This is a genomic window from Herbiconiux liangxiaofengii, from assembly GCF_041927335.1.
Lineage (GTDB): Bacteria > Actinomycetota > Actinomycetes > Actinomycetales > Microbacteriaceae > Herbiconiux > Herbiconiux liangxiaofengii.
The window spans coordinates 55,588-111,910 of the sequence record NZ_JBHFHD010000014.1 but is presented as its reverse complement, the minus strand read 5'-3'; the positions used below and the strand labels follow the sequence as shown (position 1 = coordinate 111,910).

Below are 56,323 nucleotides of genomic sequence, written 5' to 3'. Positions count from 1 at the left end.
GGTGCGCTGGGGCTCCTGAGGGGCCGTGACGGTGCCGGCTGCGAGATCGGCGTCGGCTGCGAGATCGCTGTCGGCATGAGGGCTCGAGACCAGCTCGGCGTCGTGATGGTTGGCATTCATAGTCGGCTCCGCTCGATCATACTTCTGCGTTCCACTACATGCGTCGTCACCGGGCTCCGCGGGTGTAGGGCGTGCCGAGAGCCGGCGGCACCACCGAGCTGCGGGCGAACACGATCAGCATCAGGATGACGATGATGAACGGCAGCATCTTGATGATGTCGGCCGGCACCGTGAACCCCACCACCTGCAGCGCCGGGCCGATGGCCACGGCCAGCCCGTACACGAGCGAGGTGATCATCACCACGAGGATGCGCCCGCGCGAGAGCATGGCGATGACGATGGCGATGAACCCCAGCCCGTTGGTGAGCATCGGGCTGAACGTCGCCGTGGTCAGCAGCGCCAGGTACGCGCCGCCGAGCCCCACCAGCGCCCCGCTCAGGATGACGGCGATCGAGCGGGTCTTCACCACGCTGCCGCCCGCGGCATCCAACGACGACGGCTTCTGGCCCGCCGACCGGGTCGACAGCCCCCAGTTGGTGCGCGCCAGCGAGAAAGCCAGTACCAGGATGAGCAGGATGCAGACCCAGAAGATGCCCGACTGCTGGAACAGGGCCGGCCCCACCACCGGGATGTCGGAGAGCCCGGGGATCGGCAGCTTCGGCTGCGAGCCGAGGCTGGCGGGCGACTTGGTGTAGTTCTGCAGGTACAGCACGCTCGTGATGCCCTCGCCGATGAGCGTCACGGCCAGGCCGATCACGATCTGGTTCAGCCCCAGCCACACGTTCAGCACCAGCATCGCGAGGTTCGCGACGATGCCGCCGATCGCGCCGCCGAGCATCCCGATCCAGAAGTCGCCGGTGGTGAGGGTGACCACGAAGCCGGTGTAGGCGCCCACGAGCATCACGCCCTCGTTGCCGAGGTTGAGCACCCCCGACTGCTCGCCGATGGTCTCACCCACCGACGCGAGCATGATCGGCATCGCCTGCGCGATGACGGTCGCGATGAACACCGTGATGAAGGTGGCGGACAGCATGTCGCTCATGCCGAAGTCCTCTCGGAGGCGGTCTCGCTGGACGCGGCGCGGTCGGTGGCCGGACGCCCGGCGGTGCGGAAGGGCTGCAGCACGGTGCGTCTGAGGCCGGCGGGGAGATAGCTCTGACCGAGCCGCCGGCGGTCGCCGATGTACTCGGTGATGGTCATGAACAGCAGGATGAGGCCCACGATCACGAGCAGGAAGTCGACGTTCAGCCCCGCCTGCTGGGCGGCGAGGGTGCCGCCCGTGGCGAGCACCGCGTAGAACGCCACGAACGGGATGGCGGCCACCGGCCGGAACCGCGCGAGGAACACCAGCGGCATCACGGCGTCGCCGTACCGCGGATCCCAGTCGGCGCGCTGGTAGGAGAACTGACCGAGGATGTCGATCGAGCCGGCGAACGCGATCAGCCCGCTGGAGATGGCGAACAGCAGGATGACCATCCAGGTGGAGTTGAGCCCCACGTGACGCGCCGCCTTGGGGCTCGCCCCGAAGATGTCGACCCGCAGGCCGAACGAGGTGCGGCTGAGCACGTACTGCGCCACCACCGCGAGCACGATGGCGATCACGAAGCCGATGTGGATCTCGGTGCCCGGGATGTAGGGCAGCAGGTCGCTGTCGGGGATGACGGCCGTCTGCGGCGTGGTGCTGGCCGGGTCTTTGAAGACGCCCTTGATGAGCAGGTTCACCACGCCCACGGCGATGAACGACATCACCAGCGAGGTGATGATCTCGTTCGTGCCGTAGCGCGCCTTCAGGATGGCGGGCACGAGCGACCACACGGCTCCCGCGAGCACCGCCACCACGAAGATGATGATCGTGGCGAGGAACGACGGCATCACGTCGAACAGGATGGGCCCGAGGCCCGAGGCCACGACCGCGCCGAGCAGGTACTGCCCGTTGTAGCCGAGGTTCCACAGCTGGCCGCGGAACGCCACGATCAGGCCGACGGCCACGATCACGAGCGGTGCCATCAACGACAGGCTGCGCTGCCAGTTGCTGCCGGTGATGCCGTACTTCCAGACCCCCGCGAAGAAGTCGAGCGGGTTGCTGCCCATGGCGAGCATGATGAGCCCGGACACCACCAGGGCCAGCAGCACAGGCGCCACCGAGCGCACGAAGCCCTGCGCGAACCGCTGGGCCGTGCCGGTGTCGTTCAGATCGCGTGTGGTGCTCATGCGTCGGTGCCCTTGTTCGTCTCGGTGCCCTCGATCGCGCCGGTCATGTACTGGCCCACCTTCTCCGCCGTCCCGGCTCCGTCGTTCACCACGCCGCCCACCAGGCGGCCGCGGGAGATCACCTCGATGCGGTGCGAGAGCTCGATCAGCTCGTCGAGGTCGGTCGAGAGCAGCAGCACGGAGCCGCCGTTCGCGGCGAACTCGATCAGCAGCTCACGCACCAGGTGCACCGTCTTCAGGTCGAGCCCGTAGGTGGGCTTGTTCACCACCACGAGGCGTGCGCCGTTCGTGAGTTCACGGGCGAGCAGGATCTTCTGGATGTTGCCGCCCGAGAGGGTTCCCGCCCGGGTGGCCGGCGAGGGCGTGCGGATGCCGTACTCCGCGATGAGGCGGTCGGCCTCGACGTCGACGGCCTTGGGCTGGATGCGGCCCGCCTTCCAGAACGGCCGCTCGCCGATGCGCTTGATCACGAGGTTCAGTGCCACCGACATCGAGCCGATGGTGCCCTCGTGCAACCGGTCATCCGTCACATAGCGCACGCCGAGCCGCTGCCGGCTGCGCACGCCCGACCGGGTGATGTCGTCACCGTCGAACACCACGGTTCCGGATGACGCCGACCGCTGGCCGGCGACGAGCTCGGCGAGCGCCTGCTGGCCGTGACCGTCGATGCCGGCGATGCCGAGGATCTCGCCCTCGTGCACGGTGAGCGACACGTTCTCGGCCTCCACGTCGCGACCGGTGCCGCGGCTGGAGACGTCGCGCAGCTCGAGCCGGACGGCCCGGTCGGCGAAGTCGATGGCGGTGGTCTCCCGGCTGGCCTCGGTCGCTCCGGCGAGCTCGGTGGCCTCGTCACCGACGGCGGCGAGGTCGTCTCCGAACATCGCCGCGAGGATGGCGTCCTGCGCCTGCTGCTCACTGTAGGAGGCGAGTTCGTCCACGCCGATGTGGCCCACGTTCTTGCCGCCGCGGAGGATGGTGACGCAGTCGCCCATGGCGTACGCCTCGCGGAGCTTGTGGGTGATGAGCACCACGGCGAGGCCCTGGCCCTTCACCCGGGAGATGCTCTCGCCGAGGTGCTCGATGGCCTGGGGTGTGAGCATCGAGGTGGGCTCGTCGAGCACGAGCAGCCGGCTGCCCTTCCACATCGCCTTCGCGATCTCCACCTGCTGCTGCTGGCCGAGACCGAGGTCGCTGGTGAGCGCGTGCGGGTCGATCTGCACGCCCAGCAGCTCGGCGAGCTCGTCGAGCCGTTCGGCCGCTCGCTTCTTGTCCTGCAGCACGCCCGCATCGCCGAGCATCAGGTTCTCGAGCACGGTGAACGCGGGCACCAGCGTGGAGTGCTGGTGCACCACGCCGATGCCGTAGTCCACGGCCACCTTGGGCGAGGTGATCGCCACCTCGGTGCCGCCGATGGAGACGGTGCCCGAGTCGGGCTGCTGCATACCGGCGAGGATGCTGATGAGCGTCGACTTGCCTGCCCCGTTCTCGCCGAGCAGGCAGTGCACCTGGCCGCTCACGATGTCGAGTGAGACGTGGTCGTTGGCGATGACGCCGGGGAACGCCTTCGTGATGCCTCTCAGCGAGATGACGTCACTCGTGGCCGTTGTGGTCACACTTGCTCCTTGGCTGGAGTCGGGTGGTGAGCGATGGGGGGCCGGTGCCGGAGACTGCACGCTCCGGCACCGGCCCGATCGGCGCGGGTCAGGCGCCCTTGGCGGCGATGATGGCCGCGACCTCTTCCGCCGACGTCGCGATGGTGGGAACCACCGAGCCGTCGATGATAGCGGCCTTGGCCGTCTCGACCGCGGCGGTGATCTCCGGCGTCATGGCGTCGGTCTCCTGCAGGTACATGCCGCCGTTCTCGACGTCGACCGGGTAGGTGACGGTGCCGAAGGTGCCGGCCTCGACGTCCTTGATGGCCTGCACGTAGGCGGGCTCGTAGTTCCAGCGCACCGAGGTGAGGAGCTTGCTCGGGTCGCTGAGGCCCGGCGTGACGTCGCCGATGTCGGCGATGTACTTCACGTTCGAGGCGGCATCGATGGCCTGCAGGTAGCCACGGGTGGCTCCGTCGCCCATGCCGAACACCACGTCGGCACCCGAGGCGATGATCTGCTCGGTGGCCGTCTTGCCACCGGCGGCGTCGGCGTAGGCCGCCGGGCCGACCGAGGTGTAGAGCACCTGGATGGTCGGGTCGACGCTGTAGACGCCCTCGGCGAAGCCCGACGACATGGCGAACCAGTTCGCGTTGTCGGCCGAGACCACGATGCCGACCTTCTTCGAGGTGGTCGACATGGCGGCGGCGATTCCGGCGAGGTAGCCGCCCTCCTGGCCCTCGGGCTTGGCCGACGCGATCTGGCCGGGCACGTTCTGGTCGGCCCCGGCATCCTGGATCAGGATGGGGATCTTCTTGGCGGCCGCGACGCTCGCGGCACCCACCCCGTAGCCCGAGGCGTGGGCGACGATGAACTGCGCTCCCCCGTCGGCCACCTGGTCGAGAACCGTCTCGATGTTGTCGTAGCCGGCATCCGGAACCACGGTGACCTCGATGCCGAGCTCCTTCGCGGCTTCGTTGGCGGCGTCGATGCCGGCCTGGTTGTAGCCGAAGTCGGACTCGTTCTCGGGAGCGACCAGGGCGAACTGGGTCACCTCCGTGCCGGCCGAGGCGCTCTCGGTGCTGCTGCCCGCGTCGTCGCCGCGGCCCGAGGAGCAGGCTGCGAGACTGAGGGCGAGTGCGCCGGAGACGGTGAGTACTGCCAGTCGGGTCACGGTGCGGTGGTGGCCACCGCTGGTCATTCTGTTCATTGCCGAAACTTCCTCTCAGGGTGATGGGCCCCCGGGCTTGAGTGGTGCGATGGCGGAATTCTCTTACATTGTGCAGGGGTAGCGATACGATATGAGAAGAATTTGCTCGTGCCAAGCTTGAAATTGAGTTGTTACACGTCTGAAACACGCTCCGTCGACGATGACCGCAGGAGGTCGTGCTCATGAACCGTTCCACCCGCATCGCCCTGGGGGCCCTGCTCATCCTGTCACTGTCGTCCTGCGCCGGGCCGGGAGCCGCACCGGTGTCCGACGAGGATGCCGCAGCCCTGGCGACTCTCGCGAAGGTGGCGGGGCCCACTTCGAACGTCGATCCGGCCGCGATCACCCGCACGGAGTGCTGGTTGCCCTCCGATCACCTCATCGCCGACGAGACGGTGAACGACACCACCTGGCGCGTGCTCTGCCGCACCCATTACGTCGACGAGAGCGGCGACCGCTACCAGGACGCGACGTGCGTGGGCGATTTCGCCGCCGAGCCCATGCTCGACCACTGCTACCGCTGGGCGCCGTACACGGGCACCCCGGTGTTCGAGGACTACCCCGCCGTCGCCGCCGGCTGAGCGGTGGTGTTTCGGGATCGTAAACTCCCGCGGCATCCCTTGACACCGTCGAAAGCCTTCTCATAACGTGATCATCAATTAACGACGGATGATAAACGCGAAGGTGGGCGACATGCCGGACCCGAAGGTGTACCTGCTCGACGGCGGAACGCTCGTGATCGACGAATCGGATGTGCACTGGCACATCAACGCCGGCAACCCGGTGCGGTTCCCGGTGTACAGCGTGCTGATCGAGCATCCGGATGCGCTGATCCTCTACGACACCGGTTTCGACCTCGACCACGTGAACAAGGTGCTCCCGTTCGAGCTGCCGCTGCAGACGCCGGAGCAGACCATCCCCGCCCAGCTCGCGGCGTGCGGCTTCAGCCCCGACGACGTCGACATCGTGGTGAACTCGCACTTCCACTTCGACCACGTCGGCGGCAACAAGCACCTCACGAAGGCCACCACCCTCGTGCACAAGGAGGAGCTCCGGCACGCGAAGGTGCCGGAGCCGTTCGAGCGGCTCGGCTACTCCGACCTGTCGTTCGACCACGCCGAGGTGACCTACAAGCCCATCTCGGGCGACTACGAGATCGTTCCTGGCGTGTGGCTGTTCGAGACCCCGGGGCACACCATCGGTCACTACTCGCTGCTCGTCGAGCTGGAGAACGAGCGCAGCATGCTGTTCTGCGGCGACGCCGCCTACACGCGCACCACGCTCGAGAAGGAGTGGATCGCCGGGTTCCACCTCGATCCGACGAAGTCGGTCGAGGCCATCCGTCGCCTGAACTACCTCGCGCGCACCAAGAACGCCGACATCTACCCCTCGCACGAGCTCGAACCGTTCGAGACCTGGAAGCTCGCGCCCGCGTTCTACGGCGGCGAGTGACGCAGTTCGTCACCTGTCGCACTCCTTATATATGCAGGCGCACCCCGTGCCGAGGCACGGTGCCGTGCGCCCGCCCCACCCGACCCGTACGAAGACGAGGAATCACCCATGCCCGAGACCACGCAACGCGTAGCCCTCATCACCGGAGCCGCCCAGGGAATCGGAGCGGCCATCGCCGATGAGCTCGCCGCCGATGGCATGAAGGTGGTCGTCGCCGACGTGAACCTCGCCGGGGCCGAGGAGGTCGCGGCCCGCAACTCCGGCGTCGCCAAGCTGCTCGACGTGAGCGACCCCGAGCGGGTCGCCACCGTGATCGACGAGATCGTGCAGGAGTTCGGCCGCATCGACGTGCTCGTGAACAACGCCGCGCTCGTGCCGCTCACCCCGTGGGCCGACATCACGTTCGCGGAGTGGCGTCGCGTGATGAGTGTGAACCTCGACGGCATCTACCTCGTCACCCACGCCGTCACCGAGATCATGGGCAGAGCGGGCTACGGCCGCATCGTCAACATCTCCTCGAACACCTTCATCGCGGGCACCCCCGACTGCGCCCACTACGTGGCCACCAAGGGCGCCTCGATCGGCCTGGTGCGCGGGCTCGCCGGCGAGCTCGGCAAGCTCGGCATCACGATCAACGCCGTGGCACCGGGCATCATCGCCAGCGAGGGCGTGATGAGCGGGCCGCACCAGGCGGGCTTCGAGTACGTGGTGCCGATGCAGGCGATCGACCGGCGCGGTCTCCCCCGCGACGTCGCCCCGGCGGTCGCGTTCCTCGCCTCGGAGAAGGCCGAGTGGATCACCGGCCAGACGCTCGTGGTCGACGCCGGCCACACCCGCAACTGACCGTGGGCGCGGATGTGGGCCGGCCCGATGTGCTCGTCATCGGCGCCGGTTCGGCCGGCAGCGTGGTGGCGAACCGGCTGAGCGCCGATCCGTCACGGCGGGTCGTGGTGCTCGAGGCCGGCCCCCGGGTCACCGATCCCGAGATGCGGCGTCCCGAGCTGTGGCCGTTCATCCACGGCCGGTCGTACGACTGGGCCTACCGCACCACCCCGCAGCCCGGGCTGGCGGGCCGCTCCCTGGAGTGGGCCCGGGGCAGGGGCCCCGGTGGTTCGAGCCTCGTGCACGCCATGGCCCACATGCGCGGATGCCGGGCCGACTTCGACCGCTGGGTCGAGGCGACGGGCGACGCGCGCTGGGGGTGGGACGCCCTGCTGCCGGCCTTCGAGCGCACCGAGGCGGTGCTGCCCGTGCTGCTGCCCGGGCCGGAGCTCTCCAGCCCGCTCGTGCTCGACTACCTCGCGGCCTGGGAGACGCTCGGCGTGCCACGCATCCCGGGCCACAACCGGGGCGAGATGCTCGGAGCGACGCCCAACTCGCTCACCATCCGCGACGGCGAACGGGTGACCGTCTCCGACGTCTACCTCGACCCCGCGCTCGACCGGCCGAACCTCACCCTGCTCACGGGCGTGACCGTGCACCGGCTGCTGATCGACGGCGGACGGGTGACCGGGGTCGCCGTGACCCGTGACGGCCGCGACGAGGTGCTGGAGGCCGACGAGATCATCCTCTGCGGCGGATCGATCGGCGACCCGCTGCTGCTCATGCGTTCCGGCATCGGCGACCCCCGCGACCTCGAGGCGGCGGGCATCCGCACCCTGCTGGAGTCGGAGCAGGTGGGCAAGAACCTGCACGACCACCTGCTGGGGGCCGGGAACCTCTACACGTCACGCCGGCCGGTGCCGCCGACGCGGTTGCAGCTGTCGGAGTCGATGACGTACCAGTCCCGGCTCGGCCTCGACGAGACATCCGGAGCGGTCGATCTGGTGGTGGGCTGCGTGGTGGGGCCGAGCGCGTCGGAGGCCCTGACCGCCGAGGCCGCCGAGGCCGTGCCCGGCCGGGCGTACACGCTGCTCTTCGGCGTGACGAACCCCACGAGCCGCGGCTCGCTGCGGGTCTCGGGGCCCGACATCGGCGACGAACCGGTGATCGACCCGAACTACCTCGACACCGAGCACGACCGCGCCACGTTCCGGCTGGCGCTCGAGCGAGCGCGCCTCGTGGGCGGGTCGGACGCACTCTCGGGGTGGCGCGACGCCGAGGTGCTGCCGGCCGGGCCGGTCGACAGCACCGACGACGCCGACGCGTTCATCGCCCGGGCGGCGATCACCCACCACCACCCGGTGGGCACGCTGAGCATGGGCCGGTCGGAGGCGGCGCCCGTGACGCCCGACCTGCGGTTCCGCGGCCTCGACAACCTGTTCGTGGTCGACGCCTCCGTCATCCCGTCGATCACCGCGGGGCCGGTGCACGCGGCGGTGCTGGCCATCGCAGAGAGATTCGCGGCGACTCACCCCTGATAGTTCGCGCACGCGAAGCGGCCCCCGACTCCGTGAGGAGGTCGGGGGCCGTCATCCGTGCGCGAAGCCGCGCCCGAGGTCAGCTGTTGCTGAAGGTACCGACCATGCGCGCCGTCTCGATGACCGAGTCGCCGTAGGTCGCGAGGAACTCCTCGCGCGAGGGCTCACCCTCGACCGGGGTCTTCAGCGCGTAGACGTGGAAGAAGTAGTGGTGCTCGCCGTGGCCGGCCGGCGGCTGCGGGCCGTAGTAGGTGGCCGCTCCGGCGCCGTTCGGGGCCACCCGCACACCGGGCGCGGTGACGTCGAGCGTGGTGGTGTCGGCGGGGATGCCGTAGACCACCCAGTGGGTGAAGCCGTTCGGCAGCGGCGCATCCGGGTCGTTCAGGATGAGCGCGAGCTCGACGGTGCCCTCGGGCGGGCCGGAGATCTCGATGGCGGGGGTGTCGTTGCCGCCGTCGGCGCTGAAGGTGTCGGGGATGCGCCCGAGGTTCGCGAAGTCGGGGCTCGAGACGGCGAGCTTGTCGATGAAGAGGGCCATGGCTGGTTTCCTTCCGATCAGGGATCAGGGGGTGAGGGCACGGATGATCTCGTCGGCGACGAGATCGGGGAGTTCTTCGGGGATGTAGTGGTCGGCGCCGGTCACCGGCACCCACCGGTCGTGGGGCCGCAGCGCGATCGCCCGTTCCCACGCGCGCTCGCTGACGATCTTGCTCGCGTCGCCGCGGAGGTGCACCATCGGCACAGCAATCTCTCGGAACTCGGTGTCGTAGGGCGTGCGGAAGCCGTCGATGAGCCTGCTCATCGCATCCGGAGACGCCAGAGGCACCCAGCGGCCCGACGCGAGCTCCCGGTAGCCCCAGCGGGCGCGACGCCGGACGGCGCCGGGCAGGATGGCGGGGTACCGTTCGCGCAGGTAGGCCTCGATCTCGGCCGGCCCCGCGAACTCGCGGAACCCGGCCGCCACCCGCACGGCGAGCTCGTCGATCACCGAGGTCTCGACGAACGGGGTGTAGTCGACCACCACGGCGCCGGTGACGCGCGACGGATGCCGGGCGGCGGCGAGCCAGGCATTGCGCCCGCCGAGCGAGTGCCCGGCGACGAGGGCCTGCTCGATGCCGAGGGCGTCGAGCACGGTGATGACGTCGGAGACGAAGTCGTCGCCGGTGTAGCCCTCGGCGGGCTGCTCGCTCCGGCCGTGGCCGCGCTGATCGAGGGCGATCACGGTGGCCTGCTCGGCGAGCCGGTCGCCCACGGGCTCCCAGACCGCGTGGTTGGCCGAGGTGCCGTGCAGCAGCACCACGGCCCGGCCGCGGCCACGCACCCGGAACGCGAGGTCGACCTCGGCCCCCCGGGTGCGCGAGAGCCCGTCGCCGATCGGCTCCACGGTGACGGGCGCGGGCATCAGACGTTCGGAATGGTGGAGAGCGTCTTGCGGGCCGCGATCAGGCCCGTGATGATCTCCTTGCGCTTGGCGTCGACGTCGCCCTCGCCGTACTCGTACATGCCGCCGTTCGACTTGAAGCCGAGCTGGCCGGCCGCGATCTTGTCCTTGATGAACTGCGGGGTGTCGGTGCTGACGTCGAGGTCTTTGTTGAGGTAGCTCGAGACGGCCTGGTAGATGTCGAGGCCGGCCATGTCGAGCAGGCGCGTGGGGCCCACCACCGAGAGCTTGTAGCCGATGCCCCACTTCACGCAGGCGTCGAGGCCCTCGGGGGTGACGATGCCCTCCTCCAGCAGCGCCATGCACTCGCGCAGGATCGCGTAGAGCACGCGGTTCTCGACGAAGCCGGGGATCTCCTTCTCCAGCACGGGCGTGTAATTGAACGCCTTCACGATCTCGATCAGGCGGTCGACCAGCGCAGGGTCGGTGGCCTTGCCCGGGATGACCTCGATCATGGGGATCAGGTGCGGCGGGTTCGACCAGTGCATGCCGATCAGGCGCCCGGGCACGGTCATGGACTCGGCCATCGTGCTGATCGGGATGCCGGAGGTGTTCGTGGCGATGATGACGTCGTCGCCGATGCGCGACTCGAGGTCGGCGAGCACCTTCTGCTTCAGCGTGAGGATCTCGGGCACGGCCTCGATGATCAGTTCGGTGCCGGCGAGGGCCTCGTCGAGGTCGGTGCCGAAGCTCACCGAGCCGCCGGGCGCCGACGGTGAGTCGACCGCGGCGAGCACGCCCTGCACCACGCCGTAGGCGGCTTCGGCGCGGGCGATCGCGTCTTCGGAGATGTCGTACAGGCGCACGGTGCTGCCGGCACGGGCGAGGGTGGCGGCGATGCCGGGGCCCATGGTGCCTGAGCCGATGACGGTGGCGATGGTGGGGAGACTGCTCATCGTGATGCTCTCTTTCGCGGGGGTGGAACGCGGGTGGTGCACGGAGTGGAACGCGGGTGGGGAGGGGCTGCGCCGCTCAGACTCCCGGCGGGAGCCCGATCGGCGAGATGCCGATGCCGAAGGCGGTCTCGACTCGGTCGAGGCGGCGGTTGAAGTAGGTCCAGAAGTTGTGCTGGGCCTTCGCGGGGTAGATGCGGTCGAACTTCTCTTTGGTCTCCTCGGCATCCGGTTCGATCGGGGCGAAGCCCGAGGCCTTCAGGTCGACCTGGAACCGGGCGGCCTTCTCGAGGAAGATGCCGGTGAGCGTGACCTCGGCCACCGTGCTGCCCACGAACGCGACGCCGTGGTTCGCCAGCAGCAGCGCCTGGGCGTTGCCGAGGGTCTTCGCCGCGGCGACGCCGAGCGGCACCGTGGTGATGATGTGGCTCGTCTCGGCGAACCGGGGCACGCCCTCGTAGGCGAACCACACGCCGTGGTTGTTGTACGGCTTCAGCGTCTCCTCGGATGCACCCAGCACGGTCGAGAAGTGCGCGTGCGAGTGGCCCACGAAGTTCACGTCGGGCCGGGCCTTCATGATCTCGGCGTGCAGCGGCCACTCGAGGTGGCGGAGCCCCGTGCCCTCGAGCACGGTGCCGTCGAAGTCGATCAGGATGAAGTCGTCGCCCTCCACCTCGCTCAGCGCCAGGTTGCCGCGCTTGAGCCAGAGGCCCCGGCCGAACGGGTCACGGAAGGAGAGGTGGCCCATCGACATGTCGCCGTGGCCCTCGAGCTCGAGGATGCGGTGCGCCCGCGCCACGTCGGCGAGGATGCTCGCGATGGACTGGTCTTCGTAGTACTGCGTGTGCGAGTAGGTCACGGCTTATCCCTTCGGGGTGTTCTTGGCGGCCAGCACCTCGGCCACGGTCAGGCCGCCGACGCGGGCGTTGACGCGACCGCCGGTGGCCACCGCGGCGATGATCACGATCTCATCGGGCCGCGGTGCATCCGGGAGCGTCAGCGTGATCGCGTCGTAGTGCGACCGCACGTAGACCTCATCCTTGTACGCCAGGGGCAGGTCGATCGAGGCCCCGGTGGCCGCGACCTTGGTGGCCGAGGAGATCCAGGCCTCTCCCCCGCCGACGGCGTCGCGAAGGGCGTTGCCGAACACGGTGGTGACGCAGGCCACGATGTGCTCCTGCTCGCCGTTCACGCCCACCATGCCGCCCTTGCCGTAGCTCTCCACCGGCCGGCCGCCGAGCAGCGCCACAGCGCGCCGGCCGAGCTCGGTGCCGAGGCTCTCGCTGGCGTCGGTGAGGGGCGACAGGTCGTCGACCCAGCGGCCGGCGAACGGGTTCTCGAACACCACGGCCACCGCGGCCTTGACGAGCGGCTGCTCGGGTGCCGGGCCGAGTTCGTGCACGGTCTCCTGCACGAAGGAATGCCAGGCGCGGACCTTGTAGATGGAATCGATGCTCATGCTGCGTGTACCTCGTGTCGGTCGGGGTCGGTCGGGTTGTACAGGGCCGTCTCGATGCTCTCGCCCGTGAACTGGTTGCCCTTGGCCATCTCGCGGGTGTCGGCGTACCACTGCGAGCGATCCTGGGCGCGGTCGGTGTAGGGGCGCTCGAGGCGCTCCCACTCGCGGAGCGCGTCGGGGAGGTCGTCGGATGCGCCCGCGGCCAGGGCCTCGGTGGCGGCCACGGCCAGCGTGTAGGCGTTCTGCATCGCGGTGCCGGCACCCTGGGCGAGCGCGGGGCACATGGCGTGCGCCGAGTCGCCGATCAGGGCCACGTGGCCGTCGGTCCAGCGCTCGAGACGCGTGGTCTGGTAGCCGTAGTACCGGCCCTGGATCTTCGCGGCGTCTTCGAGCACCGGCGCGAGCTGCGGGAAGATCGACGTCCACAGCTCGAGGTCGATGGGCACGCGCGATCCGTCGGCGTCGGCCGAGGGCGACATCAGGGCGATGTAGAGCTCCTCGTCGTTGGCCGGGGTGTAGAGCACGCGCAGCACCCGGGGGTCGAGGTTCCAGAAGTCGATCACGTTGTCCCACTCGGTGTCGGGCTCGAGCGCCTGCAGCTCGGCCTTCCGGCGGGGAACGAGGAAGCGGGTGATGCCGTCGCCCGAGCGCTGGCGCTTGAGCGGGATGGCGAGCGAGTCGCGCACCGCCGAACCCACACCGTCGGCGCCAACGATGAGGTCGGCCTCGGCCGAGGTGCCGTCGTCGAAGGTGATGGTGCCATCGGGCGTCGCGCCTGTCACGGCTGATCCGGCCACGATCTCGACGCCCGACTCGCGGGCAGCCGTGAGCAGGGTCTGGTGCAGGTGCGGCCGCGTCATCGTGCGCCAGCGGATGCCCTCGAGCGTCTCCTGCGACTGGATGACGTTGTTCATCCGGGTCTCGTACGCCGGCGGCGTCATCGAGCGCGCCTCGAGGTCGGGCGTGGCGCCGATCTTGTCGAGCACCTGCAGGCTGTTGCCCCAGAGCACGATGCCGGCTCCCTCGGCGCGGAGTTCGGAGGCCCGCTCGTGCAACCGCACGCTCCAGCCCAGCTGGGCGAGGGCGGTGGCCGCAGTCAGGCCCGCGAAGCCACCGCCGGAGATCTCGGCATGGCGTCGGCTGTCGGTCATGTGGTGGTCCTATCTGTTCTGATCACGTGTGGTGCGGTCGGTGGTGCGAGCGGGTGGGGGTTACAGGGCTGCGGCGCCGATGCGGATGACGGAGAGCCCGATCACCTCGGCGATGGCCCTGGCGTTCTCCTTGCCGGCCGGCCCGGCGAACTCCTCGCCGCCGGCCGGCGTGTGGTACCGCCAGCCCTCGGGCCGGCCGACACCCACGATCGCGGCGCGCGCCACCTGGGTCACGTTGCCGAAGTCGGTGGCGAAGCCGAGCGCGGGCGGGTCGGCGATGAAGTCGCGCCCGGCCGCGGCGAAGGCGTCGGCCACGAGGGCCGTCACGGCGGGGTCGGGCCGCACCTCGGCGATGGCGGCCGAGTTCCTCCAGGTGGCCGGGCCGAGCAGGGCGTGCACCTCGCCGGAGAGCTCCTCGAGGGCATCCTGGGTCTGGGCGAAGAGCAGGAAGCTCGCCTCGAAGGTCATGCCGGCCGACTCCTCCACGTCGCCGTCGAGCGTGACGGTCTCGATGATGAGCGTGGCCGGGTCGATGGCGGCGGCGATGGCCGTCACGTTGGCCAGGGCCACCAGCGGGGTGGAGACGACATCGCGGCGCAGGGTGCGCTCACCGACGACGCGCGCGGTCTCGCGGCGCATCCAGAGCGACGAGGGCCAGACGGTGTCGATGAACTCCGGATGCGGGTAGAGGGCGACGTCGATGTCGTCCCACACGCCGCGGTACGCCGTGAGCGCCTTGCCGCTGCCGAGCTCCCGGGTGGCCGGGGAGTGGATCTCGTCGGCCGGGCAGCCCACGATCACCACGGAGCCGGCCAGCTGCTCGCGCACGGCGGCGAGGGCGAGGGCCGCGCCGATGACGCCGCCGGCCTGCGGACCGTGGCCGCAGGAGTGCACGGGGTCGACCTCGCCCGCGACGTCTTTCGAGGCGGGGGCGTCGTACACGGCGATCACGCCGACGCGGGCGCCGGGTCTTCCGCCCGTGAGTTCGGCGCGGAAGGCGGTGGGCATCTCGGCGATGCCCTCCACCACGTCGTACCCGGCGTCGCGGAGCCGGGCCACGAGGTGGGCGGCGCACTCGGTCTCGTGGTGGGCGAGCTCGGGATGCTCGTTGACGAAGTCGACGGTGGCGTCGATCTGCGGCACGAGCTCGGACAGGGCCTGCTGGAAGTCGATGTCGACCGAACCGTCAGTCATACTGAACCCCTCATCCGTACCCAGGTCATGTGCGCCGTTATTCTCACCATGTAGATGCGAATGTCATCATATGACGCGACCCTACGAATTATTCACGACGGGGCGAGATGTAACAAGGCCTTAACACAGGCGCGGGAACACGGCATCACAGATGCAGGTCTGCGCGGCCGGCACGACGATCGACCCCGCTGAGAGTCGGGGTCGTGACGCCGATGGGAGCTCAGGAGCGTCAGGGATCGATCACGTCGATGCGCAGACCCTGGAGATCCTTCACATTGCGGGTGGCGAGCGTCGCGCGGCGGCCCCCTTCACCGTGCAGCTCGACGAGGTCGTGCAGCGCCCTCAGCGACCCGTGCTGTCGGGGAGCAACGCCATGCACTCCAGCACCGCCGGAGGGAATCCGCCGGGCTGTCCCCAGTCGGGGAACTGCAGTCCGGTGGCGGAGGACACCGTCGACGTGGTTCCGCCGACGGAGCGGAGGACGCCGTCGAAGGTCTCGGTCGTGGGATCGGTGGTCGTGGCCCAGGCGACCACGTACCCTCCCGCGGTCGAGGTCGACGGGATGGTTCCCGCGAGCAGCCACACGGCGTGCTCCGGGTCGGGAGTCGCCAGCAGGGCGTCGACGGCGTTCGCGCCGCCGGGCAGCGGATTGCTGATGGTGGCGTTCACCGCGGCCATGACCGCAGCCGACGCGGGCTGGCACTCCGGGGTGTCGGGGCCGGCACCGTCGAGGGAGTAAGAACCGGATGAGCCGGCCGAGGTCGGCCGGGGGCCGGGTGAAGACGTCGCCGGCGCGGAAGGTGCCGCCGCTTCCCCGTCGGGCCCTGCCGCAGCCACGCATCCGGCGAGCGCGGTCAGCAGACATCCGGCCACGAGGGCAGACCCGGCGGCGGCGAGGTGACGACCTGTCATGACCACACCTTAGCGGCCAGGGCGACACCTGTAGAAGGTTTGTCGGGTGGGCGGGCCCCGGTGCCCCACCAGCCGGCTCGCGGCAGGATGGAGTCATGACGCACCCGAGCCCCGCCGAGACCCCGCACGACCCCTACGCCTCGAAGCCCTGGCTCCCTTCGTACGCCGCCGACGTGCCGGCCGAGATCGAGACGCCGAGCCAGACCCTCCCCGAGATGATCGAGCAGAGCGTCCGCGACTTCGGCCGCAAGCCCGCCCTGGAGTTCTTCGGCGCCCAGACCACCTATCGCGAGCTCGGCGAAGAGATCGACCGTGCCGCCGAGGGCTTGCGCCGACTCGGCGTGACGAAGGGCGACCGCGTCGCGATCGTGCTGCCCAACTGCCCCCAGCACGTGGTGGCGTTCTACGCCGCCCTGCGGCTAGGCGCCATCGTGATCGAGCACAACCCCCTCTACACGGCCCGTGAGCTTCGCCACCAGTTCGAAGACCACGGCGCCCGCGTGGCCATCGTGTGGGACAAGACCTTCGACACCCTCGCCGGCTTCCCCGACGACCTCACGCTCGAGCACATCGTGAGCGTCGACATCACCGAGGCCCTCCCGCTCGCGAAGCGCCTGGCCCTCCGGCTGCCGGTGAAGAAGGCGCGCACCTCGCGGGCCCAGCTCACCGAGAAGCCCCGGGCCGCGCATCCGCTCACCTGGCAGAAGCTGCTCGATCACCGCCGCATCTCGCGCAAGGTGCCGCGCCCCGCCCTCGGCGACACCGCCCTGCTGCAGTACACCAGCGGCACCACCGGCACGCCGAAGGGTGCCATCCTCTCGCACGCCAACCTGATGGCCAACGCGCTCCAGGGCGTGGCCTGGGTGCCGGGGCTCCGCCGGGGCGAGGAGACGTTCTACGGCGTGCTGCCGCTCTTCCACGCCTACGGCATGACGCTCTGCCTCACCTTCGCCATGAAGATCGGCGCCAAGCTCGTGCTGTTCCCCAAGTTCGACCTGGGCCTGGTGACGGATGCGGCCCGCACCAGCCCACCCACCTTCCTGCCCGCCGTGCCCCCCATCTACGACCAGCTGGCCCGCGCCGCCTCGCGCGGCACGATCGATCTCTCCACCGTGCGGTTCGCCATCTCGGGCGCCATGAGCCTGCCGGTCGCCACCGTGAGCCGCTGGGAGGAGGCCACCGGCGGCCTGCTCGTGGAGGGCTACGGCATGACCGAGGCCTCCCCCATCGCGCTCGGCAACCCGATCGGGCCGAGCCGCCGACCCGGCACCGTGGGCGTGCCGTTCCCGAGCACCGAGATCCGCGTCGTCGACCCGGCCGACCCGAGCGTCGACCGGCCGTTCGGCGAGCCCGGCGAGCTGCTCATCCGCGGCCCGCAGGTGTTCCAGGGCTACTGGGGCCGGCCCGGCGACACGGCGGCCACGCTGCTGCCGGGCGGGTGGCTGCGCAGCGGCGACATCGCCACCGTGTCGCCCGACGGCTTCGTCACCATCGTCGACCGGCTGAAGGAGCTCATCATCACCGGCGGCTTCAACGTGTCGCCTACCGAGGTCGAAGACGCGCTGCAGTCGCATCCGGATGTCGCAGCCGCCGCCGTGGTCGCCCTCCCCCGCGCGAGCGGCGGTGAAGACGTGGCCGCCGCCGTGGTGCTGCGCGAGGGCGCCTCGCTCGACGCCGAGGGCCTGCGTGACTTCTGCCGCACGCGCCTCGCCGCCTACAAGGTGCCCAAGCGCATCGTGGCCGTCGACGACCTGCCGCGCTCGCTCATCGGCAAGGTGCTCCGCCGCGAGGTGCGCGAGAAGTTGCTGGCCGCGTCCGCCTGACCGCTCGCGCCCTTCCCCTCGCAACTCGACGGGGTGGGAATAACCACGCCCCCTCGGCGTTGAACTTGAGCGTAAGGCACTCAAGTTTCAAACCAGGAGGTTTCGTGCCCGAGAACTTCACTCCCTCAGACGGTTCCACCGAGGGCGGCAGCAGCTCGTTCGACGAGTTTCTCGCACGCTACCTCGAGGGCGAGCGCTCCGCGCGCGCCGGCCGTTCCATCGATCTCAGCAAGCTGATCAGCCGCCGCACCCAGGAGCTCCTCTCCGAGGCCGGCAGCTACGCCGTCGAGCACGGCCACCGCGAACTCGACGCACTGCACATCCTGCGCACCATCGCACCGCAGCAGCCCGCCGCCGACGCCATCCGCAACGTCGGAGCCGACCCGGGCGCCATCGCCCGCGCCGCCGAGCTCCGTCTCCCCGCCGCGAGCAGCGATCGCGTCACCGCGCCCGCACTCACCCAGTCGGCCCAGCGCGCCCTCTTCCACGCCTACCAGGTGGCCCGCGCATCCGGCTCGACCTACATCGACCCCGAGCACCTGTTCTTCGCCCTCGTGATCAACCAGGACTCCCCCGCCGGCCAGGTGCTCGCCCAGGCGGGCGTCACCCCCGACGCCCTGCAGGACGGCATGCGCCAGAACCTCGGCGGCAGCCAGGCGACGGATGCGCAGCCGACGGCCGGCGACCCCGGCCAGGCGAGCGAGTCCGACACCCCGACCCTCGACAAGTTCGGCACCGACCTCACCGAGCTCGCCCGCAACGGCGAGCTCGACCCGGTGATCGGCCGGCTCGACGAGATCGAGCAGACCATCGAGATCCTTTCGCGCCGCACCAAGAACAACCCCGTGCTGATCGGTGAGGCCGGCGTGGGCAAGACGGCGATCGTCGACGGCATCGCGCAGGCGATCGTCGACGGCGGCGTGCCCGAGCAGCTGCGCGACAAGCGCGTGGTGGCCCTGGACCTGCCGGCGATGCTGGCGGGCACCAAGTTCCGCGGCGACTTCGAGGAGCGCCTCACCACGCTGATGGACGAGATCTCGGCCCACAAGAACGAGATCATCGTGTTCATCGACGAGATCCACACCGTGGTCGGTGCGGGCGGCTCGGGCGAGGGCGGAATGGATGCCGGAAACATCCTGAAGCCCCGGCTCGCGCGCGGCGACCTGCACCTGCTGGGCGCCACCACGCTCAAGGAGTACCGCGGCATCGAGAAGGACCCGGCGCTGGAGCGCCGCTTCTCTCCGGTGACCGTGGGCGAGCCCTCGATCTCCGACTCGGTGCTCATCCTGCAGGGCCTCCGCCCCGCCTATGAGGAGCACCACGGTGTCTCGTACACCGACGCCGCGCTCTCTGCGGCCGTCGAGCTCTCGGCCCGCTACGTGAGCGACCGCTTCCTGCCCGACAAGGCCATCGACCTGATCGACCAGGCCGGGGCGCGGCTGCGCCTGTCGCTCGGCAGCATCCCCACCGTGGTCGACACGGCGTCGCTGCTCACCGACCTCGCGTCGCTCGAGGCCGCGAAGAACTCCGCCGTCTCGGCCGAGCACTACGAGGAGGCGTCGCGCATCCGCGACGAGATCGAGGACATCCAGCGCCAGCTCGCGGATGCCACCTCGGTCAACCGCCGAGTGGCTGCCGAGCGGGCATCCGGTGGCATCGATCTGGATGCTGTGGTCGACGAGGCCGAGATTTCCGCGGTGATCTCGCGGGCGACCGGCATCCCGGTCTCGCGCATCGGCGATGTCGACCGTGAGCGTCTGGCCGCCCTCGAGGGCGAGCTGCACGAGCACGTGATCGGGCAGGACGACGCGGTGACCGTGGTCGCCAAGGCCGTTCGCCGCAACCGCACGGGCATGGGAGACGCGAACCGGCCGATCGGCTCGTTCCTGTTCCTCGGCCCGACCGGTGTCGGCAAGACCGAGCTGGCGAAGACCCTCGCGGCGTCGTTGTTCGGCGACGAGAAGGCCATGCTGCGCTTCGACATGTCGGAGTTCGGCGAGCGCCACACGGTCTCGCGTCTGGTCGGTGCCCCTCCCGGATACGTGGGCTACGACGAGGCCGGTCAGCTGACCGAGCGCGTTCGCCGCAACCCGTACTCGGTGGTGCTGTTCGACGAGATCGAGAAGGCCCACCCCGACGTGTTCAACCTGCTGCTGCAGGTGCTCGACGACGGGCGGCTGACCGACGGTCAGGGTCGCACGGTCGACTTCCGCAACACCGTGGTGGTCATGACCTCGAACCTCGGGTCGGAGTTCCTGGCCTCGCGGTCGGGCGCCATGGGCTTCGTGGCCCGCTCGGCCGACGGCAGCGACAACGGGTTCGGCTCCGACAAGGCGCTGCGCGACCGGGTGATGGGCAAGCTGCGTGAGGCGATGCGGCCCGAGTTCCTCAACCGCATCGACGAGATCGTGCTCTTCCGCAAGCTCGAGAAGGCGCAGCTGCGCCAGATCGTGTCGCTGCTGCTCGGTGCCACCCGCACCCGGCTCGCGGCGCACGAGATCGAGCTCACGGTGACGGATGCCGCGATCGACTGGATGGCCGACAACGGCTACGAGCCCGAGTACGGCGCGCGGCCTCTCCGCCGCGTCATCCAGCGCAACGTCGACGACGCCATCGCCGACCTGCTCGTGACGGGTTCGCTCGTCGACGGCGGCGCGGTGACGGTGGATGCGCGGGACGGCGGACTGCGGGTCACCGCCGACGACGCGGCCGACGACGCCGAGACCGGCGCCACCCTCGCCTTCGCGGCGTAGGGCGCACCTGCGGCACGCTCCGCGAACGGCTCAGGGGTCGGGCACCATCCGGTGTCCGGCCCCTTCGTCATGCCGCAGACGGCGTCGCGCCCCCGAGGCGGATGGCACCGGAGTGCCGACACCTGGTCCCCGGGAATGCTCCGCGCAGGGCCCGGATTGAGAACCATGGAGGCACGGCGACCGATTCGGGCGCCGGCTCACGACGCTCTCGCGTCCGGATCCTGGAGGTCGACATGGCAGCGGTATGGTGCATCGTCAGCGATGACAACGACGAGACGACGGGACTGGCCTCGATGCTGCTCCACGAAGGCCACCAGGTCGCGATCATCGCGTCCGACGTGTCGGCCTTCGCCCCGCTGGTGAACGAGCACGCGGACGCGGTGCTGACCGCCGAGATCCGCACGCCCGACCCGGCTACCCTCGACATCGCCATGAGCGTGATCGAGGAGAGCTTCGGCACGGTCGACGTGCTGGCCCTCGTGGCCGGTGACGGACATCCGTGCCGGAGCTCCGTGAGCCGCGAGCTGTTCGCGTCGCGCTGGCCCGAGGCCGAGGTGCTCGTGGTGGCGCCCGCGCTCGACGAGGTACCGTCGCCTCTTCTCTGAGGAATTGTCGTCATCCGCGGTTCGTGTCACACTGAGGTGAGCATTATTCATCTACCTCAGGAGTTCGACCATGAACCGTCACGATTCCCCCGCCCGTCGTAGAGCCCTCGTCCGCGCGGGTTCTCTGGCCGGCGCGTTCGCCCTGTCCGCAGCACTGCTGACACCCGCCGCAGCCCACGCCGAGGGCTATACGGTGGCCGACGACAGCTACACCGTTCCGGCGGGGATGCCCTTCACCGTCGCGGCAGCCCAAGGCCTGTTCGCGAACGACCTCGGCATCGACGCGAACGCCCTGCTGCACATCTCCACCTACCCGGCCCACGGCGACCTCACGAGAACAGGCGCCGACGGAGGATTCACCTACGTTCCCACCGACGGGTTCGCGGGCGCCGACTCGTTCTCCTACTGCGTGAAGATCGAGGTCACCCTTCCGTGCGTCACCGTGGATGCGAAGGTCTCGCTCGACGTGCAGCCGTCGATCGAGCGAATCGACGGCGCCGACCGGTTCGCCGTGTCGGCCGCGGTGTCGGCGAAGAAGTTCGCCGAAGACGCCGCGGTGGTCTACGTCGCCTCCGGCGAGGTGTTCCCGGATGCGCTGTCGGCCTCCGCGGCCGCCGGCGCGAACGGCGCGCCCGTTCTGCTGGTGCGCCACGACGGAATCCCCACCGTGGTCGCCGATGAGCTGACGCGCCTGTCGCCGGAGCGGATCGTGCTGCTGGGCGGCACCGCCACCGTGAGCGCCGCCGTCGAGACGGCACTCGGTGGCTTCAGCGGCGACGTCGATCGGGTCGAGGGAGCCGACCGTTACGCCGTGTCGGCCGCGATCTCGCTCGACACCTTCGGCGTCGACCGGTCGACGGTCTACGTGGCCTCGGGCGAGGTCTTCCCCGACGCCCTCTCGGGCTCGGCCGCCGCCGGTCTTCTGGGCGGCCCCGTGCTGCTGGTGCAGAAGAACGCGGTGCCCACGCAGATCGCCGCGGAGATCGGCCGTCTCAGCCCCGACCGCATCGTGCTGCTCGGCGGAACCGCGACCGTCTCGACGACGACGGAGGGCACTCTCGCCGGTCTCGCGCCGGTGACACGCGTCGACGGCGCCGACCGCTTCAAGGTGGCGGCGAGGGTCTCGAAGGACGCCTTCACGACGCCCGGCTCGCACACCGTGTACGTCGCCTCGGGCGAGGTCTTCCCCGACGCGCTCTCCGGCTCGGCCGCGGCCATCACGAACGGCGCGCCCGTGCTGCTCGTCACCCGTGACAGCGTGCCCGACGTCACAGCGGTCGAGCTGGACCGCCTGCAGCCCTCGCACATCGTGGTGCTCGGCGGACTGAACACCGTCTCGGCGGCGGTGTACCGGGAACTCACCGGCCACCTGGGCTGAACCGACGGGTGCGGTCGGCTCCGGCCGGCCGCACCCTTCGACCTCACTCGATCAGACGCGGGCGACACCCAGGTTCGAGGGCGCGATGATGGTCTTCACCGAACCCGAGGTGTCGCCGTACACGACGACCGCATAGGCGTTCGGGAACAGCTGCGTCTCACTGGCCCCTCGCGAGGCTCCGAACTGCACGGCCACCTCACCGGGCAGGCCGCCTGAGATGGTGCCGGGCGTCGAGAGCACCTGGGTGAGGGTCTCGCCCACCTCGAAGCCGCCGGGGGTGGTGACGGCGATCTCGCCGTCCACCCCGTCGACCGTGGGCGCCGAGGCGATGACGGTGAAGTCGTTGCCGTTCGCGGCTCCCGGCTCCGCCGGCCGCTCGCTGTCGGAGATCAGGATGCCGTCCCACACGTACTCCACGCCCGGACCGCCCTCCGAGCCGCCCTTGTAGGGCTTTTCGGTGGGTTCACCCAACAACGTCGTGAAAGCGTCGATCGCGAGGCTAGCGGTGCCGTCGTAGGCGTACTCGCCGAGCAGGGAGCCTGCGGCATCGGCGAGCTGGACCGTCTCGGGGGTGATGACGATCGAGGGGACGGCGTCGGCTGTGGGCGTGGGAGTCGGAGCGGCGGACTGCTCGACGCCGGGATCGGTGCTCGACGCGTCGGTTCCGGCCACGTCGGTACCGCCCGACCCGGAGCCGGGCGTGCACCCGCTCAGGGCGATGAGCACGGCGGCAGCGGCGCATCCGAGAGCCAGGCGCCGACGTCGGCTCGTCGATTGATCGTGCATCTTCTCCCCCGGTGCCGGGCGGTTCTGCCCTCGACCCAGCGTAACAAGACCCCGCGCGAGGGTCGGAGGTCAGCCGGCCCGGCGGGTGCCGCGGTCGGTGGCCGCAGCGAGCGCCGACGCCACTCCGCCGAGCAGCGCGGGCAGCAGCACGAGCGGCCACTCCGGCCAGATGGCGGGATGCTGCGACTCGACGAGCAGCCCGATAAGCACGGTGGCCGCCGCAGCCGCCGCCCCGAGCACGATCGGCCGGGCGACTCCGGCGACCGGCATCCTGAACCGCCTCGTGAGCGCGAGCACGACGACCGCGGCCACCGTGAACACCACTCCCACCGTGAAGCCCACGGCCAGGGCAGCCAGAACGTCGATGCCCCAGGCCGCGGGCCGGAACCCGGTGCTGGCGGCGATCTCCAGCACCGCGACCGCGAAACCGATGCCGGCCGATGCGGTCGACCCGGCCACCACGAAGCGCACCCGCACCGGCAGCGGCGCGGCGCGCGGGGCGGCGAGAGGCGCGGTCACAGGTGTCCTTCCGGTTCGCGGATGCCCGGCATCCGTCGGCCCATGCTAGCGAGACGGGGCGGAGACAGAACACGCCCGGCACCGGCCTCCCCGCGTGGGCCTCAGCGTCGTGCCGTGAAGTAGGTGGGGGTCGAGGAGAGCGGGGCCATCCGGTGCCCCACCCACACGGCCCGCGCGGCCACGTAGCCGCCCGCACCCCCGGCGGCCACGGCCACCACGACGGTGATGGTGGTGGCCTGCCACGACCCGAGCAGCAGAGCGAGCACGGTCCACGGCACGGCAGTGCCGATGGCCACGATGTGCAGCACCGCGTACCCCCGGTCGCGCACACTCAGCGCCTGCCGGTTCACTAGCGGCCAGGCAGCCAGGCCCACCAGCAGCGCCCACAGTCCGGCTCCCACCGCGGAGAGCACCCCCGTCAGTGCCGCCGCATTCCAGGCGGCCACGTTGTTGCCGGCTGCGGCGAGCAGCAGCACCTGGCTCGAGGCCAGTGCCGCCACGGCCGCCGCGAATCCCCCCTCCACCGCGAACCAGCCGGTTCGGTTGACGGAGTCCTGCTCTGATCCGATCCTCATCGATCGTCCTTCCCCGGCGACGCTGCCGGTGGGGTGGGGCGTGCCCCGCTCGAATCCGAGGGCGGCACGCGGTGGTTCTTCGTCCAGCCTGTTCCGAGGGGGCGCATCGCGCAAGGCACCACACCGGGGGTCATCACCTCCGGTCTTCGGAGCGATCCGGCCGATCGACTGGCCTCTCTGCATACTCATGGTTGCGGTTTCCACAACCGCAGATTCGGATCTACAGTGTCTTCCATGACGCAGATACGCATCAGGGATGCAGCGGCCTTCCTCGGAGTGAGCGACGACACCGTGCGGCGCTGGATCGACTCCGGCCTGCTCGAGAGCACCGCCGACGCCTCCGGCCGCGCCACCGTCGACGGCCTGAGCCTCGCGCAGCTGGCCCGCAAGAACGCCGTGCTGCCCGCCGACCCGTCCGACGTGGGCCGCAGCGCGCGCAACCGCTTCGTCGGGATCGTGACCGAGGTGGTGGCCGATCGGGTGATGGCCCAGGTGGAGCTGCAGTGCGGCCCGCACCGCGTGGTGTCGCTGATGTCCAGCGAGGCGGTTCGCGACCTCGGGCTCGAGCCGGGATCGGTGGCGGTGGCCGTGGTCAAGGCCACCACCGTCATCATCGAGACGCCGGCGGCGGGCGAGGGCGCTGCGCCCTCCGGCCGCTCCGGTGCTCAGACCCGGGCAGCCTCCGAATGAGGGCGGGCCCGACCGACGCGGCCAACCGCGGCCGGCGACGCCGCTCGCGGGCCGGGGTGATCGCGGTGCTGACGGCATCCGTCGCCCTCGCCCTAGGCGGCTGCGCGGGCAGCAGCGAGCCGGCGGCGTCACCGGCGGCCGGCGGCGAGAGCACGGCGAGCGCCGACGCGGCCCTCACCGGATCGATCACGGTCTTCGCCGCCGCCTCGCTCAAGGGCACCTTCACCGAGCTCGCCGAACAGTTCGAGGCGGCCCACCCCGGCACCACGGTGCAGCTGAACGTCGCCGGCTCCTCCGATCTCGTGACGCAGATCACCGAGGGCGCTCCGGCCGACGTGTTCGCCTCGGCCGACACGACGAACATGGCCAAGCTCACCGATTCCGGGCTGGTGGCGGCGGATGCGCCGGTCGACTTCGCCACGAACACGCTCGAGATCGCGGTGCCGCCCGCGAACCCCGCCGGCATCGCCGCGTTCGCCGACCTCGCCCGCCCGGGCGTGAAGACGGTGGTGTGCGCGCCTCAGGTGCCCTGCGGGGCCGCGACCGCCGCGGTCGAGGCGGCCTCGGGCGTCACGCTCACCCCGGTGAGCGAGGAGTCGTCGGTCACCGACGTGCTCGGCAAGGTGACCTCGGGCGAGGCGGATGCCGGGCTGGTGTACGTGACCGATGTCGCGGCGGCGGGTGACGCGGTGACGGGCATCGAGTTCGCCGAGTCGGCCGGCGCCGTGAACACCTACCCGATCGCTCCCGTCGCCGACACGGCGAACCCGGCGCTGGCCGAGGCCTTCGTCGCCTACGTCACCTCCCCTGACGGCCTCGACGTGCTCGCCGCCGCCGGCTTCGGGGCGCCGTGACGGGCTCCGCCGGCGTTCCGCGGTGGCTGGTGGCGGTCGCCGCGGCCGGGGCGCTCTTCGTGCTGCTGCCGTTGCTGGCGATGGTGCTGCGGGTGAACTGGGCGGAGTTCCTCCCTCTCGTCACCTCGGAGTCGTCGGTGGCTGCGCTCTGGCTGAGCCTGCGCACCTCGCTGGCGGCCACCGCGCTCTGCGTTCTGCTCGGGGTTCCGATGGCGATCGTGCTCGCCCGCACGCGGTTCCGCGGGCAGCGGGTGCTGCGGTCGCTGGTGCTGCTGCCGCTCGTGCTGCCGCCCGTGGTCGGCGGCATCGCGCTGCTCTACACCTTCGGCCGGCGGGGTCTGCTCGGCTCGTCGTTCGAGGCGTTCGGCATCGAGATCGCCTTTTCGACCACCGCCGTCGTGCTGGCGCAGACCTTCGTGGCGCTGCCCTTCCTGGTGCTGAGCCTCGAGGGGGCGCTGCGCACGGCAGGCACCCGCTACGAGGCGGTCGCGGCCACGCTCGGCGCCGCCCCCTCCACCGTGCTCCGCCGCATCACCCTGCCCCTGGTACTGCCGGCCCTGGTGTCGGGGGCCGTGCTGTCCTTCGCGCGCGCACTCGGCGAGTTCGGCGCCACGCTCACCTTCGCCGGCAGCCTGCAGGGCGTCACCCGCACCCTGCCGCTCGAGATCTACCTGCAGCGCGAGACCGATCCGGATGCCGCGGTCGCCCTCTCTCTGGTTCTCGTGGTCGTGGCCGTGCTGGTGGTCGGCGTCGCCCATCAGGCGGGGCTCCCCGGCCTCGGCGGAACCCGCGGCCGACCCGGGTCGCGTGACGGCCGCTCCGGATGGCGGCCCGCCCGCACGGCTGAGAGGGCGCGGCCATGACGCTCTCCCTCGACGCCCGGGTGCACGAGCGCGGCTTCGACGCTCAGCTCGACCTGGCCGACGGCGAGACCGTCGCCGTGCTCGGCCCCAACGGGGCGGGCAAGTCGACGCTGCTCGGCGTGGTGGCCGGCCTCATCCGCCCCGACCACGGGACCGCCACGCTCGACGGCGCGGAGCTGTTCGACCTGCCCGGCCGCCACGGGGCTCGCCGTTGGCTGCCCGCCCATCGGCGCGGAGTGGCTCTGCTGGCGCAGGACGCCCTGTTGTTCCCGCACCTGAGCGTGCGCGAGAACGTGGCGTTCGGGCCGCGCAGTGCCGGTGTCGGGGTGCGGGAGTCCCGGCTCGCCGCCGATCGCTGGCTCGCCGAGGTCGACGCCGCCGAGTTCGCCGACCGCCCGCCCGGCAGCCTCTCGGGCGGTCAGGCCCAGCGCATCGCCGTGGCGCGGGCCCTCGCCGCGGAGCCGAGACTGCTGCTGCTCGACGAACCGCTCTCGGCGCTCGACGCCGCGCACGCCCCGGCGCTGCGCCGGATGCTGAAGCGCGTGCTCGCCGGCCGCAGCGCGCTGATCGTCACCCACGACATCCTCGACGCGTACACGCTCGCCGACCGCGTGGTGGTGATGGATGCGGGACGCGTGGTCGACTCCGGGCCGACCCGTTCAGTGCTCGACCGGCCGGGCAACGTCTTCACCGCCGGGTTGGCGGCACTCAATCTGCTCGTGGGCACGGTGGTCGGCACGGCCGGCACGGCCGCTGCGTCGCCCTCACGGGACGAGGGCCCCGGAGGGGGCCCGGGAGCCGCAGTCGCGACCGTGGATCTCGACGGCGGGGGGCGCATCCGGGCCGCCGTCGATGCACCGCTGCCGCCCGGTACGACGGCAGCGGTGGCCGTGCGCCCCGCCCGCGTGACGCTCGCGCGGGAGACGCTCGAGGCGCCGACGGGGGCGCGCAACCTGCTCGAGGCCACCGTCATCGACCTCGAACAGCACGGCGACACCGTGCGCGTTCGCACCGATCGCCTGTCGGCCGACCTCAGCCCGGGTGACGCCGCGGCGCTCGACCTCGCGCCCGGCGTTCGGGTGCACTGCGGTTTCGCGGCCGAGGACGCGCTGGCCTACCCGCGCTGAGCGGGGACCGTCGGCGCTCCGGCGCGGCCCTCGCGCAGCGTGACCCAGGCGTACTGCACGTTCGCAAGGCCGTGCAGCACCACCCCGGCACCCACGACCACGAGCGCGATGGTCTGCGCCACCGGATCGCCGGGAGCCAGCCACTCGATCAGCAGCAGCAGGGGGAAACCGGCCATCAGCAGCACGGTGCGGAGGCGCCCGAGGGTGCTCACCCGCACCACCTGGGGCCGCGCGATGAGGATCGCGGCCCCGAGCACGAGATCGCCCACGATCAGCACGATCGCCATCCAGAGCGGAACGAAGCCCGCGAGCACGAGGGTGACGCAGACGACCACCTGGCTCACCCGGTCGGCGAGCGGGTCGAGGCGCTTGCCGAGCTCGGTGACCAGGTCGAAGCGGCGGGCGATGAATCCGTCGAGCCAGTCGGTGATGCCGAGCACGACCAGCAGCACCAACGCCGCCGCCGGCTGCCGCCAGGCCAGTACCGACACCACGAACAGCGGGGTCAGAACCAGCAGCCGCCCGAGCGAGATGGCGTTGGGCAGATTCACTGGTCGGGCATCGCCTCTGAGGTGATGATCGAACCCGTCCAGCCCGTCTGGGCGGCGATGATCTCCGTGAGCTCGGCGTTGATGTAGAGGGTGCCGCCGTCAGGCCCCGCCGCGTGGTAGTAGGAGTCGTTGAAGACGCTGTCGCTCAGCACGACCTTCACGTTGGGATAGGTCTGCACGATGCGCGCAATGGCCTTTTCCGGATCGGACACGCTCCTCCTTTCGATAGCCTGGGGCAAGCTTACTTCGAGGGGATCGTGGCCGATGGAGTTCCAGACCGAGACGACGGATGACGGCATCGCCGTGATCCGGGGCGACGGCCGACTGAACATGGTGTCGGGGCCCGCTCTCCGAGAGACGGTGCTGCGGGCGGTGGATGGCGGCAACACCCGCGTGGTGGTCGAGCTCAGCCGCATCCCGTTCATGGACTCCTCGGGCCTCGGCGCCCTGATCAGCTGCCTCAAATCGACCCGCGAGAAGGGCGGCGACCTGCGGATCGTGGCGCCGTCGGCGCAGGTGTCGATGGTGCTCAAGCTGTCGAACGTCGACACGATCCTTCGCCCCTACGCGAGCGTCGAGGAGGCCTACCGTGACTGAGAGCAGCACGAGCCTGGTGTTCAGCGCCCCGCCCGACGACGTCGACGCGGTGCACGAGTTCCTCGAGCAGGTCTGGCAGCAGAACCCCGAGGTGGGCGAGTACGACAGGATGGCGTTCGAGACGGCCCTGGTCGAGCTGGCCGCCAACCTCATCCAGCACGCCTCGGGCGAGGGCGGCGTCACCTGCGTGCTCTCGGTGCGGAGCGACGCGAACGGATTGCACGCCTCGCTCGCCGACACGGCAGATGCCGGGGGGATCGTGCTCGTTCGGCGTGAGATGCCCGACGAGCTGAGCGAGTCGGGGCGGGGCATCGCCCTCATCCAGGCGCTCGTCGACGACCTCCGCTACGAACGGGTCGACGAGCGCAACGTGTGGACCATCAGCAAGGCCCGCCAGGCCTGAGCATCGCCGCGGCACCCCGCGACTCGTCAGGCGCGGCGGGTGATCACCACGACGGTGACGTCGTCGTCGGCTCCCCGCGCCACGAGGTCGGTGAAGTGCGCCACGGCGGCCTGCGGCCCGTCGGCGGCCCTGACCGCGGCGGCCACGTCGTCGAGGGCGTCCAGGGCTCCGCTGTACAGGTCGAGCACGCCGTCGGTCACCAGCACGAGACTCTCCCCCACGGTCAGCTCCGCCTCGCGCTCCACCCAGCGGGCTTCGGTCACGATACCGATCGGCAGGCCGGTGGCCTCGAGGCGCTCGGCCGTGCCGTCGGCGCGCACGATCAGCGTGAGGCCGTGGCCCGCATCCGCGTATCGGATGCGCCCGGTGTCCGTGTCGATCACCCCGTGCACGAGCGTGGCGAAGCTGGCCGTCTGGCCGAGGTCGTCCAGCAGCTGGGCGTTGACCCCGGCGATGGCGTCGGCGACGCCGTCGCCCGACCGGGAGAGGAAGGCGGCGCGCACGGTGGCCGCCATGATGGCGCCGCCGGCGCCCTTGCCCATCACGTCGGCGAGGGTGAACTCGAGACCCTGCTCCGAGCGGTGCCAGGAGTAGTAGTCGCCGCCCACGATCTTCTTCGGGATGCTGACGCCCGCGATCTCGTAGCCGGGCGACGCCGGCTGGTCGCGCGGCAACAGGCTCTGCTGCACCAGGGCGGCGCGGTCGTCGTCCTTGCTGTCCTCGAGTTCGCGCTCCACCCAGGCGCCGAGCTCCTCGAGCAGGCGCACCTCCTCGGGGCCGAACTCCCGCGGAGTGGTGTCGACCAGGCACAGCGTGCCGAGCCTGAAGTCGTCGCCGAGGCTCAGCGGAGCGCCGGCGTAGAAACGGATGTGGCGCTCGCCCGTGACGGTCGACCGCCAGCTGAAACGGTCGTCCTCCGTCGCATCCGGCACCACCAGCACGTCGGGCTGCTGGATGGCCACGTCGCAGAATGACTGCGTGCGATCGCTGATCGGCGAGATGCCGGGCCGCTGCGGCGACTTGGTGAACTGCCGGGTGTCGTCGAGCAGGTTGATCTCGGCCACCGGCACACCGAACAGCTCCCGGGCGATTCTCGTGATGCGGTCGAACCGCTCTTCGGCGGGGGTGTCGAGCAGACTGAGGCTCTCGACGGCCGCGACCCTGAGCCGCTCGAGGCGGTCATCGGATGTCGTGCCGGCGTCGGGCTTCGTGCTCACCATTCAGCCAGCGTAGCCACTATCGGGGCCCGATCGGCCGGTACGGGCCGGGTGGCGCACCCACGCTCCGGATCGGCCCGCACCGGGCGACCGATCAGTACCAGTTGACCGACTGGGAGTGCGACCAGGCCGAGCACGGGGTTCCGTAACCGGCGGCGATGTAGGCCAGGCCCCAGGTGATCTGGGTGACCGGGTTGGTGGCCCAGTCGTCGGCGATGGTCGACATCTTGCTGCCCGGGAGGGCCTGCGGAATCCCGAACGCGCCGCTCGAGGCGTTCTCGGCCTGGTAGTTCCAGCCGGATTCCTTGGTCCAGAGCGAGTCGAGGCACTGGAACTGGTCGGAGCCCCAGCCGTAGTCGGCCGACGCGATGTCGGCGGCGGCGGCCCGGGCACCGTCGGGCGTGGTCGAGGCGGCGAGCCGGTCGGCGGCGGCCTGGGCCGCGGCAGCGGCGTCGGCGGCAGCCTGGGCGGCAGCGGCCTCGGCGGCGGCCTGGGCAGCCGCGGCGGCCTCGGCTGCGGCCTTGTCGAGCGCGGCCTTCTGGTTCTGCACGGCCGTGGTCTGCGCGAGAGCAGCCGTCGTGAGGGTCTGCACCGTCGTGGTGTCGAGGTACTGGTGGTTCGCGAGCGATGCCACCGATGCCACGAGGGCGCTCACGTCGACCTGGCCCTTCGCCGCGGCGATCGTGGCGGTGCCCTGGCTGGTGGCCAGGTCGGCGCGCTCATCGGCCTGCTCGGCCGTGCCGGCGAAGAGGGCGTCGACCGCCTTGGCCTCGGCCGTCGAGGGCAGACCGGTGTCGGAGAGCGTCGTGGTCGAGGCGATGGTGGACCCGACCGACACGGGCGAGGCGTTGGCGATCGTCGGATGCGCGAACGACGTCAGCGTCACCAGGAGTCCGGCGGCCGCGAAGCCGGCGATGGGGGCGAAGGCGCCACCGGGCCGGCGCCGGGCCGACCGCTCGTGGTGCTCGAGGCGCTCGGCGGCGCGCTGATCGCGGCGGGTGAAGGCGGCGGGGGCGTGTCGGGTGGAATTCGGGTCGGTCGTGCGCGGTTCGGTGGTGCTCTGGCCGGCGGTGGATTCGGGTCGCGCCGGTGTTGCGTTCGAAGGGTTGTGCATGTCTTCCCAGGGTTCGGCCAACGGCTGCGAGGCGCGCCGGGGCACGCTGCCGCAACCAGCCGCGATTCGCGCTCGGGTGAAGCGCGACAGCGCAGGGCACGCCGCTCTAGGGAACGGTGCGCGATGCCTGGCGGCGATTGGCGGTGACGGTCGATGTCGGGTTGTGGAAGCCGTCACGGCTTCTGTGCTGTCCGTCCCGGCCAGGATGTGATCCCGACGCTCTGAACGAACGATTGAAGCCACAAGTATGGGTCGGGTTTCTGAGAAACCACTCCGAACGCGCCAGGAGACCGCGGGTGCCGGACGGTGGAAGGCCGTCCGGCACCCGCGGCTCCGCGGAATCGCAGCCCCTGATCGGGTCAGGAGCGACGACCGCCGGCGGGCATCCCACCACCTGACATGCCGCCACCTCCCATCGTTCCCTCGGTGGCCACGTCGGCGGTCGCGGTCACCGCGAGGGTGCCGGTGGAGTGGTCTCCCCCGGCCGCCAGGCCGCCCAGCAGGTCGCCGGAGACGGAACCCCCGGTGTAGATGCTGTAGGTCGCGCCGGAAGAGATAGCCGACGAGGAATACACGACGTTCTGAAAGCTCTTGCTCGACTCGAACGCGGCGATCTCGGTGCCGTCGTCGGCCACCACGTGCACGATGGTGCCCGCGTCGACGGTGCTGTCGAGGTTCGCCGAGACCCAGCCCTGACTCGAGGAGGTGCTCGGCGACACGGCCATTCCGCTGCTGCCGGCGGCGAGCAGGGTGCCGCCCGAGATGGTGAAGTCGCCGTTCACGTCGAGCGCTCCGTTGCCGGAGTCGGTGGGGCCACTGACCACCGTCGTGCCGCCGGTGATCTCGGCGCTGCCGTTCGAGTCGAGGCCGTCGCCGCCGGCGTCGACCACGAGGGTTCCGCCGGAGACCGTGATGGTCTGGTCGCCGGCGGCCATCTCCCCGCCGGGCGCTCCCCCGGTGCCCGAGTCGGAGCTGGTGGCGGTGCTCGATCCGCCCGCGGCGTTGAGCCCGTCGTCGCTCGAGGTGACGGTGGTCGCGCCGCCCGCGACGGTGATGTGCTCCGACTCGAGCCCCTCGTAGCTCGACGCGACGGTGAGGGTTCCGCCGTCGACCACGAGGCCGCTGTCGGCGTGCACCCCGTCGTCGCCGGCGTCCACGGTGACGGAGGCCGTGCCGGTCACGTGCGCGAACGCCGCCGAGTTCACCGCGTCGTCAGCCGCGTCGACGGTGACGGTTCCGCCCTCGAGAACGGTGATGACACCGCTCGTGATGCCCTTCGAGACCGTGGTCTCATCCGTCGACCCGCTGTCAGTGCCGGAATCGGTGTCGGTTGCCGCGTCGTCGGCGGTGCCCATTCCCGGGGTCGAGCTGCGCACGGCCGCCTGGGATGCTCCGCCGCCGGCCGTGAGGTCGAGCGCGCCTCCCGTGACCACCACGTCGGTCTGCGCCTGCACGGCGTCGTCGGCGGCGTCGACCGTGATGGTGCCGCCGGTGACGCTGACGTACCCGCGGGTGCCGTCTTCGTCGTTGTCGGAGGTGAGGCCGTCTCCCCCGGCCGTGACGACGAGCGTGCCACCGTTCACCACGAGGTAGTCCTTGCCGCGGATGCCGTCGTCGACCGCGTCGACCGTGATGCTGCCGGAGTCGATCACCAGGCCGTCCTTGCCGGTGATGCCGTCGTTGCCGTTGCCCGTCACCTGCAGCGCACCGTCGCCCGTGATGAGCAGATCGGCCGCGCTGTAGAGGGCGGCGTTCGACTCGTCGGTGTCGGCATAGGAGGCGGTGTCGCTGAGGGCGTTGGTCGTCCCGTCGGCGAGAACGAGCACCACCTCCTCGGCGGCGACCACGTCGATGGCCGAGGAGGTGCTGCTGGAGATGGTGGCGCCGTCGAGGATGAGGCGCACGGTTCCGGTGTCGGTGGAGTTCACCACGAGCCGGCCGTCGGTGAGTTCGCCGGTGACGCGATAGGTGCCGGAGGCGGTGATGGTGACGGTCGATCCGTCGACGGTGACACCGGATGCGGCCGTGTCGGCGTCGGCTGCGGTGCCCTCGGCGGTGACGGTGGCCGTGTCGCCGGTCAGGGCGATGAGGGTCGCGTCGGCGTCGCCGGACGAGTCGGTGGTGAACTCGTGCTCGGAGTCGTTCGCGGCGAGCACGGCCGCGGCGTTCTGGGTGGCATCGCTGCCGGAGGCGTCGGCCACGGTGGAGGTCGACGAGTCGACCGTCTCGGTGCCGGTCGAGGTGCCGGTGGCGGCCAGTGTGGTGGTGCAGCCGGCCAGGAGGGCGACGGTGACGATGCCGCCCGCGAGCAGCGGGAAGACGTGGGGTCGGTGGCGGGGTGCGGGGGTCATGAGGTGTCCTTCGGAGGTTGGTTGGTCGGGGTGGGTTCGGGCGAGGGGTCAGGCCGCCACGGCCGAACCGGTGAAGTGCCGGCGCAGGGTGCGCGACCACTTGTTCGAGGGCAGCGCCGGGTTGAGCGCGGCGAGCCCCGTGCCGTACTTCGAGATGGTGGAGGGACGGTGCCCGTGCGCCCACAGGATGCGGTCGACCCCCGACGGGCGGGAGCCCGACTTGGTCTCGACGATGGCGATGCCGGGTGTCTCCAGCCGGCGTGCCGTGCCGTCGACCGAGCGATCGAGCTCCCAGCCGAGGCGGGTGTCGATGGTGGCCCGCGATTCCGGATGCGCCGGAGCCCCGCTCCCCTCGGCCCGCTCCGCGGGCCCGGGAATGAAGAGCGTCGCACGGTGGTAGGTGGTCACCACGGTGCGCCGCAGCTGTTCCGGAACGAGGTCGAACCCCGCGCCGTCGAGGCTCTCGTGCGCGTACTCGAGACCGTCGTCGTTGAGTTCGCCGCGCTGGTCGAAGTCGTACTCGAGCCGCTCCTTCACCGTGGCCGAGCGGGCTCCGCGGGTCTTCACCTCGAGATAGGCGGTGGAGGAGTCGACGTAGGCGCGGGTGCGCATCTTGAAACGGCGCCGACGGGCGTGCACCGCCATCCGGTAACTGGCCAGATCGGGCGTGTCGAAGTAGACCGACTCGTACCGGAAGTCGCGCCGGCCGCCGAGCTCGAGCACCCGGGTGTCGGGGCCGAGGTCGGCCAGGATGCCGGGGAGTGCGTCACGGGGCACCACGTATTTGCGGTCGACGCGGGTCTGCAACGAGGCGCGGGCGGTGAGCTCGTCGAGCGAGATGGGGGCGAAGACGCCGAGCAGGTCGGTGGCGGTCGGGGTCATCGTGCGCTCACCTCCTCGCGCGACGGGGCCGACGGGAAGGCCGACGAGGGGGCCGTCGACGTGGGCGACTGCTCCGACGTCGGAACCGTGCCGGCGGTCCGGGCCGACGTCGCCGGGCCGGAGACCGCGGAACGGGCATCCGGGATCGTGTACCGCACGTCGACAACCGTGGTGTCGTCGACGAGGTCGAGGTTCTTCACCTGCACCTGCTTCACGCGACCCCCGAGCAGCTGCTCGAGGTGGGCGGTAAGGGCGGCTTCGTCGGTGAAAGCCCGGTCGACCACGATGGTCTGCTGGCGGTGGCGCGGGAAGAGCCGGCGGCTGTCGCCCGCGAACATCACCAGGAGGATGAGGGCCATCAGGCTGACGGTGAGCGGGCTGACCGTGGTGCCGAGCCCGGCGAGCAGGCCCAGGGCGAGGGCCGAGAAGTAGTAGGCCACCTCGTGCTGGGCGATCTCGTCGCTGCGCAGGCGGATGATCGAGAGCACGCCGAAGAGCCCGAGACCGAGGCCCGCGCCGATGGTGCTCGACCCGAGCACCATCGAGACGGCCAGCACACCCACGTTCACGCCGAGGAAGGCGACCACGAGATCGCGGCGGTGGTGACGGCGGAAGTAGAGGCCGAAGGTGAGGATGCCGACCATGACGAGGTCGATGGCGACGAGGACGGCTTGCGACATGCGGAGCTCCAAAGTGACGGGGAGGTGAACGGATGGCTCCATTCAGCCGTCGTCGCCTATGCGCCTGCCATGACGCTCCTATGAGGCGCTTTCGAATGCCGGGGCGTAGCGTCTGAGCCGGTGACGGCGTTCACCGACCGGCTCGGAGGTGGCGTGATGGTGAGGCTCGGATACTCGGCACAGGCGGTGCGCGACGCGGAGGCGCCGCACCTCGCCGCCGGCGAACCGCTGATGCAGCGGGCCGCGCACGCGCTGGCGGGCGCGGTGCAGCGGGAGCTGGCCGGGCGGGAGGCAGGGGCACCGGAGCACCCGTCGTGGCGGGTGGTGCTGCTCGTGGGTTCGGGCAACAACGGCGGCGACGCGCTCTTCGCCGGAGCCGAGCTGGCCGGCCTTCGCGTCGGGGGTGCCCGCATCGACGTGGTGGCGGTGGGCGTGGGTTCCCGGATGCACGACGCCGGCCGCGAGGCGGCCGCCGCCGCGGGGGTGCGCCTGCTCTCCCTCCCGCCCGACGGCCCCGCCGAGGTCGGCGCGGTGGGTGCCGCGGTCGACCTGGCCGTCGACGCCGACGTGATCGTCGACGGGATGCTCGGAACCGGCACCTCGGCCGACGCACCCGCCCTGCGCGGCTCGGCCCGCGAACTCGTGAGCGGCATCCTGGACGCCGTCGAGTCGATGCCGTCGGGGTCGCGACGACCGATCGTGGTGGCCGTGGACCTGCCGAGCGGAGTGCACCCGGACTCGGGTGCGGTGGCCGACGGCGTGGTGCTGACCGCATCCGTCACCGTCACGTTCGGCGGCATCAAGGCCGGGCTGCTGCGCGGGGCGGGCGCACGCGTGGCGGGCCGCGTGGAGCTCGCGATGATCGGGATCGAAGACGATCTGGCCGCCGTTCCGCCGCTGGTCGTCGCACCCTGACGGGACGCCGGGCGAAGCACCGGGCGCGTCGGGCCCGGGAAACGACCGCAAGACCCTTTGCGGAAACGGCGCGACGGAGAACGATGGGAGAACACCGCGGTCTCGCACCGCATCCGCGACACGGAACGGAACCCCCATGAAGAAGATCCTCGTCATCCTCGCCTTCGGCGCCGGCTACGTCGTCGGAGCCCGCGCGGGCCGTCGCCGCTACGACCAGATCCGCGAGAAGGCCCAGCAGCTCTGGAACGACGACCACGTGAAGTCGGCCGTGCACAGCGCCGGCGAGGCCGTGGAGTCGGCGGCGGGCAAGGCCGTCGACAAGGCGGGCGACCTCATCGGCAAGGTACGCTCGCACTGACGTCCTCCGAACGGAACGCTCACTCCGAAGGGATCGCCATGGCGCAGAAGAAGAAGAGCTCGGGCACAGACGATCTGACGATCCCCAAGGCGATCTCGGAAGTCGCCCGCGGGGTGGCCTCGGCGCACAAGCTGCGCCCGCCGCACGACGCCGATCCGTCGGGCAGCACCTCCGACGACCAGCCGGAAGCGCCTCAGCGGAGTCGAGCCGCGCTGCAGGCCGACATCGCCTCGACCCGGGTCCGGCTCGCCGAACTGGTCGACGAGATCGAGACGCGGCTCGACGTTCCGGCCCGCGCCGGGCAGATCGCCGACGACTTCACACGTGACCCGGTCCTGGCGGCCCGCACGCACCGGAAGACCACCGTCGCCGCGGCCCTCGCCCTGGTGGCGGTGGGCACGGGTATCGGTCTGCTCATCCGTGCGATCGTGAAGTAACGCTCCCCCGCACGTCGAACGCCCGGCCCTCCCCGCGGAGGTGCCGGGCGTTCGTCACGTTCCGGTGTGCTGCGCCGTCAGGCCCCGACCTCGGCCGGCGGCGTGGGCCGCGCCGGCGGAGCAGTCTTGCGCCGACGCTTCTTCGGGCGTGGCTCGGGGTCGGGTGCCGGCCCGTTCCACACCTTCACGATGGCCCAGGTCACCGCGGCGATCGGCACCGAGAGCACGGCGCCGACGATGCCACCGAGGATGGTACCCGCGGTGAGGGCCACCAGGATGACCAGCGGGTGCAGCTTCAGCGACTGCGCCATCACGACCGGCTGCAGGAAGTTCCCCTCCAGCTGGTTCACGGCGATGATGATGCCCACCACCACGAGCGCCGCCACCGGGCCGTTGGCCACCAGGGCCACCAGCGCGGCGAGCACTCCCGCGAGCGTGGCCCCGATGAGCGGGATGAACGCGCCGATGAACACGATGATCGACAGCGGGAGGGCGAGCGGCACCCCCACGATCGCGATGCCGACACCGACCGCGACCGAGTCGACCAGCGCCACGATGGCGGTGCCGCGGATGTACCCGCCGAGCACCCGCACGGCGGTGGCGCCGATGCGCTCCCCACGCTCGTGCCGGTAGCCCCTGAAGGGCTTCAGCAGGAACGCCCAGATCTGCGGCCCGTCCTTCATGAAGAAGAACAGGATCACGATGGCCAGCACCGCGCCGGTGATCACCTCGCCGGCCGCCGTCACCCCGGCGAGCGCGCCCGAGCCGAACTGGCTGCTGGTGAAGAAGTCCACGACGGCGTCGCGCGCGCCGTCGATCTGCGCCTGGTCGATGTCGATCGGCAGTCCCACGATGAAGCCGTGCAGGTCGTCGACGCCCTCGCTCGCCCGCTGGCCCAGCTCGTCCCACTGGCCGCGCACGGCGAACACGATGAGCGTGACGATGCCCCCGAACACCAGGATGCCGGCCACCAACGTGACCCAGGTGGCCATCATGGCCGAGAAGCCGTGACGCTTCAGAAAGCGCAGCACCGGGCTCAGTGCCGCCGCCAGGATGATGGCGATCAGCAGCGGGATGACCACGAGCTTCAGCTGCACGAGCGCGAACACCACGGCCGCGGCGATCACGATCACCACGATGATCTGGAGGCTCCGGAGTGCGAGCTGCCCGAACTTGTCGGTGAGCATGTCGTGCAGGCTCGGGCGCGAACCGGGAACGGGGCCGTCGGCACGGCCTCCTGACGGGGTCGGCCTGGCTGCGGGGAGATCGTCGGTGGACATGGATTCACCTTCCCACGAACGGCCGGGGGCCGCCCGCCCCGCCACGCGAGCGGCTAGCCTCGGAGCACGCCAGCCCGGCGAATCCGAACCGAGGAGCTCCACCGTGACCGACCAGGCCGCCCGCACCGCCGTGCAGTCGGTGGCGGCCGAGTTGCGCGACCTCATCCTCGATGCGCGTCTGACCCCCGGGCAGCCGCTCCGAGAGGAGACCCTCTCGGCCGAGTACGGCGTCAATCGCCACACCGTCCGCGCTGCCCTGCAACTGCTCGCGGCCCAACGGCTCGTCACGTTCGAGCCCTACAAAGGAGCCAGGGTGCGCGCGTTCTCCGACGACGACGTGCGCGCGCTGATGGAGTACCGCACCGCTCTCGAGGGCGAGGCGGTGTCGTTGCTCCGACGACGCGCAGGCGCCGCATCCGGCGACCCGCTCGAGCTGCCCGAGGCGGTGGTGGCCGCCAACGCCCGGCTGCGCGAGGTGTGCACCGCCCGGCCCGACGACCACCGGGCCATCGAGCGAGCCCACGCCGACCTGCACCACACGCTCGTGGTCTCGGCCGGCAGCCCTCGCATCACCGAGGCCCACGCGCAGCTCGAGAGCGAGCTGCTGCTCTTTCTTAACCAGCTGCGCCCATTGCTGCCGGCCGACGAGATGGCCGACCAGCACGACCGGCTGCTGGCCGACATCCGGATGCGCGGCGACGCGGCGGTGCGCGACCACCTGGCGCACTCGGCCGAGCAGCTGATCGCCCTGCACCGCCCCTGACCCGCGAATCGGCGACGGACGGGGCCGCGAGCGCCGATCGGGGCCATGATCGTTGCATGAGCACCATCGCCCCCATGCTGGCCAAGGCCGTGCCCACCGTTCCCGCGCCCGAGAGCGTCGAGGGCGGACTGCTCTACGAGCCCAAGTGGGACGGGTTCCGGGGCGTCATCTCCTACGACGGCTCGGGTACGAGCGAGGGGGTCGAGATCGGCAGCCGCGGTTCGAAACCGCTCACCCGCTACTTCCCCGAGCTCACCGAGGCGCTGGCGCGCATCCTGCCAGGGCCCTGCGTGCTGGACGGCGAGATCGTGGTGCCCATCGCCGTGGACGGCGATGCGGGCCGCTCGAAGCTCGACTGGGAGGCGCTGTCGCAGCGCATCCACCCCGCCGCCTCCCGGGTCGAGAAGCTCTCGGTCGAGACGCCGGCGCTCTTCGTGGCCTTCGACCTGCTCGAGCGGGGCGACGAGTCGCTGCTCGAACGCCCGTTCGCCGAGCGCCGCGACGCCCTCGAACAGTTCGCCGAGGGCCTGCCCGCCCCTTTCCATCTCTCGCGCACCACCGGCGACGTCGAGCAGGCCCGACGCTGGCTCGAGGAGTTCGAGGGTGCCGGTCTCGACGGCGTGGTCGCGAAGCCCCTCGCGGCCCCCTACTCCCCCGGCAAGCGCGTGATGCTCAAGGTGAAGCACCACCGCACGGCCGACGTGGTGGTCACGGGCTACCGCATCCACGCGAGTGGTCAGGGTGTCGGCTCGCTGTTGCTCGGCCTCTTCGACGGCGACGGCAGCGGCGACCTCCGAAGCGTGGGCGGCGCCTCGGCCTTCACCGACAAGCGCCGGCTCGAGCTCGTCGACGAACTGGAGCCGTACGTCGAGCGCGACGCCGAGGGCCGGCCTGTGCGCGGTGAGGGCGAGCGCAGCCGATTCTCCGGCAGTAAGGACGTGTCGTTCGTGAAACTGCGGCCCGAGCTCGTGGTCGAGGTGCGGTACGACCAGATGGAGGGTATGCGCTTCCGCCACACCGTGCAGTTCGAGCGCTGGCGTCCCGACCGAGAGGCGCGCTCGTGCACCTTCGAGCAGCTCGACCGGCCGATCGCCTACGACCTCGGCGACGTTCTGGTGTGACGCCGTTCACAGCGGAGGAGAATCGCGCTCATGAGGCGGATATGGCCTCGAAGGCGCGATTCTCCTCCCGTACGAACGGCACCCGCCGTCAGTCGTCGTGCCTCGCCCGGCTGGGCTGCACCCGAGGCGGCTCGCCGGGCATCTTCGGGTAGTCGGGCGGGAAGGGCAGCTCCCCGAGGCCCGACTCGAGGTCTCGCGCCCACCACTCCAACAGCACGTCGATGGTCGACGGATCCGCGCCCAGCCCCGCCCACGGGTCACCCACCGTGCGCAGCCGGTCCGGCACCGTGTGCACGGTGAACGCGGTGGGGTCGGCCGACTCCAGCTCGTCCCAGGTGATGGGGCACGACACCGGAGCGTGCGCCAGCGCCCGTGGGCTGTACGCCCCCGCCATGGTGCGGTCGCGGTTCGCCTGGTTGAAGTCGACGAACACCCGCTGCCCGCGCTCCTCCTTCCACCAGTTGGTGGTGACCTGCTCGGGCAGCCGCCGTTCGAGCTCGCGGGCCGCCGCGATCACGGCGTGCCGCACGTCGAGAAACTCGCGCGTCGGCTCGATCGGCGCGAACACGTGCAGTCCGCGGTTGCCGCTGGTCTTGATGAACGCGTCGAGACCGGCGTCGGCGAGCACCTTCCGCAACTCGAGCGCGATCGGCACGGTGTCGCCGAAGTCGGTGCCCGGCTGCGGGTCGAGGTCGATGCGCAGCTGGTCGGGAAAGTCGCTCGACTCGGCCCGCGACGCCCAGGGGTGGAACACCACCGTGTTCATCTGCACCGCCCACACCGTGACGGCCGTCTCGTCGATGACGATCTGCGGATGCGCGCGGGCACTCGGGTAGGTCACCGTCTCCGAGCGAACGTAGTCGGGAGCGCCCTTGGGCGGGTTCTTGGAGAAGAACTGGTCGCCGTGGATGTCGCCGCCGAAACGCTGCAGCGAGATGGGGCGGTCGCCGTTGGCGGCCAGGAAGGCATCGCCGACCGCGATGTGATAGTTCGCGAGGTCGAGCTTCGTGATGCCCGCCTCAGGGAAGACGAGCCGCGACGGGCTCGAGATGCGCACCTCACGGGTGCCGTGCGGTCCGTCGACGTCGACCGTGGTCGCCTCACTAGCCATGTCCACACGCTACCCGGGTGGAACCCGCGGGCCCACCCCCACCCCTCACGCCGTCGACCCGTCGCAGATCGCCCTCAGGATGCTGCGAGAGGGCGATCTGCGACGGTTCGACGAACGGGGCGGGGCTCAGATCGTGGGGTCGGGCGACGACGACTTGCGGGCGCCCTTCGGCGCCGAGACACCCGAGACACCCGCGTCGGCGAGCGCTCGGCCCGCGGCGGCGCCGGCGGCGGCTCCCGAGCTGCGACCCGTGACGATCTCGGCGATGTCGATTCCCACCAGGTCTTTCACGATCTGCATCGACGAGGCCAGCTGGCTCGCCACGTTGTCGCCCACCTGCGAGGTGCCGGAGCCGTCGTTCGAGATCACCGTCATGTTCGAGATGGCGGCGAGCGGCTCGGATGCGGCGCGCACGATGGCGGGCAGCTGCCCGATCACCTGCTGACGCAGCAGACTGCCGGCCCGCTCCTCGAGCGCGTCGGCCTGAGCCCGGGTGGCCTCGGCCTCGGCGGCACCCTTCACACGGATGGAGTTGGCCTCGGCCTCACCCTCGGCCTTGAGTGCCTCGGCGGCAGCGATACGGCGGTTCTTCTCGGCCACACCTTCCGACTCCACGGCCTCGGCGGCCGAACGACGACGGTTGCGCTCGGCGACACCTTCGGCCTCGACGGCCTCGGCGACCGCCTTGCGTCGATCGCGCTCGGCGTTGGCGGCGGCGACGCTCGAGGCGGCCTGCGCCTCGGCCTTCTTCTCCACGGCGTACGCGTCGGCGTCGGCCGCCGCGCGGATCTCGGCGTCGAGCTCCTGCTTGCGCAGACCCACGCGCTTTCCGGCGGTGATCTCCTGCTGGGCGATGACCTCCTGCTGCGAGATCGCCTCGGCGAGCGGCTTGGCGGCGGATGCCTCGGCGCGGGCCTTGTCGGTCTCCTTCTGGATCTCGGCGTTCCGCAGGTCGAGCTTGCGCTGCTGCTCGGCGACGGCCTGGTCGGCCGCGATTCGGGCCTCCTCCGAGGCCTGACGCGACACCGACTCGGCGATCTCGGCCACCTGCTTGACGCGGGCCGCCTCGCCACGACCGAGGTCGCGGATGTAGCCGTTGTCGTCGTCGATCTCCTTGATCTGCAGCGTGTCGATCTGCAGACCCTGCACGTCGAGCGACTCGCGCACGGCGTCGAGCACCTGGCCCTGCAGGGCCTGGCGGTTGGTGATGATCTCGGTGACGGTGAGCTGACCGACGATCGACCGCACCGAACCCGAGAGCACCTCCTCGGTGGAGGTCTCGATCTGGTCCTGCTGGTTCAGGAATCGCTGGGCGGCGGCGCGCACCATCGATTCGGAGCCGCCCACCTTCACCACGGCGACGGCGTTGACCTTGATGGTGATCGCATCCCTCGTCTGCGCCGTGGCCTGCACGTTCAGCTGGCGGCTGCGCAGCGAGAGCTTGAAGTGGGCCTCGACGATGGGCTTCACGAACACGCGGGAGCCGAACACCACGCGCTGGCCGGCGTTCTCGGTCTCTTCGAGGGCGGGAGAACCGGGCTTCACGGCGCGCTGCCGGGAGGTGACGATGATCGCCTCGTCGGGCTTGGCCACCTTGATGCCGCGCAGCAGTGTGATCAGCACGATCAATGCGATCAGCAGCACGAGGCCGATGCCGGCGAGCAGGAGGAGGGAGTCGAACGGGGTCACAGGGGGCGGCCTTTCCTGGCGGGAGGGTCGTGCGGATGGAGAAACCGTTCGGGCGATTCCACTACCAGTATGTCGGAGGCGACGTACGGTCGACAGTCCGGGCGAGCCGTGCTGCCGCCACGGACGGACCAGGAGGCTGCTGCCTGCAGGTCGGGACTCAGCCCCAGGTGCCCTCCGGCGACGCCACCACGGGCACCGGCGTGTACGACCAGTGCGCCCCGTTCGCATAGTGCGAGCTCGCCCACGGCGACGCCCAGATGGCGGCTTCGATCTGCTCCGTGGGCGCCGAGGTCGAGAACCCCGCCACGATGGCCGAGTACCCCGAGTTGCCGTGCAGGGCGTTGCCCACGTTCGCCGCCGCGGTGACGAGGTTGTCGTAGCTGCCGAGACCCGATCCGCCGCCGGAGCCCCAGCCGTTGTTGAGGGGGTTGTTGCGCAACCACCAGTCGTCGGGGCCGTTCTCCTGTCGCATCCAGCGCATCATCACGGTGATGTTCGACTCGCTGGTCGGGAAGCCGGCCATGTACAGCACCAGCACGGCCCAGTCGCGGTTGGTGCTGCCCTTCGAGAGCGTCTGCAGGCCCGAGGTGGCGTCGTAGCCGTCGCGGCTGACGGATGCCCCGGCCACCCCCTCCGGAACCGAGAGGTTCTGCTGCACCGACGCGGGGCCGGCTGCCGCCTGAGCCGCCTCGAGCTGCTGCTCGAACGGCGACTCCACCGGCAGCGGCGGCGGCGCGAGCGCGGTGAGCGCCGCGAAGCCCACCACGGTCGCACCGGCGATCACGGAGAGGGCTGTGCGGACCATCCCTCTATCATCCCGTGTTCTGCAGTCCGGCGGCGATCCCGTTCACGGTGAGCAGAAGCAGGCGGTGCGGCGCGTCGTCGGGATCGGTGCTCCCGGTCGAGCGCACCTCGCGGAGGGCGCGCAGCTGCAGCAGCGAGAGCGCGTCGACGTAGGGGCTGCGCAGCCGTACGGCCCGGCGCAGCACCGGCCGGTCCTCGAGGATCGCCTCGTGGTCGCTGGTGCGGGCCACCCACTCGCGGGTGAGCTCCATCTCCTGCTGCACGAGGGCGGCGAGGTCGTCGCGGTCGCCGAGGTCGAGGTAGCTCGCCGCGATGCGCGCATCCGTCTTCGCCAGCGACATCTCGACGTTGTCGATCATCGAGGCGAACAGCGGCCAGCGGCGGTACGCCTCGCGCAGGCGCTCCTCGTCGCCCACGGCGGCGAGCGCCGAGCCGAGGCCGAACCAGCCGGTGAGGTTGATGCGGGCCTGGGTCCAGGAGAACACCCACGGGATGGCGCGCAGGTCTTCCAGCGACTCCACCGACAGCCCCCGGCGCGCGGGGCGGGACCCCAGGGCGAGCAGGCCCAGCTCCTCCATCGGGGTGACCTGGGCGAACCAGGGTGCGAAGCCCTCGGCCTTCACCAGCTCGAAGAACCGGATGCGCGAAGCCTCGTCGATGACGCTCGCCACGTCGGCGAACTCGGCGGCCGCCGCGCGGTTGCGCTCCTCGTTGGCCGGGCTCGAGGCGAGCAGCGTGGCCGCGGCCATCTGCTCGATGTGCCGGGCGGCGATGGTCTTGTCGCCGTACTGCGCAAAGATCACCTCGCCCTGCTCGGTGAGCTTGAACCGGCCCTCCACCGAGCCCGGGGGCTGGGCGAGCACCGCCTCGTTGGCCGGGCCGCCGCCGCGGCCGAGCGCTCCCCCGCGGCCGTGGAACAGCGTCAGCTCGATGTCGTTCTGCGCCGCCCAGTCGGCGATCCTGGCCTGCGCGTCGTAGAGCGCGAGCGTCGCCGACACCGGTCCGACGTCTTTTGAGGAGTCGGAGTAGCCGAGCATCACCTCGAGCCGGCGGCCGGTCGCGGCCAGCCGCGCCTGCACCTCGGGTAGCTCGATCATCTCGGTGAGGATGCGGGTCGACGCCTGCAGGTCGTCGAAGGTCTCGAACAGCGGGATGGCGTCGAGCACGGGGGCGGCCTCGGCTGATCCCAGCGCGGCGGCGGCCAGCGCGTACACGTTCGCGATGTCGTCGGACGACTGGGTGAACGAAACGATGTACCGCCGGGCCGCGTCGACGCCGTAGCGGCCCTGCAGGAACGAGATGGTGCGGTAGACCTCGAGCACCTCCTGGGTCATGTCGTCGAGCTCACCGCCCTCGCGGAAGTCGGCCAGGGCACGACGGTGCACCATCGAGTGCTGCCGCACCTCGAGCTCGGCCAGGTGGAAGCCGAACGTCTCGACCTGCCAGATGAGGTTCTGCAGCTCGCCGTTGGCGCTGCGGTGGGCGCCGCCCGCACGGAGCGACTCCTGCACCACGTGCAGGTCGGCGAGCAGCTCCTCCGGTCGGTCGTAGCCGAGGGGATGCTCGTCGCGCCGGGTGGCCGCGATGCGCTCGGCCACCACCAGCAGCACCCGGCGGTGCGGCTCGTTCGGCGCGCGCTTGCCGATGTTGGCCGTCACGTGCTCGGCGATCCGCTGCTGCGAGGCGGCGAGCGCCAGCAGCTCGGGGCTGGCCGGGGTGTCGGCCTCGTCGAGCGTGAGGGTGCGGCCGATACGGGTGGTGGCGTGCTCGAGGCCGAGCAGCACGTGCTCGGCGGCGATGGCGGCGGCGGCCTTGGTGACGTCGGCGGTGACGAAGGGGTTTCCGTCGCGGTCGGCGGCGATCCAGCTGCCCAGCCGGAGGAACGCGGGGGCCTTCGCGGGCACTCGCCCCGCATCCGCCCCGAGCAGCCAGTCGTCGAGCAGGCGGTAGACGCGCGGCACCACCTGGAACAGCGTCTGGTCGAAGATCGACATCGCGGTGCGTACCTCGTCCAGCGGGGTGGGCCGGGTGGTGCGCAGGGGCGACGTGCGCCAGAGCACGTCGATCTCCTCGAGCAGGCGGCGCTCGTTGTCGGCCAGCAGCACCGAGGCGGAGGCGGCGCTCGCATCGGTGCCGGGGAGGGCGGCGTCGCGCTCGGCGAGAAGTTCGCTGATGCGACGGATGGCCGACGCGACCGCGCGTCGGCGGGCCTCGGTGGGATGCGCCGTCAGCACCGGGTGGAAGCGCAGGGTGCGCAGGCGCTCCGCGGCTTCCTCGGCCCCGGTCTCGTCGACGATGCGCTGAACCGCGGCGGGCAGCGAGTCGGCACCGGTGGCCGGGCGGGCATGCAGCACGCGCACGCGGTGGTGCTCCTCGGCGAGGTTGGAGAGGTGGAAGTAGCAGGTGAAGGCGCGCGCCACCTGCTCGGCACGCTCTTGGGAGAACGACTGCACGAGGGCCTCGGCGTCATCCAGCGAGGCGTCGCCGTCGCGCTCGTAGGCGTGGATGACCAGCGCGCGCAGCCGTTCGACGTCGGCGAGCAGCTCGTCGCCGCCCGCCTCGGTGAGCACGCGGCCGAGCAGCGAGCCGAGCAGCCGCACGTCGGAGCGCAGGTCGAGATCGACCTCATGGCTCACGCGCTGGCGGCTCGCGCTGGAGGGGGCGGTGGGATCTGCCGGTGACACGTCGGGGTCGCTGTTCACACGCTCACGGTACTGCCCGGACGCCGTCGGCCGAAAATCGATGTCACCGAGTATGACGGAATCCGGCGTCATCAGGCGGGTGGACTACCTTTAACCCATGGCATCATCCAGTACCAGCACGCCCGACGCAGCGCCCGACGCGCTCCCCCAGACCTCGTTCGCCGATCTCGGCTTGAGCGACCCCATCATGAAGGTGCTGAAGGACGTCGGCTACGAGACTCCTTCGGCCATCCAGGCCGCCACCATCCCCACCCTCCTCGCCGGTCGCGACGTGGTGGGCCTCGCCCAGACCGGTACCGGCAAGACGGCGGCGTTCGCGCTGCCGATCCTGTCGCGCCTCGACCTCGCGCAGAAGACCCCGCAGGCCCTCGTGCTCGCGCCCACCCGCGAGCTCGCCCTGCAGGTGTGCGAGGCGTTCGAGAGCTACGCGGCGCACATGCGCGGCGTGCACGTGCTGCCGGTCTACGGCGGCCAGGGCTACGGCGTGCAGCTGTCGGCCCTCCGTCGCGGGGTGCACATCGTGGTGGGTACGCCCGGCCGCATCATGGACCACCTCGAGAAGGGCACCCTCGACCTCTCCGAGCTGCGCTTCCTCGTGCTCGACGAGGCCGACGAGATGCTCAAGATGGGCTTCGCCGACGACGTGGAGACCATCCTCGCCGACACTCCCGACTCGAAGCAGGTGGCCCTGTTCTCGGCCACGATGCCGGCGCAGATCCGCCGCATCTCGCAGAAGCACCTGCACGATCCCGAAGAGATCACCATCAAGGCCACCACCACGACCTCGGTGAACACCACCCAGCGCTACCTCGTGGTGTCGTACCCGCAGAAGGTCGACGCGCTCACGCGCATCCTCGAGACCGAGAACTTCGAGGGCATGATCGTGTTCACCCGCACCAAGAACGAGACCGAGACACTGGCCGAGAAGCTGCGTGCGCGCGGGTACACCGCGGCCGCGATCAACGGCGACGTGGTGCAGGCCCAGCGCGAGCGCACCGTCAACCAGCTCAAGTCGGGCAAGCTCGACATCCTGGTGGCGACGGATGTCGCGGCCCGCGGTCTCGACGTGGAGCGCATCAGCCACGTCGTGAACTTCGACCTGCCGATCGACACCGAGTCGTACGTGCACCGCATCGGGCGCACCGGCCGCGCCGGCCGCTCGGGCGATGCCATCAGCTTCGTCACGCCCCGCGAACGACGGATGCTCACCAGCATCGAGAAGGCCACCCGCCAGCCGCTCACCGAGATGCGCCTGCCGAGCGTCGACGACGTCAACGCCACGCGACTCACCCGGTTCGACGACGCCATCACCGAGGCCCTGCAGCAGCCGGAGCAGATCCAGGTGTTCCGCGACATCGTGGGCCACTACGTCGACCACCACGACGTGCCGGAGGCCGACGTGGCCGCCGCTCTCGCCGTGGTGGCGCAGGGCGGAACGCCACTGCTGCTCACCGCGGAGGACGAGCGGGCCACCCGGTCGTTCGACCGCGAGCGCGGCGACCGGCCCGAGCGCGGCGACCGCGACCGCGGAGACCGCGGCGACCGGTCCGACCGCGGCCCGCGCAGCAGCGGTGGCGCGAAGACCACGTACCGCATCGCCGTGGGGCGCCGCCAGATGGTGGAGCCGCGTCAGATCGTGGGGGCCCTCGCGAACGAGGGCGGCCTCCGCCGGGAGGACTTCGGTGCCATCCAGATCAGGCCCGACTACTCGCTGGTCGAGCTGCCCGCCGATCTGCCGGCCGACACTCTGCGCCGCCTGAAAGACACGCGCATCAGCGGCAAGCTGATCGAACTGCGCCCCGACCGCTTCGGCAACTCGGCCAAGCGCAGCACCGACCGCCCCGAGCGGACGTCGCGTCCGCCCCGCGAGAAGTACTGAGTACTGACGCCAGTCCCCTCGGGCCGCCGGAACGCTGAGGCGGCGGCCCGTCAGGGGCAGCCGCAGGAGCGGCGGGGGGTGAGCCCGACCGGCACGACCGTGGAGTGCTCGTAGCGCGCATCCGGAGCACTGAACCGCTCCAGGGCGCGGGTGGCCGCGAGACGGCCGAGACGCGCCGGGTCCTGGTCGATCACGCTCACCGAGGGTGTGAGCCGGTCGGCCATCGGGAAGTCGCCGAACCCCACGAAGGCGGTTCCGGCGGCCTTCAGCGCCGAGAACGCGTGCATGGTCACTCGCGCGTTCGACGAGAACGCGGCCGTGGGGGGCTCGGACAGCCGACGAAGGCGCTCGAGCTCCCGGGCGGCGCCGGCGTCGCTCCCGGCGTCGAAGGCGATCAGGCGCTCGTCCAGCGGCAGCCCCGCGTCGGCGAGGGCCTCGGTGTAACCGGCGAGCCGTCGGCGTGAGCTCGGCGGATGCGTCTGGTCGGCCAGGAAGGCCACCCGCGTGTGCCCGTGCTCGAGCAGGTGCCTGGTGGCCAGGTATGAGCCGTGCCGATCGTCTTCCACGAAGGAATCGGCGTCGAAGTCGATCGGTGCCCGGTCGACGAACTCGATCGGGGTGTGTTCGCTCCAGGGCGCGAGCCAGGAGTGGTCGGCGGCCACGGGCGCGAGCACGAGCCCCATCAGCTGGGTGCGCAGCAGCGCCTCGAGCACGGGCCGCTCCCGGGCGGGGTCGTCGCCGATGCTCGTCACCAGCGTGGTGATGCCGCTGGCCGAGCACACCCGCTCGACGGCGCGCACGATGGCGGCGAAGAACGGGTCGACCACGTCGGGAACGGCCACGCCCACGCTCGACGAGCGGCCGGCGCGGAAGGTGCGGGCGAGCACGTTCGGCACGTAGTTGAGGGTGCGCATCGCCTCTTCGACCCGCAGGCGGGTCTCGGGCAGCACGTGGGGGTCGTCGTTGAACACGCGGGAGACCGTCTTGGCGCTCACCCCGGCTCGTTCGGCCACGTCTTGCATCGTGGGCATCCGTCGTCCCCCTCCTGGCCTGGCGGGCCGCCGTACGACCGTGAGTCTACGACGGCCCGCCCATCCGGTTCGGGCTATTCGCGGTTGGCGAGCACCTCGTCGATGATCGCGGCGAGCTCCTTCAGGCGCGGAACGGCCTTCGTGGTCAGCAGCTCCTCGCGCGTGTCGGACGAGATGGAGAGGCTGTCCTTCCAGAGCGAGCGGCCGGCCATGGCGCCGCGGGCGCCGTTCACGACAGCCGTGCGCACCTGGCCCACGAAGGTCTCGTGGTCGACACCGGCCGAGAGCACGGCCCACGGAACACCGGCAGCGGCCTCGGTCACCGCGGCGGCCGCCTCGGCGGAACCCGCGTACTGGAGCTTGAGCACCTTGGCACCCGCGGCCACACTGAGCTCGGCGGCACCCGAGATGAGCGACGGGAAGACCTCGGCGTACTCCTCGTCGGACTCGTCCTCGAGCTGGTAGGTGAGGATCTCGACGATCAGCAGCACACCCTCGGCCTCGCACTCGGCCGTGAGACGGGCGATGTCCTCGAGCACGACCTTCTCGTCGTCACGACGGTCGGCGCGCAGGTACCAGAGCATCTTCGCGGCGTCGCCACCGAGGTCGCGCACGCGGCGGGGGGTCATGCCCTCGACGTAGCGGGTGCGCTTCAGGCCGTTCTCCACGGCGAAGCCGGACTCGTCCATGGCCACGACGAGGCCGGTGTCGCTGTCGAGCGTGCCGTCGTCGACCACGCGGGGCAGTGCGGTGGAGGGGTCGAGCAGGATGGCGGGGGCTTCGTTGCCGAGGAACTGCAGCAGGTCGCTCTTGGCGTCGGCCAGCTCGTCCTTGCTGATGCCGGCGGCTCCGTTCGGAGCATCCTTCATGACGGCCTTCATGCCGTTGCGCTGGTCGGCGGCGACGATCAGCATGCCTCCGGCGGGGGTGCTGATCTTGGCCAGGGCGCGGCGCTCGAGAGTGGTGAGTTCGTTCACGGGAGTGTCTCCTTGGTGAGGGGTGGGGCTGGGTGGATGGGTGGGTTCGGGGGTCTTCGGGTTCGGGGGGGCGCTCAGTGGGGCTAGTCGCCGGATGTCGCCGCGACGGGCGCGTCGGCCGGGCGCGCGGCGGCCGCCGCATCCGGAACCAGCAGGCGAGAGGCGAACACCGCGGCACCGTAGGCGGTGTCCTGCGAGCGGTCGGAGACGCGCACGCCGGCGAGCACCTCGGCACGGGCGCGCTGCACCGAGCGCATGCCCGCCCAGCCGCCGGTGAGCAACGCCGAGGTCGCGGGCGGCACCTCGCGATCCATCGCCTGAACCAGCAGGGCGAGCTCGTCGTTGCCGTGCCGCAGCACCGCGCTGAACAGGTCGGCGGGGCCGGCTCCGTCGGCGCGCACGGTGAGGTGCAGCACCCCGTCGTCGTTGCGGGCGCCGGTGACCTCCACGTCGCCCGGCTGCAGCACGCCCTCATAGGGCTGCTCCATCACGGCGGCGTCGAGCGCGTCCCGGCCGGCGCGGTCGTTCACGCCCACGAGCTGCAGGGTGCGGCGCATCAGCAGACCGGTCTTCACCCCGGCCACGAGCACCCACTTGCCGGGAACGACGTGCCGCACGCAGTTGATCAGCCAGTCGGCCAGGCGGTCGCGGGCCTCGAACGGCAGCGGGGCGTCGAGAACGCGCAGCAGCACCTCGGCGGTGCCCATCGACACGTGGTAGCGGTCATCCGGGAACTCGCCCGTCGACACGGCCGAGACCAGGTGGTCGTGACCCGCCACGGTGAGCCGGGCGCCGGTGAAGGATGCCGGCAGCCACGCGGCGGTCGCCTCGCCGAGCGGGGTGCCCGCGTCGACGAACGGGGGGAGGAAGTCGTCGGTGACACCGAGGTGGGTGAGGAGCTCCGGCCAGGGGGCGCCGGTGTCCTGGTCGAGGAGGCCGGTGCGGGAGCTCAGCGAATACTCGGCCGCCTGCTCACCGCCGAGGGCCGCCACCACGAACTCGGGAAGGTTGAGCCAGCGGGCGCCGGTGAGGTCGAGGCCGGAGTCGCGCAGGTGCAGCAGCTTGATCACCGAGACCTGCACGCCGAGGGGCAGACCGGTGCGGCCGGCGAACGACGCGCGGATGTTCTCGGGCAGCGCCTCGACCTGCTCGGCACCGCGCGGGTCGAACCAGGCGATCGCGGGGGCGACGGGCACGCCGTCGGGGCCGAGCACGACGCCCGACTCGCCCATTCCCGACACGGCCACGGCGCCGACGCGGGCATCCGGGCCGCGGAGCTCGACGAGGTCGGCGGCGGTCTGCTCGAGCAGCCGGCGGACGGTGTCGACGAGGTCGGCGGCCTGCATGGTGGTGGTGCCGCCCGCTCCGGCGCTCCACGGGGTGGGCAGCTGGCGGATGAGCACCTCGGCTCCGGCCTCGTCGGCGACGAGGATCTTCACTCCGGTGCTGCCGAGGTCGAGCCCGGCGACGAGGGTGCTGGTCACGGTGGTTCTCCTGGGTCTGATGCCGGGCCCCGCGTCTCGGCGGCCACCCATGTCATCGATGTCATGCAGACTCTAACACGCCCATGTCATCGATGTCATCCCCCCTGATGGCGCCCGCCGCCCGCCCCCGCCCATTCCGCACCCCCACCCCAGATCCGTCACTTTTCGCCCCAAAATCGCACGGGAAGGGCCAAAAGTGACGGATCTGGGGTGGAACCGCCGGGGCGGGGGCGTGGGGGCGAGGGGTGTGGGCGGCGCGCGGGTCAGGCGCGGAGCGCGCGCTGCAGGCGGTCGCTCGCGCGGAGCAGATGCCCCTCGAGCGTCCGCACGGCCGCCTCGGCGTCACCCGCCGCGAGATGCGTCAGGATCTCCTCGTGTTCCGACGCGATGCGGTCGACCCCGAGCAGGCTCCGACCCTGCACCTGCGCCATGCACAACCGCACCTCGTCGACGAGCGAGCCGTACATGCGCTCGAGCCGTGCGCTGCCCACCGCTTCCACGAGTGCCGCGTGGAACCGCATGTCCGGCTCCACCGACGCGATCGCCGACCCCTCACCCGAGGCCCGCACCCGCGCATTGGCGGCCGACGCCTCAGGCGGTGCGCTGCGGATGGCCGCCAGTTCGCGCAACGCGGAACTCTCCAGGCGCAGCCGGGTGCGGTACACGTCGTCCACGTCGGCACGGGTGAGCACGGGCACGCGGGCCGACCGGTTCGCCGACCGCTCCAGCAGACCCTCGGCCGTGAGCTTCTCGATGGCCGCCTTCGCCGTCGGGCGTGACACCCCGTACTCGCCCGACACGACCGCCTCGGTGAGCTGCGCTCCTCCGGGCACGTCGCCCGCGAACATCCGTCGCCGCAGGTCGTCGCCCACGGCATCGACGGCGGACACGGTGCGCAGGCGCCGCGCCCCCGCGCGCTTCCCATTCAGGGCCGAGGCCACACCCGACTCCGTCGCCCCACCCACGACGGCACCGGATGCCGCGTCACCGTCGCCCGGGCCGGCCGACGCACTCCTCGCGCCCCCCGAGCCCGCGAGCGGCTCGGAACCCACCAGGCGTGCGCGAGCCCCCGATGCCGGAGCACCCGCCGAACCCGCGTCGACATCGTCCCGATGCATGGCAGCTCCCCTCGGCCCGCCCGACGACGGCCCGATCCACTGTAGCGAACCGCCTCGTCCCACGATGTACTCTTGTCAGACAATCCACCCGTCCCGACCGATCGGCGAGCCCATGTCGCAACGACGCGCATCCTCATCCCAGGCGCACGGCGACGACGCCGGCCGCCCGCACGCCCACCTCGATGCCGCCGGCGACGAAGCCGCCCACCGCGGCGGCGGCGCGCGTCCGACCGACCACATCGCGGCGCTTCGGGGCAGCGTGCACGACCCCGCCACCGTCAGCACGCGCGCCATCGACCTGCACGCCAACGCGCACGACGCCTCCCACTTCCTCCTGGTTCCCGAGGCGCTCGTGGTCGCCCGCGACGCCGCCGACGTGGCCGCCCTCTTCCGCACGGCCACCCGCACGGGCCTCCCCCTCACGCTCCGCTCCGGCGGCACGAGCCTGAGCGGGCAGGCGGTGACGGATGGCGTGCTCGTCGACGTGCGCAGCAACTTCCGCCGCATCGACGTTCTCGACGACGGTCGCCGCGTTCGGGTGCAGCCCGGCGCCACCGTGCGCCAGGTCAACGCGCGCCTCGCCCGGCACGGCCGCAAGCTCGGTCCCGACCCGGCGAGCGAGTCGGCGTGCACCATCGGCGGTGTGGTCGCCAACAACTCCAGCGGCATGTCGTGCGGCATCACGGGCAACACCTATCGCACCCTCGAGTCGATGACCGTGGTGCTCCCGAGCGGAACCGTGGTCGACACGGCGGCGGCCGACGCGAACCCCCGGCTGCGGCACGACGAACCCGAGTTGTTCCAGGGTCTGCTACGCCTGCGCGACCGGGTGCGGGGGAATCCCGCATCCGTCAGAACCATCGAGCACCAGTTCTCGATGAAGAACACCATGGGCTACGGCCTCAACTCCTTTCTCGACCACGACGAGCCCGCCGAGCTGCTCGCCCGCCTCGTGATCGGCAGCGAGGGCACGCTGGGTTTCGTGGCCGAGGCGGTGTTCGCGACCCTCCCCGCGCATCCGCATCTCGCCACCGGACTCGTGGTGTTCGACGACCTGCGCCGGGCCAACGAGGCCCTGCCCGACATCGTGGCCACCGGGGCCTCGGCGGTCGAGCTGATGGACGCGCAGTCGCTGCGGGTGGGCAAGGCCGAGGCCGACGCGCATCCGCTGATCAGGGATCTCGACGTGGTCGCCCAGGCCGCCCTGCTGGTGGAGTACCAGGCCCCCACCCTCGACGAGCTCGCCGCCGCCCAGTCCGCCGGCGAGCGCACCCTGTCGCGGCTGGCACTGGCCGCCCCCGCGGTGCTGAGTGACGACCCCGTCACCCGCGCCTCGCTCTGGCACCTGCGCAAGGGCCTCTACGCCACGGTCGCGGGTGCCCGGCCGTCGGGCACCACGGCGCTGCTGGAAGACGTCGTGGTTCCCGTGGAGTCGCTCGCCCGCACCTGCACCGAGCTCGGAACCCTCTTCGACGCCTACGGCTACCGCAACAGCGTGATCTTCGGCCACGCGAAGGACGGCAACATCCACTTCATGCTCACCGACCTGTTCGAGGGCGCCGGGCTCGAGCGCTATGCGGCCTTCACCGACGACATGGTCGATCTGGTGCTCGGCGAGGGCGGCTCGCTCAAGGCCGAGCACGGCACCGGGCGCGTGATGGCCCCGTACGTGCGCCGCCAGTACGGCGACGAGTTGTACGACGTGATGCGCTCGCTCAAGTCGCTCTGCGATCCGCACGGGATGCTCAACCCGGGCGTCATCATCAGCGACGACCCCTCGGCGCACCTCAAGGACATCAAGCGCACCCCCACCATCGAGGCCGAGGCCGACCGCTGCGTCGAGTGCGGCTACTGCGAGCCCGTGTGTCCGAGCCGCGACCTCACCCTCACCCCGCGCCAGCGCATCGTGGTGAAGCGGGCCACCGCGAGCGCCCGCGCCGACGGCGACCACGCCCTGGCCGACGAGCTCGAGCGCGACTACGAGTACGAGGGCCTGCAGACCTGCGCGGTCGACGGGATGTGCCAGACCGCGTGCCCGGTGCTGATCAACACGGGCGATCTCGTGCGGCGGCTGCGCAAGGCCGAGCACCCGGCCCCCGAGAAGGCGGTGTGGACGGGCGCGGCGGCGCAGTGGGCGGCCACCACCCGCATCGCCAGCGCCGCCCTCACGCTCGCCGACCACGTGCCCGCGCCCCTCGCCCCGCTCGTGACGGGGGCCAACCGGCTCGGACGGGCGGTCGTCGGCGCCGACGTGCTGCCGCTCTGGTCGCCCGAGCTGCCGGCCGGTGGGCGGGCACGGTCGCGCACGAGCGGCCTGCCGAGCGCGAGCGAGGCGGGCAGGGCCGGCACGACGGATGGCGGCGCCGCCGAAACGGCCGGCTCCCCCGAGGCCGTCTACCTCCCCGCGTGCGTCAACACCATGTTCGGGCCCGTCGGCGTCGGCGTGCAGCAGAGCTTCGAGGAGCTCTGCGAGCGCGCCGGGATCGCCCTGGTGCTGCCCGACGACGTCGACTCGCTCTGCTGCGGCACCCCCTGGTCGTCGAAGGGCCTCCCCGACGGCGCGGCCACGATGCGCTCCCGGGTGCTCGCGAGCCTGAGGGCGGCCACGCGCGACGGCGAACTCCCCGTCGTCTGCGATGCCTCCTCGTGCACCGAGGGCATCCTGCACCTCATCGAGGCCGACACCGCACTGCCCCGGATGCGCGTGATCGACGCCGTCGAGTTCGTCGCGTCGCGAATCCTCCCGCAGCTCCCCGAGCACGAGCGCATCCCCTCGCTCGCCCTGCACCCCACCTGCTCGTCGACCCGGCTCGGCATCGACCCGCAGCTCAGGGCTGTCGCCGCCGCCGTGGCCGACACCGTGGTGGTGCCCGACTCGTGGGGGTGCTGCGCGTTCGCGGGCGACCGCGGCATGCTGCATCCGGAGCTGACGGCCTCGGCGACGCGGGTAC

General features: G+C 71.1%; 53 protein-coding genes (2 of these 53 running past the window's edge). 21 read left to right on the top strand and 32 right to left on the bottom strand.

The features are described 5' to 3' along the window. From ACEXOR_RS15000 to ACEXOR_RS14980, 5 genes are all read right to left on the bottom strand, one after another. Positions 1–120 carry the 5' portion of an IclR family transcriptional regulator gene (locus ACEXOR_RS15000; RefSeq protein ID WP_374850514.1) on the bottom strand. The gene continues 738 nt to the left of window position 1, outside the view, so only the first 120 of its 858 coding nucleotides appear in the window; the start codon lies at positions 118–120; its stop codon lies off the left edge, out of view. 46 nt (positions 121–166) lie between these two features. Further along, positions 167–1,102: an ABC transporter permease gene (locus ACEXOR_RS14995; RefSeq protein WP_374850513.1), complete on the bottom strand. Its 936-nt coding sequence runs from the start codon at positions 1,100–1,102 to the stop codon at positions 167–169. Beyond that, positions 1,099–2,271: a putative B6 ABC transporter permease subunit 2 gene (locus ACEXOR_RS14990; RefSeq protein ID WP_374850512.1), complete on the bottom strand. Its 1,173-nt coding sequence runs from the start codon at positions 2,269–2,271 to the stop codon at positions 1,099–1,101. The genes ACEXOR_RS14995 and ACEXOR_RS14990 overlap by 4 nt, the downstream gene beginning before the upstream one ends. Then, positions 2,268–3,884, bottom strand: coding sequence for a putative B6 ABC transporter ATP-binding protein (locus ACEXOR_RS14985; protein ID WP_374850511.1), 1,617 nt, complete (start codon positions 3,882–3,884; stop codon positions 2,268–2,270). Before ACEXOR_RS14985 ends, ACEXOR_RS14990 begins: the two co-directional genes overlap by 4 nt. 88 nt (positions 3,885–3,972) lie before the next feature. Beyond that, positions 3,973–5,073, bottom strand: coding sequence for a putative B6 ABC transporter substrate-binding protein (locus ACEXOR_RS14980; RefSeq protein ID WP_374850510.1), 1,101 nt, complete (start codon positions 5,071–5,073; stop codon positions 3,973–3,975). A gap of 182 nt (positions 5,074–5,255) precedes the next feature. Between ACEXOR_RS14980 and ACEXOR_RS14975 the strand changes: the two genes are divergently transcribed. The 4 genes from ACEXOR_RS14975 to ACEXOR_RS14960 all read left to right on the top strand — a co-directional run bounded on the left by ACEXOR_RS14975 (position 5,256) and on the right by ACEXOR_RS14960 (position 8,885). Then, complete coding sequence (locus ACEXOR_RS14975; protein WP_374850509.1) at positions 5,256–5,654, top strand: hypothetical protein; 399 nt, start codon at positions 5,256–5,258, stop codon at positions 5,652–5,654. A gap of 112 nt (positions 5,655–5,766) precedes the next feature. Beyond that, positions 5,767–6,525, top strand: coding sequence for a 4-pyridoxolactonase (gene pldA / locus ACEXOR_RS14970; protein ID WP_374850508.1), 759 nt, complete (start codon positions 5,767–5,769; stop codon positions 6,523–6,525). Positions 6,526–6,633: 108 nt separating this feature from the next. After that, on the top strand, positions 6,634–7,368 hold the full coding sequence (pldH, locus tag ACEXOR_RS14965) for a pyridoxal 4-dehydrogenase, SDR-type (protein WP_374850507.1): 735 nt from the start codon (positions 6,634–6,636) through the stop codon (positions 7,366–7,368). 2 nt (positions 7,369–7,370) lie between these two features. Next, on the top strand, positions 7,371–8,885 hold the full coding sequence (locus ACEXOR_RS14960) for a GMC family oxidoreductase (protein ID WP_374850506.1): 1,515 nt from the start codon (positions 7,371–7,373) through the stop codon (positions 8,883–8,885). Between the two features lie 79 nt (positions 8,886–8,964). Here ACEXOR_RS14960 and ACEXOR_RS14955 read toward each other — a convergent pair whose 3' ends face one another. From ACEXOR_RS14955 to ACEXOR_RS14920, 8 genes are all read right to left on the bottom strand, one after another. Continuing rightward, the gene (locus ACEXOR_RS14955; protein ID WP_374850505.1) at positions 8,965–9,423 is read right to left on the bottom strand and encodes a YbhB/YbcL family Raf kinase inhibitor-like protein; all 459 of its coding nucleotides are present in this window, start codon (positions 9,421–9,423) and stop codon (positions 8,965–8,967) included. 24 nt (positions 9,424–9,447) lie between these two features. Beyond that, the gene (locus ACEXOR_RS14950) at positions 9,448–10,287 is read right to left on the bottom strand and encodes an alpha/beta fold hydrolase (RefSeq protein WP_374850504.1); all 840 of its coding nucleotides are present in this window, start codon (positions 10,285–10,287) and stop codon (positions 9,448–9,450) included. Continuing rightward, on the bottom strand, positions 10,287–11,222 hold the full coding sequence (locus tag ACEXOR_RS14945) for a 3-hydroxyacyl-CoA dehydrogenase NAD-binding domain-containing protein (RefSeq protein WP_374850503.1): 936 nt from the start codon (positions 11,220–11,222) through the stop codon (positions 10,287–10,289). Before ACEXOR_RS14945 ends, ACEXOR_RS14950 begins: the two co-directional genes overlap by 1 nt. 76 nt (positions 11,223–11,298) lie before the next feature. Continuing rightward, the gene (locus ACEXOR_RS14940) at positions 11,299–12,078 is read right to left on the bottom strand and encodes a class II aldolase/adducin family protein (RefSeq protein ID WP_374850502.1); all 780 of its coding nucleotides are present in this window, start codon (positions 12,076–12,078) and stop codon (positions 11,299–11,301) included. A 3-nt stretch (positions 12,079–12,081) separates the two neighbouring features. Next, positions 12,082–12,678 (bottom strand): amino acid synthesis family protein, encoded by a 597-nt coding sequence (locus tag ACEXOR_RS14935; protein WP_374850501.1) that lies wholly within the window; start codon positions 12,676–12,678, stop codon positions 12,082–12,084. Beyond that, complete coding sequence (locus ACEXOR_RS14930; RefSeq protein ID WP_374850500.1) at positions 12,675–13,829, bottom strand: FAD-dependent oxidoreductase; 1,155 nt, start codon at positions 13,827–13,829, stop codon at positions 12,675–12,677. The genes ACEXOR_RS14935 and ACEXOR_RS14930 overlap by 4 nt, the downstream gene beginning before the upstream one ends. 60 nt (positions 13,830–13,889) lie before the next feature. Then, positions 13,890–15,023: a M20/M25/M40 family metallo-hydrolase gene (locus ACEXOR_RS14925; protein WP_374850499.1), complete on the bottom strand. Its 1,134-nt coding sequence runs from the start codon at positions 15,021–15,023 to the stop codon at positions 13,890–13,892. A 342-nt stretch (positions 15,024–15,365) separates the two neighbouring features. Then, a complete protein-coding gene (locus ACEXOR_RS14920; protein WP_374850498.1) occupies positions 15,366–15,935 on the bottom strand; it encodes a hypothetical protein in 570 nt (189 codons plus the stop codon). Between the two features lie 95 nt (positions 15,936–16,030). Here ACEXOR_RS14920 and ACEXOR_RS14915 point away from each other — a divergent pair, with 95 nt between their 5' ends. From ACEXOR_RS14915 to ACEXOR_RS14900, 4 genes are all read left to right on the top strand, one after another. Continuing rightward, entirely contained in the window at positions 16,031–17,758 is a 1,728-nt protein-coding gene (locus ACEXOR_RS14915) for a long-chain-fatty-acid--CoA ligase (protein ID WP_374850497.1), read from the top strand. A gap of 104 nt (positions 17,759–17,862) precedes the next feature. Beyond that, on the top strand, positions 17,863–20,511 hold the full coding sequence (locus ACEXOR_RS14910; RefSeq protein WP_374850496.1) for an ATP-dependent Clp protease ATP-binding subunit: 2,649 nt from the start codon (positions 17,863–17,865) through the stop codon (positions 20,509–20,511). Positions 20,512–20,744: 233 nt separating this feature from the next. Then, complete coding sequence (locus tag ACEXOR_RS14905; RefSeq protein WP_374850495.1) at positions 20,745–21,116, top strand: Rossmann-fold NAD(P)-binding domain-containing protein; 372 nt, start codon at positions 20,745–20,747, stop codon at positions 21,114–21,116. A gap of 70 nt (positions 21,117–21,186) precedes the next feature. After that, on the top strand, positions 21,187–22,494 hold the full coding sequence (locus ACEXOR_RS14900; RefSeq protein ID WP_374850493.1) for a cell wall-binding repeat-containing protein: 1,308 nt from the start codon (positions 21,187–21,189) through the stop codon (positions 22,492–22,494). Between the two features lie 51 nt (positions 22,495–22,545). Here ACEXOR_RS14900 and ACEXOR_RS14895 read toward each other — a convergent pair whose 3' ends face one another. From ACEXOR_RS14895 to ACEXOR_RS14885, 3 genes are all read right to left on the bottom strand, one after another. Then, on the bottom strand, positions 22,546–23,280 hold the full coding sequence (locus ACEXOR_RS14895; RefSeq protein ID WP_374850492.1) for a hypothetical protein: 735 nt from the start codon (positions 23,278–23,280) through the stop codon (positions 22,546–22,548). A gap of 69 nt (positions 23,281–23,349) precedes the next feature. After that, complete coding sequence (locus tag ACEXOR_RS14890; RefSeq protein WP_374850490.1) at positions 23,350–23,799, bottom strand: hypothetical protein; 450 nt, start codon at positions 23,797–23,799, stop codon at positions 23,350–23,352. A 101-nt stretch (positions 23,800–23,900) separates the two neighbouring features. Beyond that, the gene (locus ACEXOR_RS14885) at positions 23,901–24,374 is read right to left on the bottom strand and encodes a hypothetical protein (protein WP_374850489.1); all 474 of its coding nucleotides are present in this window, start codon (positions 24,372–24,374) and stop codon (positions 23,901–23,903) included. 234 nt (positions 24,375–24,608) lie between these two features. On the opposite strand from ACEXOR_RS14885, the gene ACEXOR_RS14880 reads away from it, so the two are divergent. The 4 genes from ACEXOR_RS14880 to ACEXOR_RS14865 are packed head-to-tail and all read left to right on the top strand — an operon-like array spanning position 24,609 to position 27,908. Then, positions 24,609–25,064 carry a TOBE domain-containing protein gene (locus ACEXOR_RS14880; protein WP_374850488.1) on the top strand — a complete coding sequence of 152 codons (456 nt, stop codon included), beginning with the start codon at positions 24,609–24,611 and terminating at the stop codon, positions 25,062–25,064. Further along, positions 25,061–25,918 carry a molybdate ABC transporter substrate-binding protein gene (gene modA, locus ACEXOR_RS14875; RefSeq protein ID WP_374850487.1) on the top strand — a complete coding sequence of 286 codons (858 nt, stop codon included), beginning with the start codon at positions 25,061–25,063 and terminating at the stop codon, positions 25,916–25,918. Before ACEXOR_RS14880 ends, modA begins: the two co-directional genes overlap by 4 nt. Then, a complete protein-coding gene (locus ACEXOR_RS14870) occupies positions 25,915–26,781 on the top strand; it encodes an ABC transporter permease (protein WP_374850486.1) in 867 nt (288 codons plus the stop codon). Before modA ends, ACEXOR_RS14870 begins: the two co-directional genes overlap by 4 nt. Beyond that, positions 26,778–27,908 carry a sulfate/molybdate ABC transporter ATP-binding protein gene (locus tag ACEXOR_RS14865; RefSeq protein WP_374850485.1) on the top strand — a complete coding sequence of 377 codons (1,131 nt, stop codon included), beginning with the start codon at positions 26,778–26,780 and terminating at the stop codon, positions 27,906–27,908. Before ACEXOR_RS14870 ends, ACEXOR_RS14865 begins: the two co-directional genes overlap by 4 nt. Here the strand turns inward: ACEXOR_RS14865 and ACEXOR_RS14860 are convergent. After that, a complete protein-coding gene (locus ACEXOR_RS14860) occupies positions 27,896–28,459 on the bottom strand; it encodes a CDP-alcohol phosphatidyltransferase family protein (RefSeq protein ID WP_374850484.1) in 564 nt (187 codons plus the stop codon). The genes ACEXOR_RS14865 and ACEXOR_RS14860 overlap by 13 nt on opposite strands. Then, entirely contained in the window at positions 28,456–28,671 is a 216-nt protein-coding gene (locus ACEXOR_RS14855; RefSeq protein WP_374850483.1) for a hypothetical protein, read from the bottom strand. Before ACEXOR_RS14855 ends, ACEXOR_RS14860 begins: the two co-directional genes overlap by 4 nt. A 52-nt stretch (positions 28,672–28,723) precedes the next feature. Here ACEXOR_RS14855 and ACEXOR_RS14850 point away from each other — a divergent pair, with 52 nt between their 5' ends. Together ACEXOR_RS14850 and ACEXOR_RS14845 are read left to right on the top strand one after the other, a co-directional pair. Further along, positions 28,724–29,056, top strand: a complete 333-nt coding sequence (locus ACEXOR_RS14850) for an STAS domain-containing protein (RefSeq protein ID WP_374850482.1) — start codon at positions 28,724–28,726, stop codon at positions 29,054–29,056. Further along, positions 29,049–29,459, top strand: a complete 411-nt coding sequence (locus ACEXOR_RS14845; RefSeq protein WP_374850481.1) for an ATP-binding protein — start codon at positions 29,049–29,051, stop codon at positions 29,457–29,459. The genes ACEXOR_RS14850 and ACEXOR_RS14845 overlap by 8 nt, the downstream gene beginning before the upstream one ends. Before the next feature lie 26 nt (positions 29,460–29,485). Here ACEXOR_RS14845 and ACEXOR_RS14840 read toward each other — a convergent pair whose 3' ends face one another. The 5 genes from ACEXOR_RS14840 to ACEXOR_RS14820 form a co-directional block, all read right to left on the bottom strand. Beyond that, positions 29,486–30,679 (bottom strand): PP2C family protein-serine/threonine phosphatase, encoded by a 1,194-nt coding sequence (locus ACEXOR_RS14840; protein WP_374850480.1) that lies wholly within the window; start codon positions 30,677–30,679, stop codon positions 29,486–29,488. Positions 30,680–30,770: 91 nt separating this feature from the next. Then, complete coding sequence (locus tag ACEXOR_RS14835; protein ID WP_374850479.1) at positions 30,771–31,790, bottom strand: aggregation-promoting factor C-terminal-like domain-containing protein; 1,020 nt, start codon at positions 31,788–31,790, stop codon at positions 30,771–30,773. Positions 31,791–32,149: 359 nt separating this feature from the next. Continuing rightward, positions 32,150–34,141, bottom strand: coding sequence for a carbohydrate-binding domain-containing protein (locus ACEXOR_RS14830; protein ID WP_374850478.1), 1,992 nt, complete (start codon positions 34,139–34,141; stop codon positions 32,150–32,152). A gap of 48 nt (positions 34,142–34,189) precedes the next feature. After that, on the bottom strand, positions 34,190–35,023 hold the full coding sequence (locus ACEXOR_RS14825) for a polyphosphate polymerase domain-containing protein (protein WP_374850477.1): 834 nt from the start codon (positions 35,021–35,023) through the stop codon (positions 34,190–34,192). Continuing rightward, positions 35,020–35,703: a DUF4956 domain-containing protein gene (locus ACEXOR_RS14820; RefSeq protein ID WP_374850476.1), complete on the bottom strand. Its 684-nt coding sequence runs from the start codon at positions 35,701–35,703 to the stop codon at positions 35,020–35,022. The genes ACEXOR_RS14825 and ACEXOR_RS14820 overlap by 4 nt, the downstream gene beginning before the upstream one ends. 120 nt (positions 35,704–35,823) lie before the next feature. On the opposite strand from ACEXOR_RS14820, the gene ACEXOR_RS14815 reads away from it, so the two are divergent. The 3 genes from ACEXOR_RS14815 (at position 35,824) to ACEXOR_RS14805 (ending at position 37,413) form a co-directional block, all read left to right on the top strand. Then, the gene (locus tag ACEXOR_RS14815; protein ID WP_374850475.1) at positions 35,824–36,618 is read left to right on the top strand and encodes an NAD(P)H-hydrate epimerase; all 795 of its coding nucleotides are present in this window, start codon (positions 35,824–35,826) and stop codon (positions 36,616–36,618) included. Positions 36,619–36,754: 136 nt separating this feature from the next. Beyond that, complete coding sequence (locus tag ACEXOR_RS14810; RefSeq protein ID WP_374850474.1) at positions 36,755–36,976, top strand: hypothetical protein; 222 nt, start codon at positions 36,755–36,757, stop codon at positions 36,974–36,976. 38 nt (positions 36,977–37,014) lie between these two features. Then, positions 37,015–37,413: a DUF3618 domain-containing protein gene (locus tag ACEXOR_RS14805; protein WP_374850473.1), complete on the top strand. Its 399-nt coding sequence runs from the start codon at positions 37,015–37,017 to the stop codon at positions 37,411–37,413. A 77-nt stretch (positions 37,414–37,490) separates the two neighbouring features. Here ACEXOR_RS14805 and ACEXOR_RS14800 read toward each other — a convergent pair whose 3' ends face one another. Further along, positions 37,491–38,693, bottom strand: coding sequence for an AI-2E family transporter (locus tag ACEXOR_RS14800; protein ID WP_374850472.1), 1,203 nt, complete (start codon positions 38,691–38,693; stop codon positions 37,491–37,493). Positions 38,694–38,796: 103 nt separating this feature from the next. On the opposite strand from ACEXOR_RS14800, the gene ACEXOR_RS14795 reads away from it, so the two are divergent. Together ACEXOR_RS14795 and ACEXOR_RS14790 are read left to right on the top strand one after the other, a co-directional pair. Further along, positions 38,797–39,456 (top strand): GntR family transcriptional regulator, encoded by a 660-nt coding sequence (locus tag ACEXOR_RS14795; protein WP_374850471.1) that lies wholly within the window; start codon positions 38,797–38,799, stop codon positions 39,454–39,456. Positions 39,457–39,512: 56 nt separating this feature from the next. Further along, the gene (locus ACEXOR_RS14790; protein ID WP_374850470.1) at positions 39,513–40,577 is read left to right on the top strand and encodes an ATP-dependent DNA ligase; all 1,065 of its coding nucleotides are present in this window, start codon (positions 39,513–39,515) and stop codon (positions 40,575–40,577) included. Positions 40,578–40,665: 88 nt separating this feature from the next. On the opposite strand, the gene ligD is transcribed toward ACEXOR_RS14790, so the two are convergent. From ligD to ACEXOR_RS14770, 4 genes are all read right to left on the bottom strand, one after another. Then, complete coding sequence (gene ligD / locus ACEXOR_RS14785; protein WP_374850469.1) at positions 40,666–41,688, bottom strand: non-homologous end-joining DNA ligase; 1,023 nt, start codon at positions 41,686–41,688, stop codon at positions 40,666–40,668. A 126-nt stretch (positions 41,689–41,814) separates the two neighbouring features. After that, positions 41,815–43,377, bottom strand: coding sequence for an SPFH domain-containing protein (locus tag ACEXOR_RS14780; RefSeq protein WP_374850468.1), 1,563 nt, complete (start codon positions 43,375–43,377; stop codon positions 41,815–41,817). A gap of 157 nt (positions 43,378–43,534) precedes the next feature. Next, positions 43,535–44,182: a hypothetical protein gene (locus tag ACEXOR_RS14775; RefSeq protein ID WP_374850467.1), complete on the bottom strand. Its 648-nt coding sequence runs from the start codon at positions 44,180–44,182 to the stop codon at positions 43,535–43,537. A gap of 7 nt (positions 44,183–44,189) precedes the next feature. Further along, complete coding sequence (locus ACEXOR_RS14770) at positions 44,190–46,883, bottom strand: phosphoenolpyruvate carboxylase (RefSeq protein ID WP_374850466.1); 2,694 nt, start codon at positions 46,881–46,883, stop codon at positions 44,190–44,192. A 97-nt stretch (positions 46,884–46,980) separates the two neighbouring features. On the opposite strand from ACEXOR_RS14770, the gene ACEXOR_RS14765 reads away from it, so the two are divergent. Beyond that, complete coding sequence (locus ACEXOR_RS14765; protein WP_374850465.1) at positions 46,981–48,762, top strand: DEAD/DEAH box helicase; 1,782 nt, start codon at positions 46,981–46,983, stop codon at positions 48,760–48,762. 50 nt (positions 48,763–48,812) lie between these two features. On the opposite strand, the gene ACEXOR_RS14760 is transcribed toward ACEXOR_RS14765, so the two are convergent. The 4 genes from ACEXOR_RS14760 to ACEXOR_RS14745 form a co-directional block, all read right to left on the bottom strand. Next, entirely contained in the window at positions 48,813–49,793 is a 981-nt protein-coding gene (locus ACEXOR_RS14760) for a LacI family DNA-binding transcriptional regulator (protein WP_374850464.1), read from the bottom strand. A 74-nt stretch (positions 49,794–49,867) separates the two neighbouring features. Next, a complete protein-coding gene (locus tag ACEXOR_RS14755; RefSeq protein ID WP_374850462.1) occupies positions 49,868–50,770 on the bottom strand; it encodes a hypothetical protein in 903 nt (300 codons plus the stop codon). An 83-nt stretch (positions 50,771–50,853) separates the two neighbouring features. Next, complete coding sequence (locus ACEXOR_RS14750; RefSeq protein ID WP_374850461.1) at positions 50,854–52,254, bottom strand: FGGY-family carbohydrate kinase; 1,401 nt, start codon at positions 52,252–52,254, stop codon at positions 50,854–50,856. A 263-nt stretch (positions 52,255–52,517) separates the two neighbouring features. Further along, positions 52,518–53,372 (bottom strand): GntR family transcriptional regulator, encoded by an 855-nt coding sequence (locus tag ACEXOR_RS14745; protein ID WP_374850459.1) that lies wholly within the window; start codon positions 53,370–53,372, stop codon positions 52,518–52,520. 112 nt (positions 53,373–53,484) lie between these two features. Between ACEXOR_RS14745 and ACEXOR_RS14740 the strand changes: the two genes are divergently transcribed. Then, positions 53,485–56,323 carry the 5' portion of an FAD-binding and (Fe-S)-binding domain-containing protein gene (locus ACEXOR_RS14740; protein ID WP_374850457.1) on the top strand. It continues 140 nt past the right edge of the window, so 2,839 of the gene's 2,979 nt are visible here — the first part of the coding sequence; its start codon is at positions 53,485–53,487; its stop codon lies off the right edge, out of view.

Bases quoted from the DNA above. Each gene is read 5' to 3' on its own strand.
- ACEXOR_RS14995 (WP_374850513.1), bottom strand. From the start codon at position 1,102: ATGAGCGACATGCTGTCCGCCACCTTCATCACGGTGTTCATCGCGACC.
- ACEXOR_RS14990 (WP_374850512.1), bottom strand. From the start codon at position 2,271: ATGAGCACCACACGCGATCTGAACGACACCGGCACGGCCCAGCGGTTC.
- ACEXOR_RS14980 (WP_374850510.1), bottom strand. From the start codon at position 5,073: ATGAACAGAATGACCAGCGGTGGCCACCACCGCACCGTGACCCGACTG.
- ACEXOR_RS14975 (WP_374850509.1), top strand. From the start codon at position 5,256: ATGAACCGTTCCACCCGCATCGCCCTGGGGGCCCTGCTCATCCTGTCA.
- pldA (WP_374850508.1), top strand. From the start codon at position 5,767: ATGCCGGACCCGAAGGTGTACCTGCTCGACGGCGGAACGCTCGTGATC.
- pldH (WP_374850507.1), top strand. From the start codon at position 6,634: ATGCCCGAGACCACGCAACGCGTAGCCCTCATCACCGGAGCCGCCCAG.
- ACEXOR_RS14955 (WP_374850505.1), bottom strand. From the start codon at position 9,423: ATGGCCCTCTTCATCGACAAGCTCGCCGTCTCGAGCCCCGACTTCGCG.
- ACEXOR_RS14950 (WP_374850504.1), bottom strand. From the start codon at position 10,287: ATGCCCGCGCCCGTCACCGTGGAGCCGATCGGCGACGGGCTCTCGCGC.
- ACEXOR_RS14945 (WP_374850503.1), bottom strand. From the start codon at position 11,222: ATGAGCAGTCTCCCCACCATCGCCACCGTCATCGGCTCAGGCACCATG.
- ACEXOR_RS14935 (WP_374850501.1), bottom strand. From the start codon at position 12,678: ATGAGCATCGATTCCATCTACAAGGTCCGCGCCTGGCATTCCTTCGTG.
- ACEXOR_RS14930 (WP_374850500.1), bottom strand. From the start codon at position 13,829: ATGACCGACAGCCGACGCCATGCCGAGATCTCCGGCGGTGGCTTCGCG.
- ACEXOR_RS14925 (WP_374850499.1), bottom strand. From the start codon at position 15,023: ATGACTGACGGTTCGGTCGACATCGACTTCCAGCAGGCCCTGTCCGAG.
- ACEXOR_RS14920 (WP_374850498.1), bottom strand. From the start codon at position 15,935: ATGACAGGTCGTCACCTCGCCGCCGCCGGGTCTGCCCTCGTGGCCGGA.
- ACEXOR_RS14915 (WP_374850497.1), top strand. From the start codon at position 16,031: ATGACGCACCCGAGCCCCGCCGAGACCCCGCACGACCCCTACGCCTCG.
- ACEXOR_RS14905 (WP_374850495.1), top strand. From the start codon at position 20,745: ATGGCAGCGGTATGGTGCATCGTCAGCGATGACAACGACGAGACGACG.
- ACEXOR_RS14900 (WP_374850493.1), top strand. From the start codon at position 21,187: ATGAACCGTCACGATTCCCCCGCCCGTCGTAGAGCCCTCGTCCGCGCG.
- ACEXOR_RS14895 (WP_374850492.1), bottom strand. From the start codon at position 23,280: ATGCACGATCAATCGACGAGCCGACGTCGGCGCCTGGCTCTCGGATGC.
- ACEXOR_RS14885 (WP_374850489.1), bottom strand. From the start codon at position 24,374: ATGAGGATCGGATCAGAGCAGGACTCCGTCAACCGAACCGGCTGGTTC.
- ACEXOR_RS14880 (WP_374850488.1), top strand. From the start codon at position 24,609: ATGACGCAGATACGCATCAGGGATGCAGCGGCCTTCCTCGGAGTGAGC.
- modA (WP_374850487.1), top strand. From the start codon at position 25,061: ATGAGGGCGGGCCCGACCGACGCGGCCAACCGCGGCCGGCGACGCCGC.
- ACEXOR_RS14865 (WP_374850485.1), top strand. From the start codon at position 26,778: ATGACGCTCTCCCTCGACGCCCGGGTGCACGAGCGCGGCTTCGACGCT.
- ACEXOR_RS14850 (WP_374850482.1), top strand. From the start codon at position 28,724: ATGGAGTTCCAGACCGAGACGACGGATGACGGCATCGCCGTGATCCGG.
- ACEXOR_RS14840 (WP_374850480.1), bottom strand. From the start codon at position 30,679: ATGGTGAGCACGAAGCCCGACGCCGGCACGACATCCGATGACCGCCTC.
- ACEXOR_RS14835 (WP_374850479.1), bottom strand. From the start codon at position 31,790: ATGCACAACCCTTCGAACGCAACACCGGCGCGACCCGAATCCACCGCC.
- ACEXOR_RS14830 (WP_374850478.1), bottom strand. From the start codon at position 34,141: ATGACCCCCGCACCCCGCCACCGACCCCACGTCTTCCCGCTGCTCGCG.
- ACEXOR_RS14825 (WP_374850477.1), bottom strand. From the start codon at position 35,023: ATGACCCCGACCGCCACCGACCTGCTCGGCGTCTTCGCCCCCATCTCG.
- ACEXOR_RS14820 (WP_374850476.1), bottom strand. From the start codon at position 35,703: ATGTCGCAAGCCGTCCTCGTCGCCATCGACCTCGTCATGGTCGGCATC.
- ACEXOR_RS14810 (WP_374850474.1), top strand. From the start codon at position 36,755: ATGAAGAAGATCCTCGTCATCCTCGCCTTCGGCGCCGGCTACGTCGTC.
- ACEXOR_RS14805 (WP_374850473.1), top strand. From the start codon at position 37,015: ATGGCGCAGAAGAAGAAGAGCTCGGGCACAGACGATCTGACGATCCCC.
- ACEXOR_RS14800 (WP_374850472.1), bottom strand. From the start codon at position 38,693: ATGTCCACCGACGATCTCCCCGCAGCCAGGCCGACCCCGTCAGGAGGC.
- ACEXOR_RS14790 (WP_374850470.1), top strand. From the start codon at position 39,513: ATGAGCACCATCGCCCCCATGCTGGCCAAGGCCGTGCCCACCGTTCCC.
- ligD (WP_374850469.1), bottom strand. From the start codon at position 41,688: ATGGCTAGTGAGGCGACCACGGTCGACGTCGACGGACCGCACGGCACC.
- ACEXOR_RS14775 (WP_374850467.1), bottom strand. From the start codon at position 44,182: ATGGTCCGCACAGCCCTCTCCGTGATCGCCGGTGCGACCGTGGTGGGC.
- ACEXOR_RS14765 (WP_374850465.1), top strand. From the start codon at position 46,981: ATGGCATCATCCAGTACCAGCACGCCCGACGCAGCGCCCGACGCGCTC.
- ACEXOR_RS14760 (WP_374850464.1), bottom strand. From the start codon at position 49,793: ATGCCCACGATGCAAGACGTGGCCGAACGAGCCGGGGTGAGCGCCAAG.
- ACEXOR_RS14745 (WP_374850459.1), bottom strand. From the start codon at position 53,372: ATGCATCGGGACGATGTCGACGCGGGTTCGGCGGGTGCTCCGGCATCG.